This window comes from Bifidobacterium sp. 7101 (genome assembly GCF_000499285.1).
GTDB classification, from domain to species: Bacteria; Actinomycetota; Actinomycetes; order Actinomycetales; family Bifidobacteriaceae; genus Bombiscardovia; species Bombiscardovia apis_A.
This window is the reverse complement of record NZ_AWUN01000004.1, coordinates 173,015-220,532: the sequence shown is the minus strand read 5'-3', so window position 1 is coordinate 220,532 and position 47,518 is coordinate 173,015. Positions and strand designations below refer to the sequence as shown.

Genomic DNA, 47,518 nt, shown 5'->3' with positions numbered 1-47,518 from the left:
TCTATACGGGTTGCTTCCTTGGTTACATAGTCAAAAGCCTGTTGCTTCGTTCCTTGGCGCATCTCGCAATGTGCGTCCTCGATACCGCCGGATTCCAACGCTTTCTTCAAGGTGCTGAACCTTAACGGCTGACCGGCTTCCAGCCATAACTGATAATGCTGATATGCGTTCTTCCCCTCGCCCTGCTCGAGTTGCCCGCAAAACGGATAAGCAGACAAGGCATTTTCAATGACCGAGAAGGGCCGATTTTCGGCCTTGATGGTAAGGAGCCAACCCCGTGAGCGTGTATCCTGCTTGCCATGAGAACGAACCATTGTTGAACCTCCTGCCTGTCTGGCACAAACCCCGCACAAGCGGGCACAAATATGATTGCCGCTCGCAAACCTTGGGAGGGCTGGCGCGAACAATACAAAGCACTAAGAACAGAAGTCGGGGTAACACTAGTCCCGACTTCAAGGGGGTTACGGCCGAGGGCCGTAACCCCCGCTCGCTACGCTCGCCCAGGCTGTCCGGAAAGATTGCGGCGAACCCGCCGTAGGTACTCCCGATAGTCAAGCGAATACGAGTAGAAGTGGATTCGCTCACCCGGGAGGTCGCACAAACCCTCGCCAGGGGCAAACTTGGGAAAAGCGGCAATCAACGCCTCATCAATGCTATCGTGAAGCATGCGCACCGCATCAGCATTATCCAAACGCAGGCTAATGCGGATCGCAAACTGCGCCCTGGCATCAGTGTCAATGCTGGCACTGGAAAACCTTTGTGCAATCATTAACACTCTGAAACCAACCTTCGCGCCTTCCCTCAGAAGCCGGCCGGTAAGCAGCTCAATCCTCGATGCCAACCGTTCAGCCGGCTTGCGAGCAGTCGCCTGGTCGTCGGCTTTAGCGGCGGCCATGATCCCTGGCCATTCCTCCAAAACGACGAATACCATGGGGGAGGAGGGGCTGAACCGAGTCAAACCATCACTGCCGGCTTCCAGTAGCTCTCCGATGCGCTTTTCCATCATCGCAACCAAGTTCCGCAAAACCTCAACATAGCGCGATATGGGGTCTAACCCCCCGGCGCGCAACTCGGGCATCGGCCCGTCTTGAAACGGGGCGAGCACGATACCCGTGGGGTCAAGGCCGGCCACAACCACATCGGGACGACGTGAAAGCTGGCTAAGAACCACATAGGTGAGCATGGACTTACCGGAGCGAGTCTGCCCCTGAATGGCGATGTGGCAAGGGGCATCGGGGTCGAGGGTGAAATCGTCACCCTCGACCGCGTCGCGTCCCAAGAGTAGACTAGTCATCAGGAAGCTGGCTCATCGGAATCGGGTTGAAGTACAGCGTGAGGTACACCGAGTCCGGCGAAGCTTGTTCCACGGTCAGGTCTCTGCGTAGTACCCGTTCGAGCTGACGCTCAGCGTCAACGAGTGCTTGCGCGCTGGAGCCCCGAGCCCGTGGGCGCACCGTCAGACGCACTCCACGTGGGGTACGCTCATGCCGGAGAACAAGTGGGGCACCTACTATCGTACCGTCCGCTCGCTTCTCGGCGAGACCTGCCTCATACATGCAAGACCGCCATCGCCATCTCAGCAGCCAGAGGTACATGTAGCTTCGCAAAGGGTAGGCTCCGAAAACAAGGGGGCGCCGGCCGAACCGAAAGATGTGGACGACCCAGGCCACCATCAAGAGCAGGAGAACCGAGCTAGCTGCCATCATGAGGGGCCACTTGAGAAGTGGGGGTATAGTCATGTCGTAGGTCAAGACCTGCCCCCTCCTGTGCTGATGGGCTGGACGCCCTCAGCTGAGTAGGCGATCCCGGCTCTGCCATCGAGGTTCCATAGCCGGGCAGTCCACCCCACCAACCGGACTGGCGAAAACGTTGAAAGCTTCGGCAATTCGGCCGCAGGCAGAGTGAGAGTTGTCTTTACTAGCTCCGGAGTCGAATGCCCGTCCTTAGCTTCGACTAGGCATAGCAGGACAAACTGCGGGGTCCCTGACCGATCATGTTTTTGGCGGCCCTCAGTGTCTTGCTTGGGTTCCAGGCTGAGAGCCCGTAGGGTATAGCTATCGCCGTCGAGGTAATTATTTTTCATCATTATTGTCCTTTGCTGTCGGATTGATCCAAGTGACTACATCGGTTTGCCGGTACAGCACTATCCGGCTATTGGCCGGTTTCAAATAGGCTGGGGGCAGACCTCGATAGCGGCGGTCTGCCAGGGTTCTTACTGACAGCCCAGTGAGGGCTGAAAGCTCCTGTGGGGTGAGTAGTTCTTTAGCGGACATATATCAACTCCTTTTCTTTTAGCATTTCTGGCTGTACTAATGCCAGTACACTGATACTAGCATATGGAGTTCCTGGATTTGGTTACCTGTGGTGGTAGGCTGGCTAATATGGGAGTGAAAATGAATAAAAACGACTCTGTCCGTATGAACACGCTTGTGGGTCGAGCCATGAGATCGTTAAGGGAAAAGAATGGCTTAAGCCTGGACGATATAAGCAGCACTGTTCTTGAAATTGGCGGCCAATGGAGTCGCAATTCGATTGCCACTCTCGAACGAGGAGAGGTGAGCTGTACGCTAGCGAACCTCATTTTGTACGCTGCGGCTTTCACGAAGCTGACGAATAAAGAGTTGAGGCTCGATGATTTGATTGACAGCTGCGACAAGGTGCTTGTCTCCGGTGATTTTGTGCTTCCTTACAACGAATTGCGCATCTTTCTTTCCGGGGGCTGTCTCCATCCGCATCCTGCTGTTAGGAGCAGTAGTTTGCTGATTAGGATTGCGAAGAGTTCGGAAGGCAAATCGTGGCCAAAACGGTTTTTGCAGACCTATAAACTTCAAGAGCCTTCTCTCTCGGAGCAGCGAGCTGCACGCAAAATCTCCCGATTACTTGAAGAAGAAAACTGTTCGGCACCAGTGGATGGGCTCACTGTGCAAGCTTGGTGCCTCTATCTGCAAGACGGTAAGCGATTAACCGAAGCTTCAGAAGCAATGGCGAAGGCAACCCCTTCTAAAGCCTATGTCAATGGAGGCAAACTCAGTCCGCAGGCTATAGGGCATGCCACGAGAAAGCTTACAGAAGAGATACGCGCGGCCATTGTTCGCCAGCTCGAAAGCGACGAGAAGGAAAGCTAGAATGGCCTCAATCTCCAAGTATGAGAATACGGCAGGCAAGACCCTGTATCGAGTGCGCTACAGAAAACCCGACCACACTAATACCGATAAAAGAGGATTCGCCCGCAAACGCGATGCCGAGGCGTTCCTGAACGAGATAGAGCGTGCAAAACGGCGAGGTGAGTACATAGACGAAGCAGACTCGCGCGTCCTCATAGAAGACCTCGGGGAGCAGTGGCTAGCGTCAAAACAGAACGCCATGAAAGCCAGCTCCTACCATTCACTGGAAGTGTCCTGGAACACCCATGTCAAACCAAAGTGGGGCAACTACAGACTCAGCGACATACGCCATAACGACATACAGCAGTGGGTTAACCAGCTCAGTTCAGGCAGTCCTCATTCACGGCCACCGGTGAAGGCAAAAAGTCCGACTGTGGTCATTCGGGCGGAAGGTATTCTACTGGGGATTCTACGCTCGGCGGTGCAAGACCGCCGCATACTCTCAAACCCGGCGGAAGGCATCATTCTGCCCAGAAAAAAGGCAAAGGAGCACGTCTACTTATCCGCCGAAGAACTGATGAATCTGGCCGAGCATTGCGGAAATCACCAAACGCTCGTTCTCGTCCTGGGGCTTTGCGGCCTTCGCTGGGGGGAAGCGGCAGGCTTGCGTGTTGAAGATGTTGACTTCTCGCATCGCACCATACTTGTTGCCAGAAGCGCCACCATGGTAGGCAACCGCATCATAATCGACTTTCCCAAGAACGGTAAGCCCAGGAAAATTGTATGGCCGGCTATCCTTGAGCCGGGGCTCAAGGAAGCCGTCACGGGCAAACGGCCTTCTGATCTGTTGTTCAGCGAACCGGAAGGGGACTACATCTCCCGAAGGCGAGCAGCGGGCAAGGCGGGCTCATGGTTCAATAGGGCCCTCAAAGAGACGCGCCTCCCGGCTATGTCGCTCCATGACCTACGCCATACGGCCGCCTCGCTGATGGTGTCTGCGGGAGCCAACGTCAAGGCAGTACAAAGGCAGCTCGGCCATGCCAAAGCGTCAATGACCCTTGACGTGTACAGCGATTTGTTTGAAAGCGACCTTCAATCGGTTTCGCTCGCTCTTAACCAGATTGTTTCTCGTACAACTGTGGGCAAAATGTGGGCAGAACCATCAGGAAAGTAAAGAAGAAGCCTAGGAAACTGTTGCTATTACAGCGTTCCTAGGCTTCAAGCCATTGTCGGGGTAGGGGGATTTGAACCCCCGGCCTCTTCGTCCCGAACGAAGCGCGCTACCAAGCTGCGCTATACCCCGTGACAACGTTCTATATAGTACACGTACCGTCGGCCAAACGCCATCGTCTGCGCGGCGCGACCGTTTAACCGCTTGCCCTTCGACGGTACCCCGGGCCAAGTACTGGCTCATGCGTAAAATAGCGACTTATGAATGACTCATCGGAAGAAACCCCTCGTCTGACGACGGTCGAACGCGCCCAGGCGTTGCTTGACCAGGATATGGCCATCACGGAGAAGATCGATCAGGGCGCCCAGCTGGATGACGCCATCGATCCCGACAATCTGACGGACGGCGCTGAAGGACATCCTGAACAGGTGCGCATGCGTGTGGCCAAGAGGGCGCTCATGCTCAAGGAAGGCATCGAACCCTACCCGGTCCATCTGGATGTGACCGACCGCATCGAGGATGTGCGCCGCAAGTATCAGGACCGCCTTGAGCCGGGCCAGGAGACCGAGGATGTGGTTGGCATCGCCGGCAGGGTCCTTTTCCTGCGCAACGGCGGCGGTCTCTGCTTCGTCCAACTGGCGGCGGGCGATGGCACCCGCATCCAGGGCATGATCTCCAAGCGTGAGATCGGCGCTGATTCTCTGAAGCGGTTCAAGCAGCTGGTCGACCTTGGTGACCACCTCTACCTGCGCGGTCGCGTAGTCGCCTCCAAGACCGGCGAACTCTCCGTCTTCGCTACTGAGTGGAACATCGCAGCCAAGGCTCTTCAGCCCCTGCCCGCCCTTCATAAGGAACTGACCGAGGAGCAGCGCACCCGCAAGCCCTACCTGGCCATGATTGCCGATGAGGATGTGCGGGCCATGGTCCGCCGTCGTTCCAAGGCCGTCTCCTCCCTGAGGCGTACCTTCGAGGACCACGACTTCATGGAGGTCGAGACCCCCATGCTGCAGACCGTGCATGGCGGCGCTGCAGCACGTCCCTTTACCACGCATATGAACGCCTTCGACATCGACCTCTACCTGCGCATCGCCCCTGAGCTCTTCCTCAAGCGTTGCCTGGTCGGCGGCATTGAGCGGGTCTTCGAGATCAACCGTGACTTCCGTAATGAAGGCGTGGATGCCACCCATGCCCCGGAGTTCACCATGTTGGAGGCCTATCAGGCCTACGGCACCTACGACACCATCGGAGAACTGACCAAGGAGCTGATCCAGAAGGCGGCCATGGCCACGGCTGGATCGCTCAAGGTGACCCTGCAGGATGGCAGCCAGTACGACTTCGGCGGGGACTGGCGCCAGATCAGCATGTATGAGTCCCTTTCCGAGTCCCTGGGCGAGGAGATCACCCCGCAGACCAGCGTGGATCATCTGCGGACTATCGCTGACAAGCTGGGCTTGGAGGAGGAGCCGGCCGAAAACCATGGCAAGCTGGTCGAGCATCTCTGGGAGCACTTCTGGCAGGACAAGCTGTATGAGCCGACCTTCGTGCGTGATTTCCCGGTCGAGACCTCGCCCCTGGTCAAGGCCCACCGTACCAAGCCGGGCGTGGTCGAGAAGTGGGACCTTTACGTTCGCGGCTTCGAGCTGGCCACGGGCTACTCCGAGCTCAACGATCCGGTGGTCCAGCGGCAGCGGTTCGTTGAGCAGGCCAAGATGGCCAGCCGCGGCGATGTCGAGGCCATGGACATTGACGAGGACTTCCTGGAGGCCCTGGGCGTAGGCATGCCTCCCGCTGGCGGCATGGGTATGGGCATCGATCGTCTGCTGATCGCCCTTACCGGCGCATCCATCCGCGAGACCATCACCTTCCCCCTGGTCAAGCCGCTGATCTGAGACGATAACAGGGAAGGGACGGTCATGAATATCAAGCTGTGGATGGATGGTATGCGTCCCAGGACGCTGCCTGCCTCGGTGGCCCCTGTCTGCGTGGGTGCTTCGGCTGCACTCTTGGAGCGGTCACGGCTTCTGGAACAGTGCACCAGCTCTTGCTCGCCCACGCCTGTCGACCCTGTCCTGAAAGCGGTCACACCGGGACGGTTGGCCCTGATCGTGGTCTTGTTGGTCCTGCTTGCTCTGTCTATGCAGATTGCAGCCAACTTCGCCAATGACTATGCCGATGGCGTTCGCGGCACCGACTCCGGTCGTGGCGGTGAAGAAGCCGCCTCCGGCAGACCGAGACGTTTGGTGGCCGCCGGCGTGCCGCCCAGGAAGGTGCTCTACGCCACCATGATTTCGGCGGCCTTCACCTGCTTGATGGGTCTGGCCGTCATGGCGCTGACCGGTCACTGGTGGATGATTCTGGTCGGGGTCTGCTGCCTGGTCGCCGGCTGGTGTTACGTGGGCGGCCCGCATCCATACGGCTACCACGGGCTGGGCGAGGTCAGCGTCTTTATCTTCTTCGGTCTGGTGGCCACCCTGGGCACCGAGTACTTCCTCATTAATAGGGTCGATGCGGCCGGCATCCTGGGTGCCTGCGTCTGCGGGCTCAATGCCGTGGGTCTGCTCATGCTCAACAATTACCGGGATCTGGATGACGATCGCCGAGCCGGCAAGCACACATACGCGGTTCTGGTGGGTGCGCGCGCAGCGTCTATTTCCATTTACCTGGTCTACATCCTGAGCCTGGCTCTGGGCCTGGTTCAGTTCGTTCCGGCTGTCATGCGACGTGGCCTGCCCGGCTTCCCACTCGTGCTGGTCCTGCTGCCAGTGGCCGCCGTCTTTCTGCTGATCTGTCGAGCCTTCGCCCGTGGCCAGGTGCCCAAGGCCTTTGGTATGGCAGGCAAGGGTACTCTGGTCTCCGCCCTATGCTGGTCGGCGGGGCTGCTCCTGCAGCTGTGAAAATCTTGATACTCTCATAAGAGAGCAGTCTGACTTTCGAGCAATTTGGTGGATAATCAGGCAATCATGTTCATCACACTTCGGGAATACAAGGACGCACTGCGGCCCTCGGCCCTGCTCTGCTCGCCCACGCCGGTTCTGATCGGTACGGCAGTGGCCCTGCGGCAGCTGTTCAGCCAAGGGCTGGGACCGGATGCGCGCTTCTGGCTGATCGCCCTCTTATGCTGTCTGACGGCTGTGTTCATTCACAGCACCTGCAATCTGGCCAATGACTACTTTGACGGAATCAGGGGTACCGACGAGGGCCGGAGCAGCCTTTCGGGTGCAGGCGCTGATGGGGCGGTGCCTGATTTGCCCAGAAGAGGGGTTGCTGGTGGGGTGGAGCCTCGGAAGGTCCTGCTGTCCGCCTACCTCAACATCCTTATGGCCTGCCTGTCCGGCCTGATTCTCTGCTGGGTGACAGGCCACTGGTGGATGATCCTGGTAGGCATCTTCTGCCTGCTGGGAGCCTGGTTTTACACGGGAGGTAAGCACCCTTACGGCTATAGGGCCATGGGCGAACTGAGCATCATGATATTCTTCGGCCTGGTGGGCGTGCTGGCCACCCAGTACATGGAGACCGGCGGCATCGACCGTCACGGGTTCATCGGTGCCCTTGTCGGCGGTCTTATCTGCATCCCCGTTCTGGAGATCAACAACTATCGGGACATTGATGCGGACCCCTTGGCTGGCAAGTACACGCTGTCTTCCTTCATCGGTGCAAGAGGCACGCTGATTCTGATGGGGTCCTGCTATGCCCTGGCTGTGATCCTGGGCGTGGTCGAGTCGTGGTCCCTGTCTGATGGCTCCCTTGCCGACGCTTGGCCCTGCCTACTCTGCCTGCTGCCCGTCCTGGCCCTGGCCATCGCCACCACAGTGGCCAGCTGTCGGAACCGCTTCAGTAGGGCCTTTGCGTTGTCGGGCTACACCGATCTGCTTACAGGGTTCTGCTGGCTGGGTGTCTGCCTGCTGTAAGTGACCGCTCTACAGGGGAACCTGTAGGTCCGCCAAACAGTCTCACTTAGGTCTTAGAATTTTCACTATGACCTACAAACTAGTATTGCTCAGGCACGGCCAGAGCGCATGGAACAACACCAATCAGTTCACCGGCTGGGTGGACGTCCCGCTGACCGAGCAGGGCGAGCAGGAGGCCCGTAAGGGAGGCAAGCTGCTCAAGGATAAGGGTGTTCTGCCGGACATCGTCTTCACCTCACTGCTGCGCCGCGCCATCAACACCGCCAACATCGCCCTGGACGAGGCCGACCGTCTTTGGATCCCTGTCAAGCGCGACTGGAGGCTGAACGAGCGTCACTACGGAGCCCTGCAAGGCAAGAACAAGACCGAGATCCGCGAGAAGTACGGCGACGAGAAGTTTATGCTCTGGCGTCGCTCCTATGCCACCCCGCCGCCCGCGATCGACCCTGACGACGAATACTCGCAGTCCCACGATCCCCGGTATGCCGGAGCCCCTGTGCCCCGCGCCGAGGCGCTGGCCAACGTCGTCAAGCGCGTCACCCCTTACTGGGAGAGCGACATTGTCCCGGAGCTCAAGACCGGCAAGACCGTTCTGATTGCCGCCCACGGCAACTCCCTGAGGGCCATCGTCAAGATGCTCGACAACCTGACCGAGGACGAGATCGCCAAGGTCAACATCCCCACGGCCATCCCCCTGGTCTACGAGCTGGACGAGAACTTCAAGCCCATCAAGCCTCGCGGCGAGTACCTGGATCCGGAGGCAGCCGCAGCCGGTGCTGCTGCTGTGGCGGCCCAGGGTCAGAAGTGAGCCCCAGATCCATCTGATGATGTGAATCGGACTTTGGATACAGAGCATCCAAAGTTATTGAGGTGGTGTCTTCTCCCTTTGTGGAAGGCACCACCTTTGGTATTTATTCTTGGTGGTTGGGGGAGTAAAAAAGGACCGTCATCCGACCAACTATCAGGTGACGGGCCGCGCCCCTCTGCTGTCTGTTCAGTCCAAATCGAGGTCGAGATCCTTGGGGTCCTTGGATGGGTCGAAGCCCGAGACGATATAGACCACGCGCCGGGCCGCCGAGACGCCATGGTCTCCCAGACGCTCCATGAAACGTGCCACCAGGACCAGGTCGATCAGCTGCTGCCTTGTTCCCTTCCAGTCGTCTGAGAGGGCATAGCCGAATGTCTGCTGGTGGAGCTTGTCCATCTGGTCATCGCTGACGATGATCTGCTCGGCTATGGTCGTGTCCCTGTCGGAGAGCATCTCGACCAGACGATCGGCCATGACGTCCAGAAAGTCCTGCATCTGTTTGAACAGGGGGATGACCTCGTCTGGCAGGGTCGGTTCGGGGTAGGAGCGCCTTGCCGTCTCGGCGATGTGCCTGGCCAGGTCTCCCATGCGTTCGAAGGTGGCTGACAGACTCAGCGTGGAGACCACCACCCGCAGATCAGTGGCCACGGGGCTCTGCTTGGCCAAGAGCCTGATGCATTGGTCGATGATGCTGGCCTGGAGGTTGTCTATATCGGCATCCCCGTCAATGACTTCCTGGGCGGTCTCTACGTCGCTGTCCATCAGGGAACGCCCGGCTTTTTTGATGGCATCGCGAACCTTGGCGGCCATCCGATCGAGATCGTCGGCCACCAGCCCCAGCTCCTCGTTGAAAATCACGCGCATTGTTCTTCCCTTTCGGCCTTGGTCAACGATATGACTCCAGTCTATGTGACCAAGGTGGCAAGAAAAAGTCAGAACCGAAGAATGTCGGGCCATAGGAGCGGCAATCGATGTCGGATATGCGAGAATAAAGCCGGAACTGCCGATGAGACTTGGTTGATGTCGTAGCGTCTGGGGTCGGCGCCGGACTGGAGGGAAGTCCTTATGAGACGGTTCATGGACCGCCTACGCAGCCTTATGGGCAACCGGAGCAAGGATGGTGAACAGGCCGATGGCGAGGCTTTGGAGGGCTCGACCCAGGCCTTGCTGGCGCTTATCCCCGCCGCCACGGTTGTGGTTGATGGCGATGACGAGGTTGTCCGCTCCAGCCCGGATGCCTACAGGCTGGGAATCGTCAGCAACGACGAGATCTCAAATCCGAAGATCATCGAAGCCATCGGGCAGGTACGGCGTTCGGGCGGTCGACGCAGTTTTAATCTGATCACGCGAACGCCTACCGAATTCGCTCTGGATGCCGCAGCTGAGAGCACGGAATCCGATGACTGGGATATTGACGAGGCCGAGGATCCTGGGGACGCGACCCGTGTTCAGGCCCAGGCAGTGTCCAGAAGGAACTGGCTCAAGGTCACCCTGGGTCGCATCGACCAGTCCTTGGTGGTGGTGCTTATCGATGATGTGAGCGATTCGGTCAGGTTCGTTCGGACCAGGGACGCCTTCATGACCAACGTATCCGAGCAGATGCTCAAGCCGGTCCAGGCCCTGGAGGAGCTGGCGGCACAGCTCAAAAACACCTCCCACCTGGAGGGTGATGACCCAGAACTTCTTCGCAGCCACCTGCGCAGTGTCTCCAAGGATGCTTCCTCGGTCCAGCGCTACAGTGCTTATCTGGGGCATGTGCTCAAGGATCTCCTTCTGCTGATCCGGGCTCAGGAGCGGATCAAACCCAGCAGGGAGAATGTGCTTGACGTGGCTGAGCAGATTCGTGCAGTGGTACAGGATGAGCAGGATAGAGCCGACCAGGCCCATGTGACCCTGCGATGGCGATGCGACCGGCCGCTGACTATTCATGGCGACGGGCAGCAGATCAGAGTGGCTCTAGCCAAGCTGGTGGAGAATGCTATCTCCTATTCGCCTTCGGGCTCTACCGTTTCCCTGGTGGCACAGGCCTCCAAGGACGGGAACTACGGAATCATCAGGGTGGTCGACCACGGCCGAGGCATATCCAAGACGGACCAGGACAGGATCTTCGAGCGTTTCTACCGCGCCGACAATCAGAATGAGGAGACCGCCGTTGGCATCGGCCTAGGGTTGGCCATCGTCAAGCATGTTGCCCTGACCCACCATGGCTCGGTCACGGTCTGGAGCGCGCCTGGAGAGGGGAGCACATTTACGCTGATGCTTCCTCTGGCTCAGGGTCCGGTTGCTGGGCAAGGCGACGATAATCCCAGCGATTGAAATGCTCCCAGATCATCAGCAGGATGCCCACGCCAACCCCGGACAGGCAGACGATCAAAGGCTTGGTGACCGTCATTCCGGTCAGGGCCAGAATGCCCACCACAACCAGCGCCAGAATCCAGGCGCCAGTGCCGAGTAGGAAGATGCGTCGCAGGTCCACCTGCACGGGCCGTGGCGATGGCCTGCGGGCATCCGGGTCGAAAATGGGAGCCAGCTTCATACCCCCACTGTACCGTTCGCAATGACATGCTGCGACCCCCTCGCCTTGCCCATGCTTCGGCCCTTGTCTTATCATGACGGGGATTGGTGGGTTCGTATGCACCGGCCCATGGAGGGATTTCCCGTGGAAAGGGGAGTGCGTGTATCCGATCCAAGCTGTGGAGAAGCACTACGCCTGGGGCTCACATGACCGACTGCAGCGCATGTTCCATCTGCATGAGTCAGTCGAACGCCAGGGGGATACCTTGGCGGAAATGTGGTTCAGCGGGCACACCGAATCCCCCTCGCCTCTGACGCTGCCAGACGGCTCGCTCATGCCGCTGACCGAGGCCATTCGCCGCAATCCCATGGCTATGCTGGGGGAGCGTGACTCCCGCCTCTTCGGTCCCACCCTTCCTTACCTGTTCAAGATAATCTCGGCCCGTATTCCTCTGTCCCTGCAGGTGCATCCGCTGGATTTCGAGGCCCGTGCCGGTTTCAACCGTGAGAATGCCCTGGGGGTGCCTGACGACGATCCCAGCCGCTCCTTTCACGACAGTCTGGCCAAGAACGAGATGGTGGTGGCCTTGGAGCCCTTCCAGGCCTGTGTAGGCTTCGCGACCATCTCCACGCAGCTGACCCTCCTGCGCGCCGTGGATCATCCTCTGGCCGAGCTGATGGCTGAAGCACTGACTGCCCGCACCTTCCACCTGGGTGTTCCTCCGGCCCGCTTCGCCTCTGCTGATGCCATGATGCCGGTCTCCTCCTTGATTTGGCCCGACTCCCGCCGACGTATCTTCCGGGCCTTCCACGCTGCCGTGACTGCCGAGCCGGAGGCGGCCCGAGGCCTGGAGGAAGCCTTGGAGGCTGCTGCCATGCGGCTGCGGTCCAGGCGGGCGGAAGCCGTGCTGGACCATGCCCTGTGTGCCGCCCGGGCCTTTCCGGGTGACCCCGCCGTGCTCTGCTTGCTTATGCTCAATCCCGTGGACCTGGAGGAAGGTGATTCGGTCTATATTCCCGCCGGGACTCCTCACGCATACATCCATGGCACTGCGGCAGAGATCATGACCAACTCCGACAACGTGCTCAGGGCCGGCATGACACCCAAGCATCGGGATATACCCAACCTCCTGCACAGCCTGGACTGCCAGCCTTCGGCTCCTATCGATCCATCCAGCTCCATGATCGCCACCCTGATCATGCACAATATGGTGACCTACCGGCCCAAGATCAACGAATACATGCTGGTCTACGGACATGTGGAGGAGGGTGGCGCCACCTGGCCCTTGCTCAACAGGCTTCAGCAGCGCTATGGAGATCTGATAGAGCGTCTTGGGCCTCGTCACCTGATGATCCCCCGCAGAGGACCGCGCATCATCGTCTGCACTGATGGTCGGATCCGTTGTGCGGCTGCTGGCCAGTCCTGTGTACTGGACCAGGGACAGGCCCTCTTCATTCCCTCCGAGGATGGTCGTGTCGACATCACCATGCCCCAAGATTTCGACGAGGCCGGCGGGTCCTTCCTTTTGGCTTCAACCCCGGTCTGACCTCGCATGAGCCTGGTTCGCTCAGGGTGGACCAGGCAGGGTTCAAAACCGAGGAACACGCCGTGTCCGACGGCACGCATGCCGGTTTGCTCATGTCCGCCTCATGTCCGTATAATCCTAGCGTATTCCGTGGTTGTCGAAGATGAGCGACCACCGAAGCCATGCTTGAGTACACCAGTATGGACAATTCAGGTCATTTGGTCTGGGTTCTCGCTTGCGTTATGGTGTTCCCTTGTGATGGTTCGTGATACGGCACGAAAGTCGCGTCGGAACATAAACGGGAGTGATTCTAGATGAAGCATGCTGCGCACAGGGCTTCTGCCAGGCGAGGCGCAGGTGTCGGCAGTTGGTCGACCGGCCGATCTTCAGGCGTACCCCAGGCAGCGGCCATTGAGGGTCTTGATGATGCTCTGGCGGCCAAGCTGAACCAGGCGGCCCCTCGGACCCGTCGTTCCATCCGTCTGGCGGCAAAAGCCTCAGCCCGTCGCTCCCATATCATGACCGGTTCGGCCCTGACTGTCCTGGTCGGTGCTGCCGCTTCCTCTATGGCGGTCAGTCAGGCTCGCGGGGATTGGTCCCTGCCCTTGGCTGACAGTGTCGCCATCAATTTGGTCACCCCTTCATCCTCTGCTGGCTCCTCTGACTCAAATGGTGGTGCAAGGGTCTCCCGCTCTGATTACCGTCAGCCCCTGCCGACGGCCTCACAACGTAACGAGGGCAGCTGGGAGCTGGGTGAATCCGAACTCGATGCCGGACAGATGTCCAAATCCCTGGCCAACAATCCGGTCGTGGCTGTGCTGATGGATGCCAATCGATCGGTTCTGCCTTCAGGGTTCAACCCCAACCATGCCACTGGAGATGCTGGCAATGTCTATGAGTTCAGCCAGTGCACCTGGTGGGCCTACGTCCGGCGTCACCAGCTGGGTCTGCCGGTGGGCTCACACATGGGCAATGCCAAGGATTGGTCCGGCTCTGCCCGCTCCCTGGGCTATTGGGTGGACAATACGCCGCGCAATGTCGGCGACATCGTGGTCTTCCAGGCTGGCCAGGAGGGTTCGGATTCCACCTACGGCCACGTGGCCATCGTTGAGAAGATCAACCCCGACGGCTCCATTGTCACCTCGGAGTGCGGTGCCGTCATGAACGGAAAGACCTACTCCCGCACCTTGTCCAATGTGCACGCTTTCAACTACATCCACTACTGATTCTTGGCTAGTTCATTCTTGTTCCTAATACGTGATAGAATTGTGACCGATGAAAAAAACACGCAAGTATGTGAGCATGATGGCAGCTGCCACAATCTGTGGCATGCTCTCCATCGGTATACCCGCCGTGGCCCAGGCCAGTGACGGCAGTGAAGCCGTAGTTACTTCGTCGCGTTCATTCACTCCCGGCAGCAAGGTGCGTGCCGACCTATTGACCGAGTCGACGGCTACCACCGTCGAAAAGGACAGCAGCTGGGGTGGCATTGAGTCTTTGAACGTTCCTGCCACCAAGTCCCAGGCCGAGAAGGATGCTGAAGCCAGGGCCCAGCAGGCTCAAGAGCAGGCCCAAGAACAGGCCCAGGCTGCAGCCAGTCGGCGTCAGTCCGCGCAGCAGGTCAGTCGTTCGGCTGCTCGTGCCAGCACCACCAACACGGTTACGGATGCACCGGTCTCCGGCACGGGTGCAGATGTGGTCAACTACGCCCTTCAGTTCCAGGGGATTCCTTATGTGTATGGCGGGACCGATCCAGCCACGGGCTTCGACTGCTCTGGATTCACCCAGTATGTGTTCGCCCACTTCGGTATCAGCCTGCCACGCACGGCCGATGCGCAACGTTCAGTGGGTGTACCGGTCACGGATCCTGCTCCTGGTGACTTGCTGGTGACCTCTGATGGTAGCCATGTGGGCATTTATGTCGGCGGTGGCCGCATGATTCATGCCCCGCGTCCCGGTCGGACCGTAACAGTTCAGAAGCTTTATCGGGATTTCGAGTATCGTCGTCTGGTCTAAGGCATAGTTGTTGTGCAGGCTCAACGCCCCTACGGGGGCGTTTTGCATATTCAGAGTCGAAGTTCCTCGCGTGTTGGCCCCTGCTAACTTATTGATAAGGACTGCATGCGATATTCTGACAGAAAGAGCGATGTCGGTTTGTCATCGCCAAGTTTAAAGGAGGTCGTCGGATGAGCAACGACAAGGCTGTTCTGGTAGGCGTCGATGGCTCGGACGCCAGCTACAAGGCGGCGTGGTGGGCCGCCAACTACGCTAAGCATGCAGGGTTGACCCTGCAAATCGTCTGCGCATATTCTCTTCCCTCGTATGCGGCCGTCTCCTTCGACGCGACATACACCACCATGGGAGACGACGTTGCGGCTCACAACGACGCCCAGGAGATTCTCTCCAAGGCCAAGGCCATCGCCGATGAGCAAGGTGTAGGGGCAGCCACGCTGATTGTGACAGGGGATCCTTCATCGGTCTTCGTGGAGCTGAGCCGCAACTACCGGCTGATTGTCATCGGGAATCGGGGCAAGGGCGGCCTGGCTGAGCGCCTGCTGGGCACCACCAGCTCCAGCCTGCCCGCCTATGCCTACTGTCCTATTGTGGTCGTTCCTTACACCGACGACGACGGCAACCTGATGCATCTGAGTAACGACATCAAGCGGGTTGCCGTGGGTTCTGACGAGTCCAAGTGGGGGCTTAAGGCCCTGCAGATCGCCGCCGCCTTCGCTGACAGCTGGAATGCTGAGCTGGATGTCATGTCGGCAGTACCCAATATCTCCGGACTGACCGGTACGGGTTCGTCCGAGGAGCGCAGCGTCATGGACTCCTACCTGGATGACCTCAATACCCGAATCGAACCGCTCATGAAGACCTATCCCGATCTGCGCATCAATAAGACCGTGGTGCCGGGATCGGCTGTTGAAGCCCTGACACAGGCCAGTAAGACCCATGATGTGGTCGTGGTCGGCTCGCGTGGTCGCGGCGGCTTCACTGGGCTCCTGCTGGGATCGACCAGCCAGGGTCTCCTGCAGCATGCCGTTAGCCCCGTCTACGTGGTGCCGCGCAAGTACGTGGAGGCCGAGGAGTCCGGGCTCAAAGCTGCTGCAGAGGCGGCTGAAACCACCGACGTGGCTGAGATCACCGGTGTGGAGCAGGTTTCTGTGGATTCGGCCAAGCCCGAGCAGCTGGCTGACCTGGAGTCAACCATCGACCCCGAACACAAGGAGTAAGGGCAGGGAGCGGGGGCCCACGGAGTTCCATGAACCTAGGGGTCCCCTCTCCTTTATCGTTGTTGGTTCAGTGTCGAACCTTGACGGAGATCCTGACTGGGGTCTCCCGCTGGTAGGTGTGTGCCACGGTGCAGGACTTGGCGATATGGCGGCGTACCCGCTCCTCCAGCTTGTCTGCATCATCCTGGGCCAGCCTGGCCGAGGTGGCATCGACGTCCACCTGCTCGTCGAAACTCAGGTAGGCGTCATCGTCGGCGTCATAGGTGCCGTCCACCACGATTTTCGCCCCCTTGCCCTTGCCCAGGGCGCTCTCCACGGCGAATTGGCTGGAGAGGGCTCCACAGGCGGCCAGAGCGATCTTCATCAGGTCGCCGGGGTTGAACTGATCCTCGCCCTTGCCGAAGGTGATGTGGGCACCGTTGTCGCCATAGGCGTTCCAGGTGCCATCCTTGTCGCGTTCGACCCAAAGTCTCTTGCCCATCTGTTCCTCCTTGTCCACACCCGGCCGGGTGCGTCATCCGGATCCGACCCTGTGGCCGGACCTACTCCTCCAATCTAACCCGGACTTTGCGATTCGTCACAGGGGCGCGCTCAGCTTACCGAGGACTTGATAGTATGGCCGCATGGCCTTGACTTCCGAAGAACTGCAGCGTATCCGTACACGTATCCCCGAGCGTCCCGACTCGGACATTCCCACTCCTTATGAGGACCTGGTGCGCACCATCCTGCGCGAGGGAACTCTGAAGTCCGACAGGACGGGAACTGGGACCATATCCCTGTTCGGACGGCAGATGCGCTTCGACCTGTCGCATTCCTTCCCGCTGATCACTACCAAGAAGGTTTACTTCCGTGGCATCGCCTACGAGCTGCTTTGGTTTCTGAAAGGGTCACAGAATGTGCGTTGGCTGCAGGAGAACCGCGTGCATATCTGGGACGAGTGGGCCGACCCGGAGACCGGGGATCTGGGCCCGGTCTATGGGGTCCAGTGGCGCAGCTGGCCAGCTCCGACCCCAGAGGACCCTCATCGCACCATCGATCAGATCGCCAAGGTGCTGGATCTGATACGCACCCACCCGGATTCCCGTCGAATGATCGTCACTGCTTGGAATCCAGCCCAGGTTGACAGCATGGCCCTGCCGCCCTGTCATGCGCTCTTCCAGTTCTATGTGGCCGACGGCAGGCTGAGCTGCCAGCTCTATCAGCGCTCCTGCGACATGTTCCTGGGGGTGCCCTTCAACATTGCCTCCTACGCCCTGCTGACCCTGATGATGGCCCAGCAGGCCGATCTTGAGCCGGGGGAGTTCGTCTGGACCGGTGGCGACTGCCATATCTATGACAACCATGTGGAGCAGGTTCTGGAGCAGCTGTCGCGCAAGCCCTATCCCTACCCGACCATGCGCATTCGCAAGGCCGATTCCATCTTCTCCTACCGGTACGAAGACTTCGAGGTGGTGGACTATCAGTGCCATCCCGCCATCAAGGCCCCGGTGGCGGTCTGATGGTGCGCTGAGCCGAATACGGGCACCGTCGAATCCGAAGATTAGAATGTACTCGTATATCTACTCACTATGAGGAGTGAACACAACAGATGGAGCATGACAATAGTCGCAGCGGCTATCACGAACCCGAGCCCGGTCAGGCCGGGCTTCTAGGCGATGAGGAATGGCGGCATCAGGAAGAAGAGATAGGCCGCCGCTCATCGGTGAATATGATCTGGGCGCAGGCGCAGGCCACTGACGGTCGGCGCGGCGCCATCGGTTACCACAATGCGCTGCCCTGGCATCTGAGCGAGGACATGCGGCATTTCAAGGAGTTGACCGTATCTCATCCTGTCATCATGGGGCGGCGGACCTGGATCTCCATGGGGGAGCGGCCCCTGCCCAAGAGGGACAACATCATTCTCTCCAGCGACCCGGGGTTCCATGCGCCAGGCGCCACTGTGGTATCTGCAGCCGACGATGCTCTGGAGCTGGCCAGGCAGGAAGCCATTCCCGACGATGGGATGGATCGCAGTGAAATCTGGGTCATCGGCGGCGCGGGGGTCTTCAGCACCTTCTTTCCGCTGGCAGATGCGGCCTACGTGACCGACCTGGACCTGCAGACTCAGGCTGATGTCTTTGTGCCCGATATGGAGGAGCTGGTCAGCAAGCGATTCTGGCAGGTGCGCGACAAGACCCAGTGGATGACTCCTGCCAAACCGGACCAGGCGGCGGCCATCAGGCGTTTCCGGTACATCACGTATGGGAAGGTGCGTTGATGGGCCAGGATTCTGAAGGAAAGGCCTCACTGGGTCCCTACCACGTCATGACCGTCTGCACTGGCAACATCTGCCGGTCACCCATGGCTGAGGTCATCCTGCGCAAGTTCTTCCGAGATCGCGGACTGGATGAGGACCAGGTCAGAGTGGAATCCAGCGGCGTCAGCGACGAGGAGTTCGGCAACCCCATAGATCGGCGTGCCCAGAAGGTGCTGCGCGAGCGGGGCTATGAGGTGCCGGCTGACCACTTCGCCCACCGAATCACCCGGGAGGAGGCCGAAGACGCCGACCTGCTGCTGCCCATGACGGCCGACCATATGCGCGCCCTGCTGCGTCTGCTGCCCTCAGGCAAGCAATCGGCCGTTCACCTGTACCGTAGCTTCGACCCGGATCTGCCCAAGCCAGCGCCGGGCCGTGAGAGCCAAATCGATCTGGTGGACCCCTGGTATGGCGGCCCCCGTGAGTTCGAGGTGGCCATCGATCAGATCGAGCACACTGCGCCATACATCGTCGACTGGGTAGTGCGTCAGCTGTCCTGAACGATAGATGAATGCAAATATCAATTAAGCCCCTGGATTCCTATGAATCTCAGGGGCTTAATGGCTGGTGGCTCCGAGCGGGATCGAACCGTTGACCTAGCGATTTTCAGTCGCTCGCTCTACCAACTGAGCTACAGAGCCATGAACAGTCGAAAAGACCCGGACAAACCGGGTCAGACCATTCCCAGCGACTCCGGCCGGACTTGAACCGGTGACCTCCGCCGTGACAGGGCGGCGCTCTAACCAACTGAGCTACGGAGCCGAGGCTGCTCGAACAGCCAAGAGGAAAGTTTACATGAGCGCCGGAGGAATGCAAGCCCCGGCGCGTCGCTGCCTAGTCCTGCTGCTGCCAGCCATCGGTGTCGATGTGGTGGGCAGGGTTGGCCTGCCAGGCCTTCCATGCTGATTCGACGATCTCTTCGACGCCATACTTGGCATGCCAGCCCATCTCGGTGTTGATCCGGGTGGGGTCGCCGATCAGGTGCGGCGGGTCTCCGGCACGGCGGGGCTTGATGGCTTCGGTGAAGGGCAGACCAGTCACCTTCTTGACCTCGTCCACAATCTGGCGAACGGATGTGCCCTGGCCTGTACCCACGTTGAAGGCATCGTAGCGGCGCTGGTCGCGGTCAAGATAGTCCAGGGCGGCGATGTGAGCGTCGGCCAGGTCGGAGACGTGGATGTAGTCACGTACGCAGGTGCCGTCAGGGGTGGGGTAGTCGTCACCGAAGATGGCTGGCGCCTTGCCCTGCCGCAGTCTGTCGAAGAGCATGGGAATCAGGTTGAGGACCGCCGGGTCCTCCAGACTGACCGGTCCGCAGCCGGCCACGTTGAAGTAGCGCAGGGCGCAGAAGCGGATGCCGTAAGGCTGCTCGCAGGCCCGGGCCATCCACTCGCCGACCAGCTTGGTCTGGCCGTAAGGGTTGATGGGGACCATGGGCTGCACGTCCTCGGGGACCACATCGACCGGGGGCTCGCCGTAGGTTGCGGCCGAGCTGGAGAAGACCAGCTTCTTGGCGTCGGTCTTTGCCATGGCGGATAGGACGTTGATCATGCCGTTCAGGTTCTGCTGGTAGTACCAGATGGGCTTCTCCACGGACTCGCCCACCTGCTTGCGGGCGGCGAAGTGGATGACCGAGTCGACCTTGTTTGCCTTGATGATCTCAGCCAGACGCTGGTCGGCCCCCGGCGCGGCCACGTCAGCGCCATAAAGACGGGCATCGCCGATCCGGCTGGGTTTGCCATAGCTGAGGTCGTCAACCACGACGACCTCCTTGCCTGCCTCCTGCAGGGCGTGGACCACATGGGCGCCGATATATCCGCACCCTCCTGTCACCAGAATGGCCATTTTCCTCGCCTTTCTCTGAAGACCGCAGACGCGATCATGTTCAATTTTGAGTATAAATGTTCTTTTTTGTTTCAATTTGAGTATATCACGGAAACAAACGCGCCACAGGCCATGGAGCTGCCACATTTAGGATATACATGAAGGGTGAAAAATACTGAGCAACCACAGAAATCCAACCGTAGGACCATCGTCTCTTACGTCCTGCGCTCCGGCAGGCTCAGTCCCCGCCTGGAAGCTGCTTGGCAGCGTTATTCCGCACTCTACATGCTGGATTTGCCTGGGGAAGGATCCCCTCTGTCGGTGGCTCAGAATCTGCAACTGGATCAGGAAGCGGTTGATCGAATCTGGGGGCGACGAGCGCCGCTGACCATCGAAATCGGATCCGGTCAGGGCGAGAACATCGTGGCTGCTGCCCGCAGCCATCCTGAACGCAACTACCTTGCCTTGGAGGTCTACCGTCCCGGCCTGGCCCACACCATGCTCATGGCAGGCAAGGATGGGCTTACCAACCTGAGGCTGGCCCAGGTCAATGCCCCAGACCTGCTGGAGCACCTGGCTGTGAACCTGGTCGACGAACTCTGGACCTTCTTTCCGGATCCCTGGCCCAAGACCAAGCATCACAAGCGTCGGCTGATTCAGCCAGCCCTGGCCGACGCGGTGGTGCTATGCCTGCACGAGGGAGGACTTTGGCGGATAGCTACGGACATCGATGACTACGCTTTGCATGTGCATGAAGTACTGGATGGCCATCCGGGTCTGTGCAATTTAGGCGATAGAAGGGTTAGGCTGCCTTTGGGCCATGTAGGCAAAGGGACTGCCGCACTGGCCGAAGAGATGCCCCACGGGGACTTCATCGAGTCAAATCGATTTGAGGGCCGTATTGTGACCAATTTCGAGCGCAAGGGCATGCAGGCCGGTAGGACCATCCACGACCTGACCTACCAGGTGGTCGCCTCTGGATGAAACCAGACATCCTCGATATTTCAACCTGCCCTTGGCCGATTCTGAAAATTGTCGCCAGGTCATGGCAATCGTTGGCAATTCGGTGATCGTCATGTTCGGCGGTGGGTAATCTGTCGCTGTGAGTACATCGGTTTGATTCCTCGAGGAGAGCCACGTGTATCACATACCCATTGCCAATGGCTGCCAGGGTTTGTCTGTGCCGGATGGCCCATCCGCAGGGTCGTCCGGCTGTTCCGTGCTTGACTACGGAGCCTCCCCTGATGCTGATCCGGGCACCAATACGCGTGCATTCAATCGGGCGCTTCTCGCTGCATCGAGTAGGAGGCAGGGCATGGTGATTGTGCCTCCGGGGCGCTTTCTGCTCTACTCAGTACATCTGCGCAGCGGCATCCGCATCCACCTGGAGAAAGGTGCTGTCCTGGCAGCCGCCCGTACGGATATTCGACACGGTGTCTGTGATGTGCAGGGCGAGTCGTTTCGACAGCGGGGCCAAGGCGGCAACTATGACGAGCCTGAGATCAATCGCTATGTGGGTTTGCAGGATCATGCGCATTCCTATCTGCGCAACAGCCTGATTCTGGGCGAACATATTCACGGGGTCTCTATTGACGGTCCGGGCAGGATCGATGGTTCTTGGACGGATGCGAACGGAATCCGTCGCCAAGCTCTCACATATGCGGACCCGGCACTTCCTGCCCTGCGCAACAGCCATGGTCATGATGGTGAATGGTTTGGCAACAAAGCCATTGCTTTGCGAGACTGTCAGGATGTCACGCTCAGCGGCTTTGAGATACTAGCAGGCGGCCACTTCGCTGTCATCGCTACCGGTTGCCGGAACCTGCTTGTGGAAGGGCTGACCATAGACACCAACCGTGATGGCATCGATTTGGATTCTGTGGAGGATATCACCGTTCGCGGGTGTCGCGTCAACTCGCCCCATGATGATGCCATCGTGGTCAAAGCCTCATATGCGTCGGGCCGGTTCGCCCCTTCACGCAATATACTTATCGAGAACTGCCAGGTTTCGGGTTACGACCTAGGTTCGGTTCTCAACGGGCTTCCGTCGGTGGACCGGGTCTCCTGCCATCCTGGCATTGGGCCTATCGGCAGGATCAAGCTGGGGACAGAGGCGACCTGTGGCTATGAGCGTGTAACTGTTCGAAAGGTTGTTTTCCGACACTGTTTCGGCCTGGCCATCGAGGCCACCGATGGGTCGGACGTGCGTGATGTGCGTGTTGAAGACGTGGATATGGCCGATGTAACGTGTCCGCTGTTTATTCGTACGGGTGATAGGGCACGTTTCCCGGTCACTGGCCGACATCGGGATGAGCGCGTGAGCGATGACGGACGGATCAGGCTGGATGATACCAACTGGGTTCTGCCTGACAGGCCTGGGTATGACAGGTACCTTGTACGTCGGTATGCCCCTGCACATCGGTTTCAGCAAGTGACCATGTCTGACGGCAACCGGCTGCGCGTGGTGGATCAGCGGGATCCGATACGCTTGAATTCAGCCAATTGGTGGGTTGATGCCCATGGCGCCAGGCACCCTTGGCGATACGACAGCTCGGCCGAGGCCTATCTTCCCGGTATGGATCGGGTCCTTACGCAGCAGGACGCAGCCGAAATGGGCAATGCCATCGGCGCGGCCCGGTGCGCTCGTGCAGTGGGCATCAGCGTGAGCCACCTGCATGCCATCGATGTTGAACCCAGATACCCGATCATTCTTGCCGGATGCTTGGATGGCCGTCTGGAGAATATTCGGCTCAAGGATTTGAGCGTACGATTTCGCGGCGGGTTGAGCATGCGGGATGCTGTTGAGCAGCGGTGCTTCGATACGCATTGGAAATGCGCTGAAACTGATTGGCCGCCTGTCGAGCAACGAATCCATTGGATGGTCGAGCCACATGGTGATGATGCGATGCTGCTGCCCAGGGTGCGATGGAATCCGCAAGGCGAGACTTGGCAGGACGATCCTTTCAATGTGCCTGAGGGAGTGCGGGATTACCCCGAGCCTGTCCAATTCGGCATCCTGCCGGCCTACGGGCTCTATGCGCGTCATGTCGATGACCTGGTGATGGAAGGCATCGACCTGTCTACTGATGCGCCCGACGGGCGGGCACCCATAGTGCTCGACGATGTGGAAGGCGGGAAGCTAAAAGGGCTGCATAGCAGTGGGGACATGCCCAGTCTGGTCCTGGTCGAGGCTCGATGCAAACGGCGGACCGGATTTGAGTGCCTGCCCGATGAGCCCTTTCGCGCAACCCGGGTCAACAGGTTCTGCGTGCCATCTGGAATCCAGATTCAGACTGTCAGACTTACATCTCCGGAACCCGGCACGCCTCCGGACCATCAGTATCCGTATCCGACCGTGGCGGATGCGGCTTCGGGGTACTGCTATAAGAATGCAGGCTGCAAACGCTTTTTGGCAAGAGTTCATCCACCATACTTTCTGCCGATCAAGGACTGCAAGGTCGCTCTTGGCGAGACGCTGACCATGGAAGTGCCCGCACGCGATCCAGCTCAGCCTGAAGCTGCTCATGCATGCCGGATCTATTTGGAGGATCCGCCTGATGGGGCGCGTTGTGAAAACGGCTGGCTGACTTGGCGGCCCAGCCGACCAGGCCGTTGGACCTTGACTTTTCGTATGGACAAGGATGGCATGGTCATCCGTGAACGTGTTCGGGTCGAAGTCCTTCCTGGGCATCTGGCCGGGTAATGTGTAGGCCGGAGCGCGGATTGAATCGGTCAAGGAGCAAGGCATGGCCAAGAGGATAGTGGTGGGGATGCTGGCGCATGTCGATGCCGGCAAGACCACGCTCTCGGAGGCCATGCTCTACCAGGGCGGGGAAATTCGCCGTCTGGGCAGGGTGGACCATGGCGATGCCTATCTGGACACCAACGATCTGGAGCGTCAACGTGGCATCACCATTTTCTCCAAGCCAGCCCGGCTGACCTATCGTGATGTCGATCTGACCCTCATCGATACACCCGGCCATGTGGATTTCTCAGCCGAGATGGAGCGGGTCCTGTCGGTCTTGGATTATGCTCTTCTGGTCGTCGATGCAACCGCTGGATTGGAAGGGTATGTCGATACACTTTGGCGGCTTCTGACACGCTACGAGGTACCCACTTTCATTTTCGTCAACAAGTTGGATTCCCCTGGTGCTGATGCCGCCCGCATCCTTGAAAGCTGCAGGCAACGCTGGTCTCCGGGCTGCATCGATTTGAGCCGTGGACTTGAGTATGGCGATATGGAGGATGTGGCCCTGCTTGGCGAGGACGTCATAGATGAGTACCTCAAGGCTCAGGGCATATCGGATGAGAGCCTGGCGAGGTTGGTTGCCGACCGCTGTCTCTTCCCCTGTTTCCTTGGATCTGCCCTGCGTCTGGACGGGGTCGACGCTCTCCTTGAGGGGCTGGAGCGGTACACCCTTTCGCCGGTGTACGGCAAACAGTTCGGGGCAAGAGTATTTAAAATATCGCATGATGACAAGGGTGCCAGGTTGACCTGGCTCAAGGTGACCGGTGGCGCCCTGCCGGTCAAATCCTCTTTGGCTACCGAACTCCGTCATGGAGATGAAGCCAGCAAAGCATCGGGTTCCGTTGTTAAGGCGTACGGGACAGCCGGAGATATGGAGAAGAACGGGCACGTTGAGACCAGGGAGACGGTTGATCAGCTTCGTGTCTACTCGGGAGCTTCCTATACCTTGACGGACTGCGCCCAGGCCGGAAGCATCGTGGCAGCAACCGGCCTTGACCTGACACGTCCGGGGCAGGGGCTTGGGTGCGAGCGGAAGGATCTGACTCCTGTGCTGGAGCCGGTGTTATCCTATGCAGTCGAGGCCGAAGGGGTGGACCCGCACCGCCTGTTGAGCGCCTTGCGCATCCTGGAGGATGAGGATCCCCTCCTGCATGTGGCCTGGCAGGAACGGCTCCAGGAGATTCACCTGCGTATCATGGGCCAGGTTCAGTTGGAGGTGATTCAGGAGGAGCTGGAGCGGCGGTTCGGCATGCAGGTCTCCTTCAGTCAGGGCGGGATCCTATACAGGGAGACCATAGCTGCTCCGGTTGAAGGGGTCGGGCATTTTGAGCCCCTCCGCCACTATGCCGAAGTCCATCTGCTCCTGGAACCCACGGAGCCGGGCAGGGGCCTCAGTTTCGCGTCGACCTGCAGTTTGGACCGCCTTGACGGGAACTGGCAGCGGCTTATCATGACCCACCTGGCGGAGAAAGAGCATCTGGGGGTTCTGACAGGGTCGCCCATCACCGATATGTGCATAACCTTGTTGGATGGGCGCGGGCACATCAAGCACACCGAAGGCGGGGACTTCCGCCAGGCCACCTACCGGGCCGTCCGGCAGGGGCTGATGAAGGCGCACAGTATACTTCTGGAGCCCTGGTACCATTTCAGACTCACCGTTCCCCAGGCGAATCTTGGCAGGGCCATGTCAGATATTTATCGGATGAAGGGTAACTTTGCGGAGCCACAGGCAGACGGGGATGTTGTCGAGCTGGAGGGGGATGCACCGGTATCGCAGATGCGTGATTATGCCATGGAGGTCAGTGCCTATAGCCACGGTTGCGGGCATCTGACCTGTTTTTTCAACGGGTATCGTCCCTGCCGGGACCAAAATGCCGTGGTGGATTCCATCGGCTATGACCCCGAGTCCGACCTGGAGAACACCCCTGATTCGGTTTTCTGCGCCCACGGAGCAGGATACCCGGTCAAATGGAACAAGGTGGAGGACTTCATGCATCTGCCCGGCGGCCAGTACATCTGAAACACAGCCTTGAGGTCTGCGCTTGGTTATCCTCGGCATCGAGCGGTACGAGGGAAGGATCATTCTGGGCGGTTTGCCATTGTTGCTTGATGATTCACCTAGAATTACGGGCATGATTGATCATCTGACGCTGAAGGTCCGTGACATCCAGGCTTCCATCGATTTCTATAGCAAGGCCCTGGCGCCATTGGGGTACGTGGCCAAGGCCCACCACGAGCCCACCATTGGGTTCGGTGCAGAGGATGACGGGGCCCACTCGGACTTTTATCTGACGCCGAGTGAGGACGGGACTGGCTCGCCGGTGACCCACATAGCCTTCAGGGCCGCCGATGCTGCAACGGTGGATGCCTTCTACAGGGAGGCGCTCGCTGCCGGTGGCCGTGATAATGGTGCCCCAGGGCTGCGAGATTATCATCCCAAGTACTACTCGGCTTTCGTCTTGGATCCGGACGGGAACAATGTCGAAGCAGTGGTGGACTGGTCAGGGGCCCAGGGGTAACTGCGTCAGTCCACATACGGGATCATGTCAGCCTCGGAGCGGCTGGGAAGGCCTAGGATGACCGGTATGACCTATACAGCCGCATTCGACGTGGGGACCACGCAGGTCAAGGCCGTTCTTGTGGATGGCCAGGGCTCTGCAAGAGAGTGCGCGTCCAGCGGTCTTCTGCCGATTGACACGGGTGACGGGCGTATCGAGCAGAATCCCGAGGATTGGCTACAGGCCTTTATCGAGGTGTCCCGTGACCTTTTGGCCAGGGCCGGGCGGAGCATCGAGCACTTCAAGAGCGACCAGGTCACCGGCATCATCATGAGTGGGCAGATGCAGGACCTGATCGCCCTGGATGCGCAGGGCCAGCCCGTCGGACCAGCGATTCTGTACGCGGATGGCAGGGCCGAAGAGGAGTCTGTTGAGCTGACTGAAATCTATGGGACTGAGTCCTTCCACGCCCGAGTGGGGAATCCGTGCGATGGGTCCCTGTCTGTAGCCAAGCTGATGTGGATGTCCAGGCATCAGCCCGACCGGTATGCGCAGGTTCGCCATGTGCTCATCGATGCCAAGGATTATCTGATTTGGTGGCTGACCGGTGTCTACTGCGGCGATGTGACGGCCTGTTCGACGGCAGGCGCCATGGATCTGCGCTCGCGTAAGTGGAGAAGGGACATTCTGGAGGCAGCAGGCGTGGATGCTGCGATCTTCCCGGAACTTTACTGGCCTTGGGAGAGCGTCGGCACCAGCACGCCAGGCGCATCCGCTGCCACGGGGTTTGCTCCGGGAACCACAGTCTATGCGGGAATGGGGGATGCTGGGGCATCCACCTTGGCTGGCGGGGTATTCCATCCTGGTCAGTTCAATATCAACCTGGGCACATCCGGGTGGATCGCCACAGTGACAGACCGAGCTGTAACTGACCGCCCTGGGATGGTCAACCTGGCCTATCTGGGCACAGACAGCATCATCAACACGGTGCCATTCCTCAATGCCGGCAATGTGCATGCTTGGGCCACCGGAGTCTTCGCGGGGGGCAGTCCGACCGAGGGTGACGGCGACCCCTATCGACGAATGGGACACTTGTTGGAATCCAGCCCTGCAGGAGCGCGTGGTGTGATTTGCCTGCCCTATTTGGTGGGGGAGCGCTTCCCGATGATGAACCCCTCGATTCGCGGAGCCTATATCGGTATTTCTTCCGAGACCGATGCCTGTGACCTTGCCCGAGCGGCGCTGGAGGGCGTGTCCTATTCGATTCGCCAGGGGCTCGACCTGATGGGCACGCCTATCGAACGCGTCACCTTGATTGGTGGCGGCACCCGTGAGCCCCATTGGTGCCAGATGCTGGCGGATATCCTTGACGCGCCCGTTCAGGTGCTTGATGATGCCCATCTCATGCCTGCAGTGGCCTTGGCCGAGCTGGTCTCTGTTGGTAAACAGACCGGCTCGTCTTCCCGGCCCGATCTGCAGGCCTTGGAGGAGTTGGTGGAAGCGAACCTTGTTGGACGGGTCTATTCACCCGACGACGCAAACCGTCATGTGTACGATGTCGGTTACAACCGGTTCCGTCGGTTATATCCGGCTTTGGATTCCCTCCGGTAAGCGCCCATCAGATGCAGGCGTTGCTAATGGCTGGCGAGGACGATTCAGGCTGGCCTACGGATGGCAACAGGTTTGATTGCTTTCGCATGCTCGCAGACTACACCAAGCAAAGCTACAGAAATTCAAACAAGGAAGTCGTCATTTTGCTAGGGAATTTCCCTCCAAGGCGAGTTATACGTGTGTACTAAAGTGTGCACTATTTTAGCTTGATAGAGCTCTAAACGGCCCGATTCTGGTTTTGCACTGAATTTTGTCCGAGCCTGCTGCGGCGATATTCAGCCATTTCCGGCTCTGTGACTTGTACCCCCGGAGAGAGTCGAACTCTCGCTGTCAGATTGAAAGTCTGGTGTCCTAACCGTTAGACGACGGGGGCGAACGTGCCCATGATACCCGCCCCCTATGGACCAGGCAAGCCTGGTGTGCCGTCCGCTGGTCAGTGGTCCTCCTGATCCAGCTCCTGGTCGCGCCGGTGGAAGAGCTCCATCTGTTCGCGGATCCAGACACGTTCCGCAGGGTTGATGTCTGCGGATTCCAGGTACTTCTGGTAAACGGGGTAGAAGGCTCGCAGGATGGGGTAGATGGCGTAGAGGGTGTGCTCGGGCTTCTGCTCCCGGGTGTGCTGCGGGTGGGCATCGAAGGTGTTCTTGAAGCGCTGCATGTAGTGGCGGAAGGATGTGAAGGAGGTGTCCATCCGGCGGGCGCTGATGCCCACGTTCATGTCCTTGCAGTAGACCGTCTTGAATCCCTGGTCGATCAGGTGCAGGGAGATATCGACATCCTCGTGCATGATGTCCTCCTTGTCCCTGCAGACCTGGTTGCGTATGGCCCGCCAGGCCGTGGCGCGCAGGGCCATGTTGGAACCGTAAAGCAGGTATTGCCCGTCATCCGCCCGGTAGATGGCCCGGCGGATGGTGTTGTCGCCCTTGAGTCCTATTCGCTTGCCCGGCATGTCGTAGTAGGCCACTGGACCGGTGGCGCCCATGGCTTTGGGGTCCCGGGTGAAGATGCCGGAGACCACCTCGACCCAGTTGGGACGGAGCATGCAGTCGGCGTCGATTCGGCCCAGCACGTCGCCGGTGGCCCGGTCAAGTCCGTAATTGCGGGTGGGGATCAGCCCTTGTTCACTGTCCTGATGGAGGAGCTTGACATGCTGGTCAGGGTGCTGGTCGATGAATTGCTGGACGATGGAGGCCGTTGCGTCCGTGGAGTGGTTGTCGACTACCAGCACCTCTTTGGGTGCCTGGCTCTGCCTGGTGGCGTTCAGGAGGCAGTCTTCAATGCGTTCTTCCTCATTCCAGGCGGGTATGACTATGGAAACGGTCAACATACCCTTCAGGATACGTGTGCCCGGATACACTGTCGGCTCAACCTGAGTCCCATAGCCCGCCATGTCAGCCATCTTGGGATAATGGAACATATGGCCAACGAGCAAAAGCAGCGCTTCGACTTCGCGACGGTCTTCCCGCCCAAGGGGGATCCGCGCCGACCTCCGGAATGGTTCGGCCGCGCCCTACTCTACGTGGTCATAGCCGTCTTCCTGGCCTGGTTCGCCTACTCCTCCTGGTGGAAGATCGAATTCCTGGTGCTGGACGTGGTGATCGCCATCTTCGTCTCCCTGGCCATGGAGCCCCTGGTGCTCAGGCTGGTCAAGCATGGCTGGCGGCGGGGAGCGGCCTCAGCGGTCACCCTAATAGGACTGATCATCATTGTGATTGTCCTCCTGGGAATGTTCGGCAATCTGCTGGTCCAGCAGGTCATCGGCATGGCCAACGGCTTGCCGGCCCTCTATGAGCAGGTGGCGGAATTCATCGCCAACCGCACCCCCTGGCACCTGCCGGCCATGCAGGATCTGGGTGGGGAGATCGTTAAGAACATCCAGACATCCTGGGTGACGGACTTCGCCGGACAGGCCTTGACCACCACCGTGGGGCTGGCAGGGTCCTTCATCAATATCATGACCGTCCTGCTGGTCATCTATTACATCTCGGCTGCAGGCCCCAAGTTGCGCCGCAGTCTCTGTCAGTGGTTGGCCCCCAGGAGCCAACGCCGCTTCCTTTTCGTCTGGACCATCGCCCAGGACCAGATCTCCAGCTTCCTGTTCAGCAGGACCATCCTGGCGCTCATCTCCGCGGCCTGCATGTCGGTCTTCCTGGTCATCCTCAAGGTGCCCTACTGGCTGCCGTTGGCCCTATTCTGCGGGCTGGTGTCCCAGTTCGTGCCCACCATCGGCACCTACATAGGCGGGGCCGTTCCCATAGTGGTGGCCTGGGGGAGCCGCGGACTGCTGATGGCTGTTATTGTGCTGGTCTACATCATCATCTACCAGCAGATCGAAAACATGATCCTGGCCCCCAAGATCTCCCAGCGGACCATGGACCTCAACCCGGCCATCGCCTTCCTCTCCGTACTGGCACTGGGGGCGGTCTTCGGCGCCCTGGGAGCCTTCCTGGCCCTGCCTTTGGCGGCCAGCTTCCAGGCCATCTTCTCGGCTTCGGTCAAGCATTACGAGCTGATCGACTCCCCACTCATGCAGGATCCCAAGCCGGTAGGCAAGTCCAAGGTGGTCGAGGGTGTTGAGGCCTTCAACGAGCACGTGGTCCAGCCGGTGGCCAGCCATGTGGGCAGCCGGTCCGCCAAGGGGACCAGCGCCAGGGTCCGAGTGGAAGACCCTGTCATGACCATTGCCAGCCAGCTCTACCCGGCATCCTCACCGACGGCCAAGGACCTGGACGAGTCGGCTACGGTGCCCATACCCAAGTCCGCCTCGGCGCCGGTAAAGCACAGGCCGCTCAAGGGTGCCGAGACCGGGGACGAGGCCTCCGAGGGGGAGGACAACCCCCGCAAGGAGTGGCGCTGATGGCCCTGCTTAAGGTGTTGGATGTTCTGATGCTGCTGCTGGGCGGAGTGGGCATCGTCTACCAGGCCATCTGTATCGTCATCTCCTTTGTCTCCAAGCCGGTGGTCTTTCCCGATGCCCCCTTCGACAAGCGGTTCGCCGTCCTTATTTCCGCCCGCAACGAGGAGCAGGTGGTTGGTCATCTGATCAACTCCATCAAGGAGCAGACCTATCCATTCTCCATGGTCGACATATGGCTGGTGGCCGACAACTGCACTGACGATACCGCTGGGCTGGCCAGATCTCTTGGCTGCCATGTGGTCGAGCGGCAGGACCCAAACCGGGTGGGCAAGGGTTATGCTCTGACCTTCCTGCTGGAGCAGATACTCGATCGGGGACTTGACTCCCGTTACGATGCCTACTTCGTCTTCGATGCGGACAACATCCTGGACCGTCATTACATAGAAGAGATGAACAAGGCCTTCCAGTCCGGTTTCCGTATACTGACCAGTTACCGGAACTCGGTCAACTTCTCGGACAACTGGGTCTCCTCCGGCTCGGCTCTATGGTTCATCCGCGAATCCCGGTTTCTCAACACCTCAAGGATGGTCATTGGCTCCAGCTGCCATGTGGGTGGCACCGGGTTCATGTTCTCCCGGGAGGTTATGGAGCGCAACAACGGCTGGAAGTTCCATCTGCTGACCGAGGACCTGGAGTTCACCATGGACTCGGTTCTGCATGGCGAGCGCATCGGCTATTGCGGCACCGCCATCCTCTATGACGAGCAGCCGGTCACGTTCAAGCAGAGCTGGCGACAGCGGCTGCGTTGGAGCAAGGGCTTCCTCCAGGTCTTCCGCTATTACGGGCCTGCCCTGATCTCCCGGGCCTTCCGTGAACGCGACTTCTCAGCCGTGGACCTGACCATCCTGATCTGCCCCTTGACCGTCTTGGGCCTGGTCCGCTGCTTCTTCGGCCTGCTCTTCCCGGCTCTGGGTTTTGTGACCTGGACCAGCCAGGTGACCACCCTGATCGATGGCATTGCAGCTGGGATTCTGGGCCTCCTGGCCATGATGGGCCTGGCTGCCCTGACCGTGCTGGCCGAGCGGGACAAGATCGGCGCATCCAACAAGGAGCTTTTTGCCTACTGCCTGAGCTTCCCCATCTTCATGCTCAGCTATGTGCCCATCTCCTTCCAGGCCATTTTCGCCAATCCAGGATGGAAGCCCATCGAGCACTCAGGGCATTAAGGGCAGTCGTTCCTCAATCGGCAGCGAGAGGGGCATACGGTAGACTTAAGGCCATGTCCGATGAAGCGCAAGCAACCAGCATGACCGCCCAGACGGCAGCGGTCCCTCCGCCAGATCCGCATGCAGCGGTTTCTATCCGTGCCCTGGTCAAGTGTTATCAGGGTCGGCCCGCTGTCAACGCCCTCTCTCTGGATATTCCCAGGGGATCCTTCTATGGGATAGTCGGCCCCAATGGCGCGGGGAAGACCACCACGCTGAACATGATGACCGGTCTCCTGGTGCCCGACTCCGGCAATGTCATGATCCTGGGCAGGGACGTGTGGTCGGACGTGGATACAGCCAAGCGGATCATCGGCGTCATGCCCCAGGGCGATCAGATCTTCGATAGGCTGACAGGTCTGCAACTGCTGGTTTACTCGGGCATGCTTCGACGGATGTCGCGCAGTGAGGCCCTGGGCCGGGCCAGGGACCTGCTGGAGGCCTTCGACCTGACTGATGCCGGTGGCAAGCGGGTCTGTGATTATTCATCGGGCATGACCAAGAAGATCTGCCTGGCCACAGCCATGATTCATTCCCCTAGGCTCCTGGTGCTGGATGAGCCCTTCGAATCGGTTGACCCAGTCTCCAGCGCCAATCTCAAGGACATCCTGGCCGAGTATGTCGATACCGGAGGAACAGTGGTCATCTCCTCGCATGTTATGGCCTTGGTGGAGCGGATGTGCACCCATGTGGCCATCATCGACCATGGTCTGGTTCGGGCTGATGGTACGGTGGCCCAGGTCGCTTCCGGCGAGGACCTGGAGGATCGCTTCCTGGAGCTTGTCGGCGGCCGTCACCAGGCTAAGCGAATCGCCTGGCTGAACGGCTCCGGGTCCGAGGAAGACCAGGAGACGCAATGAGCGCGGCATCCACCATCATCGCCATGCGTTGGTCCATTACCTGGGGAACCGCCAAGCGTTCCTCCTGGCAGATGGTCGGCGCCATCATCAGCCTGCTCATGGCCATAGGCATCTGCCTAGCCTCATGGCAGGGTGCGCTGACACTGGGGAGCTGGCTGCCCACTGCCGGTCCGGGCGACCGGCAGCGTATGGGAGCCATATTGGTCCTGCTCCTGGTCGGGTTGACTCTGGGAGTGATCCTGATTCAACTGGCCTTTCTGGGCCAGGGGTCGAACCTGAGCCCTTCGCGATTCGTCCTGTACGGGATTCCTGACAGCCAGCTGCAGGTGGGGCTCTACCTGGCTGGGCTGACCGGGCCTGCGGGATTGACGGGTCTTGTCTGCTTCCTGGCCCTGACGGCCATCTATGCCCGCATGGGTGTCGGAGCTGCGATCGTGGCTTTGATTGCAGCCCTGCTGGCTGTCCTGGTCATGCTGGCCTTGTCCCGGGCTGTTTTGGACCTGGTCGGTACCCTGGTGGTCTCCAAGCGCACTCGATCCGGGCTCTACCTGCTGGTCACCATGGTGATCATGCTTTTGTGCATGTTGCCCTCTCTGCTGGACAGCGGGATTATGGATGGCATTGCAGTCGACACTGACTCCCTCAAGTCCTTGGCCGACACACTGGCCTGGACGCCACTGGGCGCTGCTGTCCGCCTGCCGGAGGATTTCATTTCCGGATCATGGTGGGCTCTGGTCGTACGACTGTGTATGGAGCTGGCCGCCCTGGCTCTCTGCTTCATGATCGGCATGCTGTGCCTGCGTCATGACCGTTTGCATGCTGGGGCGAGTGCTGAACGGTCGGTTGCCCCCAAGGGGCTGGGGATGCTGGGCCGGTCCCGGGACGCTGTGGATGCCATGACTGCGCGATTGCTGATCTATCTTCGTCAGGACCCCCGCAGGCTTGTTAGCTATCCGCTTCTACTTGTTGTGGTGGTTCTATACGCGGTGATCTTCCGCCAGATGCCCATGATGCTGTGGTTGGGGCCGGTTGTGGGTGCCTGGGTGCTGGAGGTTCCCGAGGGCAATGCATTGGCCTACGATGGGCTTGCCCTGCGCATGGAGATAGCGGCGGGAGTGAAGGGTCGTGAGGACCGGCTCTCGCGTGTCCAGAGCCATCTGAGCGTGGCCATGCCCTGCATACTCCTGCTTGGACTGGTGACTTTGGCGCTTTCCGGGGCGATGAAGGGGGGACGAGATCTGGTCATCTCCCTGGATATGCTGGCTGTGACCGTAGGATTGCTCCTGTCTGGGCTGGGAGTTGCCCAGGTCTTCTCGGCTCTGCTGATCTATCCGGTACCCTCCATGGACCAACCTTTCGCCTCACCGCAGGGACGAGCCGTTGCCCAAGGCTTCCTGCCTTTGCTGCAGTTGCTGGCTAGCCTGGTGATTTTGCTGCCCACCTTCCTGGTGGCATTACTGGCCATGACCACAGTCGGGATTCTTCCGCTCTGGCTGCCCATGCCCGTCGCACTGGCGAACGGTCTGATTGTGCTTGCCGTTGGTGTCGCTATAGGGTCTCGAATCTTCGATCGTCGTCAGTCGGCCATTCTGCTGACTCTGGATCGATATGCCTCTCTGCAGTCCTGAGACAGTGACAGGACCAGTACTAGGCTAGTTGGATGATGCTGACCGAGCCGAACTCGGTTGGCGAAGGCAAGTCCGGGAGTGAGCAATTGGGTGACAGACATCAGCTGCGCATGACACGCCGTCGTCGGATCAAGCGACGCTGGCGGGTGGCCTTGGCCATGCTTGTGGCTGTCGTGCTTGTTGTCGGCTATGCGTGCATGGACTTGGCCGATCTGGTGCCCGGACCTCTGACCTTGGCAAAGACCAGTCATTCTTCGGTCCCCCCTGCTGTCTTGATGGGCGAGCCGCCGACCCTGGTCGCAGACAAGCCTGGGTCCGCAGTGGATGCCGGTCAGGTTCAGCAGTTGGTCAACACTTTCGCTGGCACGCCGGGCCTGGGCAATGCATACTCGCTGGTCGTCCGGCAGGCTGATGGGCGCGTGCTTGCTCAGAAGAATGCCGACCAGGCGCGCCAGCCGGCCTCCACCATGAAGACCTTGACAGCAGCAGCCGCAGCATCCGTTCTGGATATGTCCTCACAACTGGATACTGAGGCGGTTCTGAATTCCTCTTCCTCCTCGCAGGCGACGCTGATCCTGCGCGGTCACGGCGATATGCTTCTAGGGGTCGGCAAGGACGATCCTCTGCACGTCAATGGCCGGGCCGGTCTGGGGACTCTGGCCGAGAAGACGGCCCAAGCTCTGCACCAGCAGGGGATCAGCCGAGTGACCTTGGCCTACCAGGACACGCTCTTCGGCGACGATCGGTCGCCGAAGGGAATTGAAGCAAACAATGCTGATGGAATCTATTTCCAGGAACCTGTCGCTATGGCCGTGGATGAGGCCAGGCAGGGACGGACTGAGCCCGTCACCTATCCGGACGCGGGTGGGGTCTACCTGCCCAGGGTCCAAAACCCCGCAGGGGCTGCTGCAGCAGTCTTTGCCAGCCGTCTGATGGAGTCAGGTATTCAGGTAGACAATGCCCAGGCGCCCGATCGGACCGACCATGCACAGGGTAAGGTGCTGGCCCATATCAGTTCGGCACGGCTCAGCGAGATCATGTCGCTGATGTTGCGCAACTCCGACAACAGTCTGGCCGAGCTTTTCGGCCGTCTGACCGCCTTGGCCCTGGACATGCCCAACAGCCCGGCCGGGGCCGTGAAAGCCGTGACCAGCACGCTGAACAAGCTGGGCGTAGACACCACGGGCCTCAACATGGCCGACTGCTCGGGGCTGACCCCTGGCTCCAGTCTCAAGGTGGGTACCTTGGCGGACGTCCAGCAGCTGGCCCTGTCCGAGAAGGGGTTGACCCCCCTGGTCAAGGGTCTGTCCGTGGTGGGGCTGACCGGCACAGCAGCCAGACGCAAAATGGACAATCAGGCTGACGGGCTGATCAGGGTCAAGACCGGCACCCTGGACCATGTGACTTCGTTGGCTGGCAATGTGATTCGGCGCTCAGGCGGTGTTCTGGTCTTTGCCGTGGTCGTCAACGATCCTGAGGATGTGGCTGCTGCCCGGCATGCTGTGGACACCCTGGTCGGATCCCTGGATCGACTCTAAGCGGAAAGCGGCCTGGACCATGGTCTATTCAGCGGAGATGAAAAGGGCAGTGGGGCTCCTGCGTTCAGCCCTGGACCGGGAGGGCCTGGGCCTGCAGGATAAGCGGTTCGCCCATCACGGGATGCACCGGCCCGATCCGGATGCCCCACTGATTCTGGTGGCATGCTCGGGAGGCCGGGATTCCCTGGCCCTGGCCTGCGTGGCCCACCTGGTGGCCGATATGACCGGGTTGCGGTGCGGGGCCCTGCTAATCGATCATGGTCTGGTGCCAGATTCGGATCGGATCGCCGAGCGCGCGGCTGGAACCTGCCGGGAACTGGGATTAAATCCGGTCCACGTCACCAGAGTGGATGTGCCCGTCACTTCGGCTGGTCCCGAGGCCGATGCCCGTGCAGCCCGTTATCAGGCCCTCTCCGAGCAGGCCCTCAAGCTTGGCGCCAGGGTCGTCCTCCTGGCGCACACCCGAGACGATCAGGCCGAGACGGTGCTGATCGGCCTGATTCGCTCCCAGGGGTTGGAGGCCATCACCGGCATGGCCCGGCGTGTGGAACGTGGAGGAATGCGCTACCTGCGCCCATTCCTGGACATGGATCGGAAAGACACCACGGCCATTTGCCGTCAGCAGGGGATCCACTGGTGGGACGACCCCACCAACGGCGACGATCAGCCGGCCGGCTCGACGCTTCCAGAGTCACTGCCGCTGCGCTCGCGTATTCGTCATGACCTGCTGCCCGCCTTGAATCGCTTCGCCGGCCGGGACATGGTCCGCCGCCTGGCCCTGGGTGCGGATATGGCCCGTCTCGATCAGGATTATCTGGACACCCAGGTGGATCGGTTGTTCCAGCGACTGGTCGCCCGCCCTGACTCGGACCAGAGAGCCGAGGGGGTGTTGGCCTGCTTGGATGCACGCGGATTGGCCGACTGTCATCCGGCCCTGCGCACCCGCCTGCTGGCTCAGGTGTTGACCGGGCTGGACATACGGTTCACGGCCGTGCAGGTCCGGGCCCTGGATGATTTGGTATGCCGATGGCACGGCCAGCAGGGCCCCCGTTTTCCCAGCTCCCATACAGCAATCCGTAAGGGTCAAGTCATTCTCATATGCAATGATGGAGACCATGCGCATCGCTGATATTCAATCCCATATCGACCATGAACTGGTGTCCAAGGAACGGATAGAAGAGCTGATCAACCGGACGGCCGAGCAGGTCAGCCGGGATTACCAGGGTAAGAACCCGATCATGCTGGCCGTGCTCAAAGGGGCTTTCAACACGCTTGCCGCCCTCTCACAGGCCGTCACCATACCGGTTCAGATCGAGTTCATGAGCATTTCCAGCTATCCGGCAGGCAAGACCAGCGTTTCCAAGGGGGACCTGGACATCAGGATGGATCTGGACTGCGATGTGCGCGGACGGCATATTCTGATCGTTGAGGATATTATCGATTCCGGCTACACCTTGCACTGGTTGGTTGAGCATCTCAAAGAGCGAGGAGCTGCATCGGTGGAGATCTTCACCCTGCTGGACAAGACCTCGCGACACGAGGTCGAGGTGGATGTCAAGTATCCAGGGTTCGCCATACCCGACGAATTCGTTGTGGGCTTCGGACTGGATTACGACGAGCAGTACCGTAATCTTGATTCGATAGCCGTACTCAGGTCCGAGGAATACATGGACCCGACCCAGGAACAGGATCAGGGGGAGCAGTCATGAGCTACTCACAGGGACCGCAGCAGGGTCCGCCCAATGGAGGCAGGGACAACGGGGACAAGGGCAACAACCCCTTCAACTTCAACCTGGGCAACAATGGTTCCGGCCCCAACGGGGGCAACCGCTCCTTCTGGCGTTCCCCCTGGCTCTGGGGGATTCTGGCCGTGGTCATCATCCTGGCTATTTTCGGCTTCTTCAGCAGCCAGAACGGTGCCCAGACCATCAATACCCAGGATGGCCTGGAGCTGCTGAACGACCGCAGCAGCATAATCAAGAAGGCCGAGATCACCGAGAAGATGCAGGTCGTCGAACTCAAGCTCAACAGCGACTTCGTCAAGGATGTACCCGGCTTCCGCGGCAACCGCACCTCCAAGAACTTCGGCAAGGACGTTCAGTTCTACTACGTTGAGGCCCAGGGAGAGCAGGTTGTCAAGGCCGTCGAGAAGGCCAAGCCCTCCGAGGGGTACAACTCGGTGGTGCCGCAGACCAGCATGATGAGCTACCTGATCTCCTCCATCCTGCCCATGCTGATCATTCTGGGAGTCTTCTGGTTCCTGCTCTCGCGTATGTCTTCGGCGGCCGGCGGCGGCATGTTCGGAATGGGCGGCAAGAAGAACTCCGCCCGGCTCAACGACGGGCAGACCCCCAAGACCAAGTTCTCGGACGTGGCCGGAGAGGAGGCCGCTGTCCAGGAGGTGGAGGAGATCAAGGAGTTCCTCAAGGATCCCTCCAAGTACAAGGCCCTGGGCGCCCGCATTCCCCGAGGCGTCCTGCTCTATGGCCCTCCTGGAACCGGTAAGACCCTGTTGGCCAGGGCCATTGCCGGCGAGGCCAGCGTGCCCTTCTACTCAATGGCGGGCTCAGACTTCGTCGAGATGTTCGTCGGTCTGGGCGCCTCCCGAGTGCGTGACCTGTTTGACGAGGCCAAGAAGAATGCGCCGGCCATCATCTTCATCGACGAGATCGATGCAGTGGGCGGCAAGCGCGGCTCCGGTATGAGCGGCGGTCACGATGAGCGCGAGCAGACCCTGAATCAGCTGCTGGTCGAAATGGACGGCTTCGACAATGACACCAACCTGATCATCATTGCAGCCACCAACCGTCCCGACATCCTGGACCCGGCCCTGCTCAGGCCCGGCCGGTTCGATCGTCAGGTGGCCGTGGAGGCCCCGGACCTGGAAGGCCGCGAGGCCATCCTCAAGGTCCACGCCAAGGGCAAGCCTTTCGTGCCTGATGTGGATCTGCACACTGTGGCCGTGCGTACACCCGGCTTCACTGGCGCCGACCTGGCCAACGTGCTCAATGAGGCGGCACTGTTGACCGCTCGTTCCGATGCCCAGCTGATCGACAACCGGGCCATTGACGAAGCCATCGACCGTGTGTTGAGCGGGCCTCGGCGGCGGACCAAGGGCATGGCCCTGGCTGAGATGCGCAACACCGCCTACCACGAGGGCGGCCACGCCATGGTTGCTGCGGCCCTACACCATACCGACCCGGTCACCAAGGTGACCATTCTGCCGCGTGGACGGGCCCTGGGTTATACCGCGGTCATGCCCACCACTGACCGCTACTCGCAGTCCCGCAACGAGCTGCTGGACCAGATGGCCTACGCCATGGGTGGCCGCGTTGCAGAAGAAGTAGTCTTCCACGACCCGACCACCGGTGCCTCCAACGATATCGAGAAGGCCACCAGCATCGCTCGGCAGATGGTCCTGCAGTATGGCTTCTCATCCAAGCTGGGTGCCATCAAGTGGGCTGACGAGAACGACCAGGATTCCGGGCTTGATGCTTTGAAGCCCCACAACTATTCGGAGAAGACCGCCGAGGCCATCGATGAGGAAATCCACAATCTTATCGAGACGGCACATCAAGAGGCCTGGCAGATCATCACCGCGAACCGTGACGTGTTGGACGAGCTTGTTCGGCAGCTCCTGGTCAAAGAGACTTTGAACAAGGACGAGCTGGCTGCGGTCTTTGCCGGCTTGCGCAAGGCTCCCGAGCGTCAGCTTTGGCTGTCTGCGCCGGATCGGCCGGACTCCGAGCAGCCACCTGTGGAAATTCCTGAGGAGCTCAGGCGCAGCGTAAACGGGCCGTCCGCAACGGACCAGCACTGAATTCTGGATCGGCTCGGTGCCTTGCTTATGGTTCCGGGCCATGCGGCAGTGAATGTTCCAAGGCAAGGGAGGAGCGTACATCATGGATTCCATCCGTCTGAGCTCCATCAAGGTCGCACCCCTGCATGGCCGGCAGAAGTCTGGATTCGGCTATCAGGTCGATGCCGTCCTCTACCTGGATTTGAGTGAGGCAGGCAGACTCAACGACGGCACTCAGACCGTGGACTATGTGCAGATTGTTCGTCGTATCGTCAACTTGATCCAGAACGAGCCGGCCTATGAGATTCTGGAGTCTTTGACCGCCAAGGTGGCAGATGCCATTCTGCTCTCCCATCAGATTCGCCGCACAAGGGTTACAGTCACCCGTCTGGGCGCTGACCAGGGAACAGGAGTCGATTTTCAGGTAGGCGTCACCCTCGAACGTGCGGCCGACGATCAGATGGAAGGCAACCCAGGCAGTATGGAGTCTGGACGTGTAAGCGGCGGCGAGAATGCGGCTCTAGGGCATCCTTCCCTCCTGCTGTCCGGACAGGCCGATTCTGGTCATGCAACGCAGGCGAGACTGCGTCACCCCGTGACTTCCTCTACGCAGAACGAACTGTCCTCAGTTCCGGAGAACGATAACGAAGCGAACAGTCAGCAGACTGTTGGGGGAGCTCAACCACAGGGCCTTCTGATGCGTGATGTGATTGCTCTGGAAGGAGCATCGGGAACTGACCGATTGACCATGCTCCGTGCTCTTGCAGCCCTGGACGGGATCCCCGGCAGCCAGTTGGTCGGCATCTCGCCTCTGTATACCTACCGGGATGATCAGGGGGATCAGCGTCTATCGGCTGTGGTTATCCTACAGACGCCGCTGAATCTGCGGGAGCTGCGGTCTGCTCTGAACATGGTGGCCGCCCCTATCAGACAGATGGGCGGGCTGGATGCCGATGTGGTGGAGGTGGAGACCTCGGACGGCTCGGTTCCGTCATCTCAGGACCGTCCTCCTCTGCTGACCGCTGATGCTCCATCGCGCATTCTGATTCCCTGGGCCTATTTGGAGCCTGAACACTGTCTGCCTGGTGCTGACGGATTCTGCCTGGCAAGCCTGGCCAACCGTGCTCCTGACCGTGATCGCATCAGCCTGGTCTCGGAGGACTGGATTCTGGACGGTCTGTCATGAGGGCCCGCCGCACACCGCTCGCGCACTATCTGGTCGCCCTGGTCCTTGGGCTGGTGGGTGGCGCCGGCATCTCGAAACTTGGCATGTCCACCAGGACGGACCTGATGGGGGTTCCCTGGCTGGTCAGCGTATTGCTCTTCCTGCTTGGGGTGGCCATCCTGATCATGGCCTTCCAGGTGCATCGCTACGCCAAGGGGGACCGCAAGGAGATGGATCTGCGCTTCGCGGTCAATGTGCTGATCATGAGCAAGGCCTTGGGCATTGCCTGTGCAGCCCTGTTGGGCTGGTACGGCAGTCAGGCCCTGATCAGCATGGGCCATGCAGGCGCGCCCTATTACACACGGGTCATGCAGGAGTGCCTGGTCGCCTCCCTGGTCTGTCTGCTCGATGTGGTGGCCGGAGCAGTGGGGGAGTGGCTCTGTCAACTGCCACCGGATGATGGACCTGAGAACCCCGACCGGCGCAAGAAGTCCTCACGAAGACCCATGGCCGATGCGGCCGATACCGCTGATAGGGCAGGGATAAAGGCCGATTCAAGCAAAAGGCATGGCTGAACAGCGTTCGAAGCTGTAGCTTAGGGCATTCCCGAAGATGGTCGACCTGTTGCCTAGAAAAATATGCGGCGATCCGGTGGACGCTCAGTCATTGGGCACCCTGATCATGGCCTCTTGAACCATGTAGGCAGCTAGGTCACCCCGGCGGTTGTAGACCTTGGCCATGCACAGGCTGCGTCCGTGATCGGCCACGGGGGACTCCTGAATAAAGCAGTGCCACTCGCAGGGGTCCAGATCCTGATACCACCACATGGCATGGTCGATGGATGCGAAGGAGATCCCCGGGGTGGTCATGCTCAGCCCGGCACGGCGAAGGGCGGGCTCCATCATGATCTGATCGCATTCCATGGCCAGCAGGGCCCGGCGCATCAGCGGGTCCAGGTCGGCCTTTCCCTGGGTGCGGCTCCATACGGCCTGGCGACTCCTGTTGCCATCCTTGGAATCTTTATTTTCTGCATCATCAGCATCGTCCAGCAGTACCGTTCCGCCAACATGGCGCATGTCGAAAGGGCTCTGATGGGCGTAGTAGTCAGCGAAAGCGGACTGATCGGCATAGGGTTCCATCAGCTGCCGGGAGCCAGGCAGATCCTCCGGATCAGGCAGCCCTGTCGGCATAGGGTCGGCATAGCGGATGCCTTCCTGGCCGACCTGCTGGTAGGAGAGCAGGGCGTTCAGGATAGTCCGTTCACCCTGGTGCAGATCAACTCGTCGAGAGGAGAAGGAACGTCCGTCGCGAATGGTCTCGACTTCCGCTTGAACGTCCTGGTTCAGGAGTCCAGTGCGTAGGTAATAGGCGTGCATCGAGTGGGGCAGCCGACCTTCGGGCACGGTCCGCCCGCCGGCCATAATGGCCTGGCCCAGCAGCTGACCTCCGTAGAGGCGGCCGGTAGGGAAGTCCAGTGATTTGCCCAGAAAACGGGAACGGCCATCGGCGGGCTGCTGCTCCTGCAGGTTCAACCCAGCGATGGCCTGGGCCAGTGCTTCGTCCTCGGTGCTCATGCTTTTCCTCGGCCCTCAATCCCTCGTGGTGTATTTCGTTCAGCGGGTCAGCTTGCGGTGGATGCGGTGGGGCCTGGAGGCCTCCTCGCCCAGACGCTTGACCTTGTTCTCCTGGTAGGCCTGGAAGTTGCCCTCAAACCAATACCAGGAAGCCGGATTCTCGTCCGTGCCCTCCCAGGCCAGGATATGGGTGGCGATACGGTCCAGGAACCAGCGGTCGTGGGAGATGACCACAGCGCAGCCAGGGAAGGCCAGCAGGGCGTTCTCCAGACTTTCCAGGGTCTCCACATCCAGATCGTTGGTGGGCTCATCCAGCAGGAGCAAGTTGCCGCCCTGCTTGAGGGTGAGTGCCAGGTTCAGCCTGTTGCGCTCTCCGCCGGAAAGCACGCCGGCCGGCTTCTGCTGATCCGAACCCTTGAAGCCGAAGGAGGCTACGTAGGCGCGGGTAGGCACCTCGACGCCGCCGACCTCGATGAAGTCCAGTCCTCCGGAGACCACTTCCCAGAGGTTCTTGTTGGGATCGATGCCTTCGCGGTTCTGATCCACGTAGGAGATCTTGACCGTGTCGCCGACCTCCAGGGTGCCCGAGGTCAGGGGCTCCAGGCCCACGATGGTTTTGAAGAGCGTGGACTTGCCCACGCCGTTGGGGCCGATGACGCCCACAATGCCGTTTCGAGGCAGGGTGAAGCTCAGATCGTCGATCAGGACGCGGTCACCGAAGGCCTTGTGGATGTGCTCGGCCTCCAGCACCTTGGAGCCCAGGCGGGGTCCCGGCGGAATCTGGATCTCCGAGAAGTCCAGCTTCTTGTTGTTCCGAGCCTCGTTCTCCATCTGTTCGTAGCGCTCCAGGCGGGCCTTGTTCTTGGCCTGCCGGGCCTTGGGGGAGGAGCGGACCCATTCCAGTTCGTTGTTGAGACGCTTGGCCAGCTTGGCATCCTTCTGGCCCTGGACCTCCAGACGCTTGGCCTTGGTCTCCAGGTATGTGGAGTAGTTGCCCTGGTAGGGGTAGAGGTGGCCACGGTCCACCTCGCAGATCCATTCGGCCACGTTGTCCAGGAAGTACCGGTCGTGGGTCACGGCCAGGACCGCACCCTTGTAGGTATGCAGGTACTGCTCCAGCCAGAGGATGGACTCGGCGTCCAGGTGGTTGGTGGGCTCGTCCAGGAGCAGCAGGTCGGGTGCCTCCAGCAGTAGACGGCATAGGGCCACCCGGCGGCGCTCGCCTCCCGAGATGACCGAGACCGGGGTGTCCGGGTCGGGGCACTGCAGCGCATCCATGGCCTGGTCAAGCTGGGAGTCAAGGTCCCAGCCATTGGCGGCATCGATCTGCTCCTGAAGCTGGCCCATCTCGGTCATGAGAGCGTCGTAATCGGCGTTGGGGTCAGCCATCTGCTCGCCGATTTGGTTGAAGCGGTCGACCTTGCTCATGATGTCGCCGAAGGCCATGCGGATGTTCTCGCCCACGGTCTTGTCCTCGTCCAGCGGCGGCTCCTGCTGGAGGATGCCCACCGTATAGCCGGGGGTGAGCTGTGCCTCGCCGTTGCTGACCGTGTCCAGGCCGGCCATGATCCGCAGCAGGGTGGATTTGCCCATGCCGTTGGGGCCCACCACGCCGATCTTGGCGCCGGGCAGAAAACTCAGGGTCACATCGTCCAGGATGACGCGGTCGCCGAAGGACTTGCGCGCCTTGATCATCTGATAAATGAATTCGGCCAAGAAGCTACCTCACAGAACCTTAGAAAGACAGTGCAAACTGCATTCATGGTAGTGGGAACTTCTGACTTATGCGCCGGGCTGATAAGCAAGCTGAGGCAGGCGGATGGCCACCTATAAACAAGACCTATGACCAGACCCTGGTTCTGCCGCCTTGGTCGGGGTAGCCTTGAGTCGACGTTCCCGCCCGGCATGCGCAGGTCAAGGAGCGCCGGACGGGCCTTTGCCTGCTTGGGCGGGTCCCTTCTTATCGCTGTGCGCATGAGGAATGGGCCGTCCGCTCTATGGCGGTCGCAAGGGAGTATCAATGACGGTAAAACAGCAGCAGGGTCGGATTTCCGCTTCTCATCGGTTGCGCTGGAGGCCGCTTGACATTGCGGTCGGCGCCGGCCTGGGCGCGGTGTCGGGGTTGATTTACTGGTTGGCCAGCCTGCTCGCCTCGTGGATATTCCCGCTGATGACGGCCCTGCTTCCCGGGGCGGCGGCCCTTTTGCACGGGGTCTTCTACTTTCCCTGTACCCTGTCCCTGTTGATACTGCGCAAGCCCGGCGCGGCCGTCTACGTCGGCATCATCAGCGTCCTGGTCGAGATTCTGCCTGGCAACGCCTATAACGTGCCGATGATTTTGGTGGAGGCCATCGTCGAGGCCCTTTGCGCTGAGCTGGCCTTCGGAATATTCCGCTACCGCCGGTGGACCCTGGGAACGACCGTTCTGGGAGGTGTCCTGATAGCCTTGGTCTATAACGCGTTTCTTCTGGCCTTCTACTATCAGGGGGTTTCCCTTCTCAGTCCGAGGGGGATCATCGGCACCGTCTGCGAACTGATCAGCGGAGTGGTCCTGGCTGGGCTGGTCAGCTGGTTCCTATTCCGGGCCATCGGCAGCACCGGTGCTCTGGATCGTCTGGCATCCGGGCAGGATGTCAGGCAGGTCTGAATATCGGCATCCTCGCCCAATCGACTGATTGACTATATGTTTCGTGACAAGGCCCGTACCGGGCAGGAAAGGTCCTATCATGACTAAGCTTCGTTCCTACCTCGCGGCGGTGCTGCTCCCGCTTATCCTGGCGGTGGGCGCCTGCGGCACCTCCCAGGCTTCCCAAGAAGACCGGGTCGACCCTCGGGCCGCCATCAGCGTCAACAATGCCGAACCTACGGCTCCTCTGATTCCCTCCAGCACCAACGACACCGCAGGTTGGAAGGTGGTGACCCAGCTCTTCGACGGGTTGGTCGCCTTCGATGCCAAGGGCGGAATGACGCTGGTTCAGGCCAAATCGATTACTCCCAATGAGGATGCAAGTCGGTACACGATTGTCCTCAAACCGGGACTCACCTTCAGTGATGGGGAGAAGATCACAGCCAAGACCTATGCGGATTCCTGGTCTTTCGCGGCGAATGCGGCCAATGGGCAGCTGGGTGCCTCGGCTTTTTCGACCATCGCTGGGTACGAGCAGGTGCAGGATGAGCATGGCGACCCCAAGGCTCCTCTGTCTGGTCTTCGGGTGGTTGACGATCTGACCTTGGAGGTGACCATGAGCAAGCCGGATTCCTCCTTCCCCTACAAGGTGGGAGATGTGGCCTTCCTTCCCCTGCCGGCATCCGCCTACAAGGACATCAAGGCCTTCGGTAAGAAGCCGATCGGGAATGGACCCTACCGCTTCAAATCATGGGTGCCCAACCAGGGAATCAAGCTGGAGAAGGATCCCACATACAAGGGACCGCGCAAGGCTCGCAACGGAAGCCTGGAGTTCAGGGACTACCAGAGTCTCGATGCCGCCTATGCCGATATCCAAGCCGGTCACCTGGATGTGCTCGATACGGTTCCGGTCTCCCGCCTGAAAACCTTCCATACCGATTCGGGCCTGCAGCCCTTGATCAAGCCTGGGCCGGCCTTCCGGTCCCTGACCATCCCGCAAGGCCTGCAGCATTTTCAGGGGCAGGAAGGTGCTCTTCGCAGGGCGGCTCTGTCATATGCCTTGGATCGCAAGGAAATAGCCGACAAGGTCTTTGCTGGTTCAGTTACGCCGGCCACTGATTTCCTGGCCCCAACCATCAGGGGGAATGCCTCCGACATCAAAGGCAAAGAGGTACTGAACCATGATCCGGACCAGGCCCGTAAACTTTGGAAGCAGGCTGACGCCATCTCTCCCTGGGAGGGCACGCTTCGCATCGCTTACAGCGCCGACGGGGCAGACAAGGACTGGGTTGATGCGGTTCTGCATGAGTACGCCCAGGTTCTGGGCATCAAGACGGAACCGAATATCTTCCCGACGGGCAAGGAATTCAATACGGCGGTTCACAACCGTCAGGTCAACAGTATTTTCAATTCGGGCATCACCTCGGACTATCCCCACCCCGAAGGCTACTTGGTTCAGGGGTATGCCTCCAGCCAGGCCGATGGCAAGGGACTGAACAATGGGGACTACAAGAGCGCGGAATATGATGCCATCCTTTCCCGTGCTGCCTCCAAGACCGACCAGGACGAAGCCATGCAGGATTACCGCCAGGCCGAGGCCGTGCTCTTCAAGGATCTTCCGGTGCTGCCGCTCTGGTACAGGAAGGTCTCGGCAGTGGCCGGCAAGCAGGTTCGCCAGGCTCCTTTCGGATACATGGGTCTGCCTGTCTACAACCAGATCACCAAGTAGGTCCGACAACCCGGACCTGGCTGATGACGAGTCGTTTTGATACCATGACTCTGACCGATACGGTCGGCGCGGGGCCTTAGCTCAGTCGGTTAGAGCAAACGACTCATAATCGTTCGGTCCAGGGTTCAAGCCCCTGAGGCCCCACCAAATGAAACCTCCACAGGCACAAAGCCTGTGGAGGTTTTATGCTGCGCCAGGATAAGTAGTGGAACAGAGTGTTGGTTTCGTGTGAAAAC

General features: G+C 59.9%; 41 protein-coding genes and 5 tRNA genes. 32 read left to right on the top strand and 14 right to left on the bottom strand.

What is annotated here, in order from left to right; all coding sequences use genetic code 11:
- From P272_RS0106640 to P272_RS09325, 3 genes are all read right to left on the bottom strand, one after another.
- The coding region (locus tag P272_RS0106640) for a hypothetical protein (protein ID WP_029678761.1) at positions 1-314 on the bottom strand (314 nt) is incomplete at its 3' end.
- A 176-nt stretch (positions 315-490) separates the two neighbouring features.
- Positions 491-1,294, bottom strand: coding sequence for an FtsK/SpoIIIE domain-containing protein (locus P272_RS0106635; RefSeq protein ID WP_029678760.1), 804 nt, complete (start codon positions 1,292-1,294; stop codon positions 491-493).
- 778 nt (positions 1,295-2,072) lie between these two features.
- The gene (locus P272_RS09325; RefSeq protein WP_155805033.1) at positions 2,073-2,273 is read right to left on the bottom strand and encodes a helix-turn-helix transcriptional regulator; all 201 of its coding nucleotides are present in this window, start codon (positions 2,271-2,273) and stop codon (positions 2,073-2,075) included.
- Positions 2,274-2,393: 120 nt separating this feature from the next.
- Between P272_RS09325 and P272_RS09320 the strand changes: the two genes are divergently transcribed.
- Both P272_RS09320 and P272_RS0106615 read left to right on the top strand, forming a co-directional pair.
- The gene (locus P272_RS09320; protein WP_029678756.1) at positions 2,394-3,125 is read left to right on the top strand and encodes a helix-turn-helix domain-containing protein; all 732 of its coding nucleotides are present in this window, start codon (positions 2,394-2,396) and stop codon (positions 3,123-3,125) included.
- 1 nt (position 3,126) lies between these two features.
- Entirely contained in the window at positions 3,127-4,278 is a 1,152-nt protein-coding gene (locus tag P272_RS0106615) for a tyrosine-type recombinase/integrase (protein WP_029678755.1), read from the top strand.
- 55 nt (positions 4,279-4,333) lie between these two features.
- On the opposite strand, the gene P272_RS0106610 is transcribed toward P272_RS0106615, so the two are convergent.
- Positions 4,334-4,407, bottom strand: a tRNA-Pro gene (locus tag P272_RS0106610).
- Positions 4,408-4,535: 128 nt separating this feature from the next.
- Here P272_RS0106610 and lysS point away from each other — a divergent pair.
- The 4 genes from lysS to P272_RS0106590 all read left to right on the top strand — a co-directional run bounded on the left by lysS (position 4,536) and on the right by P272_RS0106590 (position 8,991).
- Positions 4,536-6,164 carry a lysine--tRNA ligase gene (gene lysS / locus P272_RS0106605; protein ID WP_029678754.1) on the top strand — a complete coding sequence of 543 codons (1,629 nt, stop codon included), beginning with the start codon at positions 4,536-4,538 and terminating at the stop codon, positions 6,162-6,164.
- A gap of 24 nt (positions 6,165-6,188) precedes the next feature.
- Positions 6,189-7,169, top strand: a complete 981-nt coding sequence (gene menA / locus P272_RS0106600; RefSeq protein ID WP_029678753.1) for a 1,4-dihydroxy-2-naphthoate octaprenyltransferase — start codon at positions 6,189-6,191, stop codon at positions 7,167-7,169.
- Positions 7,170-7,235: 66 nt separating this feature from the next.
- Positions 7,236-8,183 carry a 1,4-dihydroxy-2-naphthoate octaprenyltransferase gene (gene menA / locus P272_RS0106595; RefSeq protein ID WP_052323225.1) on the top strand — a complete coding sequence of 316 codons (948 nt, stop codon included), beginning with the start codon at positions 7,236-7,238 and terminating at the stop codon, positions 8,181-8,183.
- A gap of 67 nt (positions 8,184-8,250) precedes the next feature.
- Positions 8,251-8,991, top strand: coding sequence for a phosphoglyceromutase (locus tag P272_RS0106590; RefSeq protein ID WP_029678751.1), 741 nt, complete (start codon positions 8,251-8,253; stop codon positions 8,989-8,991).
- A 186-nt stretch (positions 8,992-9,177) separates the two neighbouring features.
- Here the strand turns inward: P272_RS0106590 and phoU are convergent, their stop codons facing one another.
- The gene (gene phoU, locus P272_RS0106585) at positions 9,178-9,855 is read right to left on the bottom strand and encodes a phosphate signaling complex protein PhoU (RefSeq protein ID WP_029678749.1); all 678 of its coding nucleotides are present in this window, start codon (positions 9,853-9,855) and stop codon (positions 9,178-9,180) included.
- Positions 9,856-10,056: 201 nt separating this feature from the next.
- On the opposite strand from phoU, the gene P272_RS0106580 reads away from it, so the two are divergent.
- Positions 10,057-11,307 carry a sensor histidine kinase gene (locus tag P272_RS0106580; RefSeq protein WP_081709085.1) on the top strand — a complete coding sequence of 417 codons (1,251 nt, stop codon included), beginning with the start codon at positions 10,057-10,059 and terminating at the stop codon, positions 11,305-11,307.
- Here P272_RS0106580 and P272_RS0106575 read toward each other — a convergent pair.
- Positions 11,240-11,527 carry a hypothetical protein gene (locus P272_RS0106575; protein ID WP_029678747.1) on the bottom strand — a complete coding sequence of 96 codons (288 nt, stop codon included), beginning with the start codon at positions 11,525-11,527 and terminating at the stop codon, positions 11,240-11,242. The genes P272_RS0106580 and P272_RS0106575 overlap by 68 nt on opposite strands.
- A gap of 139 nt (positions 11,528-11,666) precedes the next feature.
- On the opposite strand from P272_RS0106575, the gene manA reads away from it, so the two are divergent.
- The 4 genes from manA to P272_RS0106555 all read left to right on the top strand — a co-directional run bounded on the left by manA (position 11,667) and on the right by P272_RS0106555 (position 16,264).
- The gene (gene manA / locus P272_RS0106570; RefSeq protein WP_029678746.1) at positions 11,667-13,052 is read left to right on the top strand and encodes a mannose-6-phosphate isomerase, class I; all 1,386 of its coding nucleotides are present in this window, start codon (positions 11,667-11,669) and stop codon (positions 13,050-13,052) included.
- 293 nt (positions 13,053-13,345) lie between these two features.
- The gene (locus tag P272_RS0106565) at positions 13,346-14,257 is read left to right on the top strand and encodes a CHAP domain-containing protein (protein ID WP_029678745.1); all 912 of its coding nucleotides are present in this window, start codon (positions 13,346-13,348) and stop codon (positions 14,255-14,257) included.
- A 49-nt stretch (positions 14,258-14,306) separates the two neighbouring features.
- Positions 14,307-15,047: a C40 family peptidase gene (locus P272_RS0106560; protein ID WP_029678744.1), complete on the top strand. Its 741-nt coding sequence runs from the start codon at positions 14,307-14,309 to the stop codon at positions 15,045-15,047.
- A gap of 170 nt (positions 15,048-15,217) precedes the next feature.
- Positions 15,218-16,264, top strand: a complete 1,047-nt coding sequence (locus P272_RS0106555) for a universal stress protein (RefSeq protein ID WP_029678743.1) — start codon at positions 15,218-15,220, stop codon at positions 16,262-16,264.
- 67 nt (positions 16,265-16,331) lie between these two features.
- Here P272_RS0106555 and P272_RS0106550 read toward each other — a convergent pair whose 3' ends face one another.
- Positions 16,332-16,745 carry an OsmC family protein gene (locus P272_RS0106550; RefSeq protein WP_024626723.1) on the bottom strand — a complete coding sequence of 138 codons (414 nt, stop codon included), beginning with the start codon at positions 16,743-16,745 and terminating at the stop codon, positions 16,332-16,334.
- 142 nt (positions 16,746-16,887) lie between these two features.
- Here P272_RS0106550 and P272_RS0106545 point away from each other — a divergent pair, with 142 nt between their 5' ends.
- The 3 genes from P272_RS0106545 to P272_RS0106535 all read left to right on the top strand — a co-directional run bounded on the left by P272_RS0106545 (position 16,888) and on the right by P272_RS0106535 (position 19,060).
- The gene (locus P272_RS0106545; protein ID WP_029678741.1) at positions 16,888-17,763 is read left to right on the top strand and encodes a thymidylate synthase; all 876 of its coding nucleotides are present in this window, start codon (positions 16,888-16,890) and stop codon (positions 17,761-17,763) included.
- Positions 17,764-17,852: 89 nt separating this feature from the next.
- Positions 17,853-18,521: a dihydrofolate reductase gene (locus tag P272_RS0106540; RefSeq protein WP_029678740.1), complete on the top strand. Its 669-nt coding sequence runs from the start codon at positions 17,853-17,855 to the stop codon at positions 18,519-18,521.
- On the top strand, positions 18,521-19,060 hold the full coding sequence (locus P272_RS0106535; RefSeq protein WP_044097857.1) for a low molecular weight protein-tyrosine-phosphatase: 540 nt from the start codon (positions 18,521-18,523) through the stop codon (positions 19,058-19,060). The genes P272_RS0106540 and P272_RS0106535 overlap by 1 nt, the downstream gene beginning before the upstream one ends.
- Positions 19,061-19,125: 65 nt before the next feature.
- Here P272_RS0106535 and P272_RS0106530 read toward each other — a convergent pair.
- From P272_RS0106530 to galE, 3 genes are all read right to left on the bottom strand, one after another.
- A tRNA-Phe gene (locus P272_RS0106530) sits at positions 19,126-19,201 on the bottom strand.
- Positions 19,202-19,248: 47 nt separating this feature from the next.
- Positions 19,249-19,322 (bottom strand) — tRNA-Asp (locus P272_RS0106525).
- A gap of 72 nt (positions 19,323-19,394) precedes the next feature.
- Positions 19,395-20,405 (bottom strand): UDP-glucose 4-epimerase GalE, encoded by a 1,011-nt coding sequence (gene galE, locus P272_RS0106520; RefSeq protein WP_029678737.1) that lies wholly within the window; start codon positions 20,403-20,405, stop codon positions 19,395-19,397.
- A 144-nt stretch (positions 20,406-20,549) separates the two neighbouring features.
- Between galE and trmB the strand changes: the two genes are divergently transcribed.
- The 5 genes from trmB to P272_RS0106495 all read left to right on the top strand — a co-directional run bounded on the left by trmB (position 20,550) and on the right by P272_RS0106495 (position 28,241).
- Complete coding sequence (gene trmB, locus P272_RS0106515; RefSeq protein WP_029678736.1) at positions 20,550-21,368, top strand: tRNA (guanine(46)-N(7))-methyltransferase TrmB; 819 nt, start codon at positions 20,550-20,552, stop codon at positions 21,366-21,368.
- Positions 21,369-21,699: 331 nt separating this feature from the next.
- A complete protein-coding gene (locus P272_RS08915; protein ID WP_052323224.1) occupies positions 21,700-24,087 on the top strand; it encodes a glycoside hydrolase family 28 protein in 2,388 nt (795 codons plus the stop codon).
- Between the two features lie 43 nt (positions 24,088-24,130).
- Complete coding sequence (locus P272_RS0106505) at positions 24,131-26,152, top strand: elongation factor G (RefSeq protein WP_029678734.1); 2,022 nt, start codon at positions 24,131-24,133, stop codon at positions 26,150-26,152.
- A 112-nt stretch (positions 26,153-26,264) separates the two neighbouring features.
- Positions 26,265-26,651: a VOC family protein gene (locus P272_RS0106500; RefSeq protein WP_029678733.1), complete on the top strand. Its 387-nt coding sequence runs from the start codon at positions 26,265-26,267 to the stop codon at positions 26,649-26,651.
- Positions 26,652-26,708: 57 nt separating this feature from the next.
- Positions 26,709-28,241, top strand: coding sequence for a xylulokinase (locus P272_RS0106495; RefSeq protein ID WP_081709084.1), 1,533 nt, complete (start codon positions 26,709-26,711; stop codon positions 28,239-28,241).
- Positions 28,242-28,542: 301 nt separating this feature from the next.
- On the opposite strand, the gene P272_RS0106490 is transcribed toward P272_RS0106495, so the two are convergent.
- Positions 28,543-28,614 (bottom strand) — tRNA-Glu (locus P272_RS0106490).
- Positions 28,615-28,674: 60 nt separating this feature from the next.
- Entirely contained in the window at positions 28,675-29,568 is an 894-nt protein-coding gene (locus tag P272_RS0106485) for a glycosyltransferase (protein WP_029678731.1), read from the bottom strand.
- Positions 29,569-29,658: 90 nt separating this feature from the next.
- Here P272_RS0106485 and P272_RS0106480 point away from each other — a divergent pair, with 90 nt between their 5' ends.
- From P272_RS0106480 to P272_RS0106435, 10 genes are all read left to right on the top strand, one after another.
- Positions 29,659-31,098, top strand: a complete 1,440-nt coding sequence (locus P272_RS0106480; RefSeq protein ID WP_029678730.1) for an AI-2E family transporter — start codon at positions 29,659-29,661, stop codon at positions 31,096-31,098.
- Positions 31,098-32,324 carry a glycosyltransferase family 2 protein gene (locus P272_RS0106475; protein ID WP_029678729.1) on the top strand — a complete coding sequence of 409 codons (1,227 nt, stop codon included), beginning with the start codon at positions 31,098-31,100 and terminating at the stop codon, positions 32,322-32,324. The genes P272_RS0106480 and P272_RS0106475 overlap by 1 nt, the downstream gene beginning before the upstream one ends.
- 53 nt (positions 32,325-32,377) lie before the next feature.
- Positions 32,378-33,223, top strand: coding sequence for an ABC transporter ATP-binding protein (locus tag P272_RS0106470; protein WP_044097855.1), 846 nt, complete (start codon positions 32,378-32,380; stop codon positions 33,221-33,223).
- Complete coding sequence (locus tag P272_RS0106465; RefSeq protein ID WP_029678727.1) at positions 33,220-34,851, top strand: hypothetical protein; 1,632 nt, start codon at positions 33,220-33,222, stop codon at positions 34,849-34,851. The genes P272_RS0106470 and P272_RS0106465 overlap by 4 nt, the downstream gene beginning before the upstream one ends.
- Positions 34,852-34,883: 32 nt before the next feature.
- Positions 34,884-36,389 (top strand): D-alanyl-D-alanine carboxypeptidase/D-alanyl-D-alanine endopeptidase, encoded by a 1,506-nt coding sequence (gene dacB, locus P272_RS0106460; protein ID WP_052323223.1) that lies wholly within the window; start codon positions 34,884-34,886, stop codon positions 36,387-36,389.
- Between the two features lie 19 nt (positions 36,390-36,408).
- Entirely contained in the window at positions 36,409-37,518 is a 1,110-nt protein-coding gene (gene tilS, locus P272_RS0106455) for a tRNA lysidine(34) synthetase TilS (RefSeq protein WP_029678725.1), read from the top strand.
- Positions 37,505-38,098, top strand: coding sequence for a hypoxanthine phosphoribosyltransferase (hpt, locus tag P272_RS0106450; RefSeq protein ID WP_029678724.1), 594 nt, complete (start codon positions 37,505-37,507; stop codon positions 38,096-38,098). Before tilS ends, hpt begins: the two co-directional genes overlap by 14 nt.
- The gene (gene ftsH / locus P272_RS0106445) at positions 38,095-40,209 is read left to right on the top strand and encodes an ATP-dependent zinc metalloprotease FtsH (RefSeq protein WP_029678722.1); all 2,115 of its coding nucleotides are present in this window, start codon (positions 38,095-38,097) and stop codon (positions 40,207-40,209) included. The genes hpt and ftsH overlap by 4 nt, the downstream gene beginning before the upstream one ends.
- Before the next feature lie 82 nt (positions 40,210-40,291).
- A complete protein-coding gene (locus P272_RS0106440; protein WP_029678721.1) occupies positions 40,292-41,374 on the top strand; it encodes a dihydroneopterin aldolase in 1,083 nt (360 codons plus the stop codon).
- The gene (locus tag P272_RS0106435) at positions 41,371-41,928 is read left to right on the top strand and encodes a DUF3180 domain-containing protein (protein ID WP_029678720.1); all 558 of its coding nucleotides are present in this window, start codon (positions 41,371-41,373) and stop codon (positions 41,926-41,928) included. Before P272_RS0106440 ends, P272_RS0106435 begins: the two co-directional genes overlap by 4 nt.
- An 84-nt stretch (positions 41,929-42,012) precedes the next feature.
- Here the strand turns inward: P272_RS0106435 and P272_RS0106430 are convergent, their stop codons facing one another.
- The gene (locus P272_RS0106430; protein WP_029678718.1) at positions 42,013-42,927 is read right to left on the bottom strand and encodes an acyl-CoA thioesterase; all 915 of its coding nucleotides are present in this window, start codon (positions 42,925-42,927) and stop codon (positions 42,013-42,015) included.
- A 39-nt stretch (positions 42,928-42,966) separates the two neighbouring features.
- Complete coding sequence (gene ettA / locus P272_RS0106425) at positions 42,967-44,643, bottom strand: energy-dependent translational throttle protein EttA (protein WP_024626701.1); 1,677 nt, start codon at positions 44,641-44,643, stop codon at positions 42,967-42,969.
- Positions 44,644-44,947: 304 nt separating this feature from the next.
- On the opposite strand from ettA, the gene P272_RS0106420 reads away from it, so the two are divergent.
- From P272_RS0106420 to P272_RS0106410, 3 genes are all read left to right on the top strand, one after another.
- Positions 44,948-45,574 carry an ECF transporter S component gene (locus P272_RS0106420; protein ID WP_029678716.1) on the top strand — a complete coding sequence of 209 codons (627 nt, stop codon included), beginning with the start codon at positions 44,948-44,950 and terminating at the stop codon, positions 45,572-45,574.
- Positions 45,575-45,653: 79 nt separating this feature from the next.
- On the top strand, positions 45,654-47,282 hold the full coding sequence (locus tag P272_RS0106415; protein ID WP_044097854.1) for a peptide ABC transporter substrate-binding protein: 1,629 nt from the start codon (positions 45,654-45,656) through the stop codon (positions 47,280-47,282).
- Positions 47,283-47,352: 70 nt separating this feature from the next.
- A tRNA-Ile gene (locus tag P272_RS0106410) sits at positions 47,353-47,429 on the top strand.
- Positions 47,430-47,518: the final 89 nt, after the last annotated feature.

Excerpts from the sequence above, each read along its gene's own strand:
- P272_RS0106635 (WP_029678760.1), bottom strand. The coding sequence starts at position 1,294 with ATGACTAGTCTACTCTTGGGACGCGACGCGGTCGAGGGTGACGATTTC.
- P272_RS09325 (WP_155805033.1), bottom strand. The coding sequence starts at position 2,273 with ATGTCCGCTAAAGAACTACTCACCCCACAGGAGCTTTCAGCCCTCACT.
- P272_RS09320 (WP_029678756.1), top strand. The coding sequence starts at position 2,394 with ATGAATAAAAACGACTCTGTCCGTATGAACACGCTTGTGGGTCGAGCC.
- P272_RS0106615 (WP_029678755.1), top strand. The coding sequence starts at position 3,127 with ATGGCCTCAATCTCCAAGTATGAGAATACGGCAGGCAAGACCCTGTAT.
- lysS (WP_029678754.1), top strand. The coding sequence starts at position 4,536 with ATGAATGACTCATCGGAAGAAACCCCTCGTCTGACGACGGTCGAACGC.
- menA (WP_029678753.1), top strand. The coding sequence starts at position 6,189 with ATGAATATCAAGCTGTGGATGGATGGTATGCGTCCCAGGACGCTGCCT.
- menA (WP_052323225.1), top strand. The coding sequence starts at position 7,236 with ATGTTCATCACACTTCGGGAATACAAGGACGCACTGCGGCCCTCGGCC.
- P272_RS0106590 (WP_029678751.1), top strand. The coding sequence starts at position 8,251 with ATGACCTACAAACTAGTATTGCTCAGGCACGGCCAGAGCGCATGGAAC.
- phoU (WP_029678749.1), bottom strand. The coding sequence starts at position 9,855 with ATGCGCGTGATTTTCAACGAGGAGCTGGGGCTGGTGGCCGACGATCTC.
- P272_RS0106580 (WP_081709085.1), top strand. The coding sequence starts at position 10,057 with ATGAGACGGTTCATGGACCGCCTACGCAGCCTTATGGGCAACCGGAGC.
- P272_RS0106575 (WP_029678747.1), bottom strand. The coding sequence starts at position 11,527 with ATGAAGCTGGCTCCCATTTTCGACCCGGATGCCCGCAGGCCATCGCCA.
- P272_RS0106565 (WP_029678745.1), top strand. The coding sequence starts at position 13,346 with ATGAAGCATGCTGCGCACAGGGCTTCTGCCAGGCGAGGCGCAGGTGTC.
- P272_RS0106560 (WP_029678744.1), top strand. The coding sequence starts at position 14,307 with ATGAAAAAAACACGCAAGTATGTGAGCATGATGGCAGCTGCCACAATC.
- P272_RS0106555 (WP_029678743.1), top strand. The coding sequence starts at position 15,218 with ATGAGCAACGACAAGGCTGTTCTGGTAGGCGTCGATGGCTCGGACGCC.
- P272_RS0106550 (WP_024626723.1), bottom strand. The coding sequence starts at position 16,745 with ATGGGCAAGAGACTTTGGGTCGAACGCGACAAGGATGGCACCTGGAAC.
- P272_RS0106545 (WP_029678741.1), top strand. The coding sequence starts at position 16,888 with ATGGCCTTGACTTCCGAAGAACTGCAGCGTATCCGTACACGTATCCCC.
- P272_RS0106540 (WP_029678740.1), top strand. The coding sequence starts at position 17,853 with ATGGAGCATGACAATAGTCGCAGCGGCTATCACGAACCCGAGCCCGGT.
- P272_RS0106535 (WP_044097857.1), top strand. The coding sequence starts at position 18,521 with ATGGGCCAGGATTCTGAAGGAAAGGCCTCACTGGGTCCCTACCACGTC.
- galE (WP_029678737.1), bottom strand. The coding sequence starts at position 20,405 with ATGGCCATTCTGGTGACAGGAGGGTGCGGATATATCGGCGCCCATGTG.
- P272_RS08915 (WP_052323224.1), top strand. The coding sequence starts at position 21,700 with ATGGTGATTGTGCCTCCGGGGCGCTTTCTGCTCTACTCAGTACATCTG.
- P272_RS0106505 (WP_029678734.1), top strand. The coding sequence starts at position 24,131 with ATGGCCAAGAGGATAGTGGTGGGGATGCTGGCGCATGTCGATGCCGGC.
- P272_RS0106500 (WP_029678733.1), top strand. The coding sequence starts at position 26,265 with ATGATTGATCATCTGACGCTGAAGGTCCGTGACATCCAGGCTTCCATC.
- P272_RS0106495 (WP_081709084.1), top strand. The coding sequence starts at position 26,709 with ATGACCGGTATGACCTATACAGCCGCATTCGACGTGGGGACCACGCAG.
- P272_RS0106485 (WP_029678731.1), bottom strand. The coding sequence starts at position 29,568 with ATGTTGACCGTTTCCATAGTCATACCCGCCTGGAATGAGGAAGAACGC.
- P272_RS0106480 (WP_029678730.1), top strand. The coding sequence starts at position 29,659 with ATGGCCAACGAGCAAAAGCAGCGCTTCGACTTCGCGACGGTCTTCCCG.
- P272_RS0106475 (WP_029678729.1), top strand. The coding sequence starts at position 31,098 with ATGGCCCTGCTTAAGGTGTTGGATGTTCTGATGCTGCTGCTGGGCGGA.
- P272_RS0106470 (WP_044097855.1), top strand. The coding sequence starts at position 32,378 with ATGTCCGATGAAGCGCAAGCAACCAGCATGACCGCCCAGACGGCAGCG.
- P272_RS0106465 (WP_029678727.1), top strand. The coding sequence starts at position 33,220 with ATGAGCGCGGCATCCACCATCATCGCCATGCGTTGGTCCATTACCTGG.
- dacB (WP_052323223.1), top strand. The coding sequence starts at position 34,884 with ATGATGCTGACCGAGCCGAACTCGGTTGGCGAAGGCAAGTCCGGGAGT.
- tilS (WP_029678725.1), top strand. The coding sequence starts at position 36,409 with ATGGTCTATTCAGCGGAGATGAAAAGGGCAGTGGGGCTCCTGCGTTCA.
- hpt (WP_029678724.1), top strand. The coding sequence starts at position 37,505 with ATGCGCATCGCTGATATTCAATCCCATATCGACCATGAACTGGTGTCC.
- ftsH (WP_029678722.1), top strand. The coding sequence starts at position 38,095 with ATGAGCTACTCACAGGGACCGCAGCAGGGTCCGCCCAATGGAGGCAGG.
- P272_RS0106440 (WP_029678721.1), top strand. The coding sequence starts at position 40,292 with ATGGATTCCATCCGTCTGAGCTCCATCAAGGTCGCACCCCTGCATGGC.
- P272_RS0106435 (WP_029678720.1), top strand. The coding sequence starts at position 41,371 with ATGAGGGCCCGCCGCACACCGCTCGCGCACTATCTGGTCGCCCTGGTC.
- P272_RS0106430 (WP_029678718.1), bottom strand. The coding sequence starts at position 42,927 with ATGAGCACCGAGGACGAAGCACTGGCCCAGGCCATCGCTGGGTTGAAC.
- P272_RS0106420 (WP_029678716.1), top strand. The coding sequence starts at position 44,948 with ATGACGGTAAAACAGCAGCAGGGTCGGATTTCCGCTTCTCATCGGTTG.
- P272_RS0106415 (WP_044097854.1), top strand. The coding sequence starts at position 45,654 with ATGACTAAGCTTCGTTCCTACCTCGCGGCGGTGCTGCTCCCGCTTATC.